The following is a 55642-nucleotide window of genomic DNA, read 5'->3' on the forward strand; positions in this document are numbered from 1 at the left end:
GACGGCCCGGCACGGGTGCCCGGCCGCCCGTTCGACCGCGGCGACCTCCTGCCACGCCGCGGCGACGTCGGCGGGCCGGCCGAGCGGGCGGAACAGCGCGAGCGCGGCGTGCAGGTCGGCCAGGGCCTCGGCGGGGCGGTCGCGCCGGCGCGCGAGGTGTGCCCGGTCGACCAGGGCCTGCGCGTGGGCGGCGTCGTCCCGGCCGGCGAGGAGGTCGACGGCGAGGTCGAAGGCGGCGCGGGCGTCGCGGAGCCCGGCGGGGTAGGCGGGTGCGGTCCCGAAGGCGGGTGCAGACCCGGAGGACGGGAGAGGCGGGGGTGCCGGCGGCGCGGCCGGGTCGGGTTCGGAAGCGGCGGCGAGCGCGGCGGCGAGGCGGTGTGCCGCGCGGCCGAGGAGGACCGGGTCACCGGTGCGGTCGGCGAGGTCGAGGGCGGCGGTGGCCGCGGCCAGGGCGGCCGTGTCGTCGCCCCGGCGGGTGCGGGCCGCGGCGAGGTGGACCAGGGCGTCGGCGCCCACGGCGGGGTCGGCGTGCGCGGCCGCGTGGTGGGCGAGCCGCTGCAGGAGGGTGCCGGTGTCGGGGGCCGGCGTCGCCGGGCCGACGAGGGGGGCCGGGTTGTCGAGCGGGAGCGGCCCGGCCGGGGCGGCCTCCGGCCCCGCCGGGGCCGCCTTCGGACCGGCCGGGGCGGGCCCGTCGAGCGGGGTCGGGCCGTCGAGCGGGATGGTGCGCTCCGGGAGCGGCCCAGGGAGGGCGGCCCACTCCGGCTCGGCCGGCAGCACCTCGGCGACGACGGTGGGCAGGGCGCACCACGGCCCGTCGCCGGGCCCGGGGCGCGGGCCGAGCAGCCCGCGGCGGAGCAGGACGCGCAGCAGCGGGCCGACCGCCACGCGGTCCGGCAGCACCGCGGCGCACCGCGCCGGATCGACCAGCGGCAGCCTGGTGGCCCGGACCGCCTCCAGCACCTCGCGTTCGGCGGCGGGCAGGGCGGCCAGTGCGATCCGGGCGGCGGCGCGGGCGGCCGCGGCGGCGTCGCGGGGCCGGCCCGTGGACTGCTGTGTCCGCAGGGCGCGCAGGCCCGCGGCGGGGCTCGGGAAGGTTCCCGCGAGCAGGCGGACGGCGAGGGGGGAGCCGTGGCAGGCCTCGAGCAGCGCGTCCGCGGACTCGACGGCCGGTGCCGGGCAGAGGGCGGGGACGTCGAGCCCGGCGTGGCAGGACGGCAGGAGCGCGGCGGCCGCGGCGGACGGCAGGCCCCGCACCGCGACCGGGGCCAGGCCGTCGAGGTGCAGCTCGCCGAGCGGTGCGGCCGTGGTCACCAGCACCGCCGAGCCGCCGCCCGGCAGCAGTGCGCGGACCTGCGCGGCCGAGCGGGCGTCGTCGAGCACGAGGAGGGTGGGCGTGCCGGCGAGCACCGCGCGCAGCAGGGCCGTCCGGTGCGGCGTCGCGGCCGGGATCTCGCCGGCGCGCACGCCGAGGTCCCGCAGCAGCTCGCGCAGCGCCGGGCCCGGATCGGGGCTGGTCAGCGGCACGAACCGGACCCCGCCCGGGTATCGGCCGGCCAGGCGTGCGGCCGCGGCGAGGGCCAGCGCGGTGGTCCCGAGCCCGGGTCCGCCCGCGAGCACGACCCCCGGGGCGCCGGCGGCGACCGCCCGCAGCACCGCGGCCAGCTCGCCCTCGCGCCCGGCGAGCCCCGGGACCGTGGGGTCGACCGGCGGTGCGGCCGGGGGTTCGAGCACGACCCGTCCCACCTGCACGACGGTCCCGACGGGTGCGGCCACCCGCAGGTCCAGCTCCGGCTCCCTCACGCGCCGCCCCGGCGGTCCGGCGGGCCGATCGTGAGGCCGCCGTGCAGCTCCCGCGCCTGGACGACGGTGCCGGCCTGGCCGCCGTCGGCGATCTCGATCCGCATCCCCGGGGCCTCGGGCCCCGAGCACTCCGGCGGGGCGGTCCCGACCACGTCCGTCAGCGGCGCCGGGAGCGGGCCGCCGGTGTGCAGCCAGGCGTAGCCGGAGAACACCTTCGCGGGCTCGAGGACGAGCACCCGCCGGAAGTCGCGCAGCCGGACCAGGCCGCGCAGCTCGTCGAACAGCGGGTCGGAGACGGCGACCGCGAGGTCGGTGCCGGGCCGCCGGGCCAGGTCGGTCCGCAGCGCACGGGACCCGAGGAACCGGCAGGTCCGCACCACGCCGTTGCCCGCGAAGCCGTTGGGCGCCGGACGGCCCGGGCCGCGGTGGGCGGCCGCGCGCAGCCGCAGCCGCTCGCGCGGGGCCGACCGGTTGACCGCCTCGAGCCCGGCGCGCAGCGCCACCAGCATCGCGACGACCGCCTCGGGCTCCGTCGCCGGCCCGAGCAGGGCCACCTCGCCGTCCCCGTTGGGTTGGCGCAGCGGAGCGGTCCCCGCCGCCCGCCAGGCCGCGTCGAGAAGCCCGGCGAGGACCTCCTGGGCCCGCTCCTGCCCCGCGTCCGAGCGCCTGCCGTAGCCCTCCAGGTCGACCGCGACGCACAACCGGTCGCCCGTGTCACCCCGGCGTCCGACCACCCGTCCCCCCGTACCCCGAACCGCCGCCGACGGGGAGCCTACGAGGTGGGGGCGCCCGGCGGGTAGGTTCCCCGTGCGGGCCGGCCGGTCCGCACGGTACCCGGGGGGTGACCGGTCGGTGACGACCCAGGAGCGGACGGAGGCGGCGCAGGGCCCGCGGGGCGGCGCCGGACCCGAGCCTGCCCTGGACCCCGCGCTCTGGGAGGCGCTGCGCGCCCTCGGGCACCCCGCCGAGTTCGACCCCGGCGCCACGATCCTGTTCCAGGGCTCCCCCTCGGAGTCGATGCTGCTGCTGGAGAGGGGGCTCGCCACGGTGAGCGCCACGGCCGCGGACGGGGCCGAGGTGTTCCTCGCCTTCCGCGGGCCCGGCTCCCTGCTCGGCGAGTTCGGCTACGTCGACCGCAGGCCGCGCTCGGCCATGGTCCGTGCCGCCGTGCCCACCCTCTGCCGGGTCCTGCCCCGCCCGGCGCTGGACCGGTTCCTCGGTGCCGACCCCGAGGCGCAACGGGCCGTGACGACCGCCGTGGTCGCCAAGATGCGGGCGGTCACCGACCGGCGGGTCCGGTACACGCAGGGCCGCATCGGCGCCCGGATCGGGCGGGTCCTCCTCGACCATGCGCGCGAGTTCGGCGTCCCGGGCCCCGGCGGCTCCGTGGTGGTCGACGTGCCGCTGGCCCAGCCGCGGATCGCCGACCTGGTCGGCGCGAAGCCGCGGATCGTCGGGCTGGAGCTGGCCCGGCTGCAGGAGGCCGGGCTCGTCGACACCGGGTACCGGTCCTCGCCGCGGAAGCTGCGGGTGCTCGACCCCGAGGGGCTGGAACGCCGGCTGGCGGAGCCCGCACACTGACCGCCGCAGGTGGCACGGGTGCGACATCACCGGGCGGCATCCCGGCGATCATCGGTGTCCGACGACCGGCGACGGGAAGGACCCGCGGTGAGCGCTGAACCGGAACCCGAGGAGGGGACGGTGGCGGGCCCGACCGGGTTCGGGGTGGACGAGGACATGCTCGCGCTGCTCGGCCACGACGGCGCCGCACTGCCGACGGAGCACCCGTTCGACTCCTGGTGACCCAGGAAGGCGAGCCAGCGGCGCGCCTTCGCCCAGGCCGTCCGGTCGCCCGCGGCCACCGCGGCCCGCAGCGCCGCCCCCAGCTCGACGGTCGCCGCGTCCGTCCGGCCCACCGCCGCCAGCGCCTCGCCCAGGCCCTGCCGCGGGGCCACCGGCTCCGGCCCGTCCTGCTCCGCGAACAGCGCGCAGCTGCGGCGGTAGGCCTCGACCGCACCGTCGGCGTCGCCCGCGTCGCGGCGCGCGTCGCCGAGGGCCTGCCACACGGCGGCCTGCCCCGGCCCGTGGTCGAGCGCCCGGAACCGTTCGAGCGCCCCCGCCCCGCAGTGCAGCGCACGGTCCGTGCGGCCCCGCGCGCCCGCGACCGCCCCGAGCCCGTGCAGGGCCCACGCCGTGGTCTCGACGGCCTCGGCGCCCCGGTGGGTGCGCAGCAGCTCGATCACCCGCAGGTAGAGCTGCTCGGCGCGGCCCGGGTCGCCGATCTCGCGGTGCACCTCGGCCCGCGCCCGCACCGCCCCGGCCGCTCCGACCGGGTCGCCGGCGGCGAGGAAGCGCTGCTCGGCGCCGTCGAGGGCGCCGAGCGCGAGGTCCGGACGGCCGCGCCCGTGGTGGGCGACGGCGACCCGCACCTGCAGCTCCGCGCGCCGCTCCGGCGGGCCCTCCGCCTCCGCGCAGCGCAGCGCCGCCGCCTGGACGCGGTACCAGTGGGCCCACGGCGCCCGGAGTGCGCGGCGGTCCGCGAGGACGTCGGCGACCTGGTCGAGACCGGTCCGGTCGTACCGCTCGAGGTCCTCGGCCACCACGACGAGGTTGTCCCACTCGGCGGCGAACCAGCCGTGGTCCGCGGCGCGGCCGGGGGTGGGGCGGGCCCGGTCGAGCGCGCGGAAGTAGGTGTGGGCGACCCGCTCCCGGCCGGCCGAGGCCGTGCGCTCGCCGCCGGTGTCGCGCAGTGCCTCCTCCGCGAACCTCCGGGCGGATTCACGCAGCGCGTACCGCGGAGAGGTGCCCGGCCGCCGGTCGACGAGGTGGGCCGCGGCCAGCACGTCCAGCGCCGGCGCGACGTACTCGGCGTCCACCCCGGCCAGCGCCGCCGCCGTTCCGGGCGTGACGTCGGCGAGCGGCATCGCCCCGAGCGTCCGCAGCACCCGGCGCTCGGTCGGCCCGAGGTGCGCGTAGGCCGCGGCGAACGACGCGCGCAGCGTCCGGTCCCCGATCCGGAGGCCGGCGAACGTGCGGTGCCGGTCCCGCAGCGCGGCGGCGAGCCGGTCCGGCGTGAGGTCCGGCTCGGCGGCCAGCCGGGCGGCGGCGATCCGCAGCGCGAGCGGCAGCCCGTCGCAGACCGCGACGAGCTCGTCGACGCCGGGGCCGGGGCCGCCGAGGAGGGTGCGGGCGTCGTCGGGCTCGAGGTCGCCGACCTCGACCCGGACCGCGGCACCGGCGGGCAGCGCGAGCGGGGAGGCCGCCGTGAGCAGGGCGAACGAGCCGGACCGTGCGGGCAGGAGCCCCGCGACCACACCGGCGTCGACGACGTCGTCGAGCAGGAGCAGGACACGCCGCTCGGCCAGGGCGGCCCGCAGCGCGGCCCGGGCGTCGGCGGCCCGGGCGGGGACGGGCAGCCCCAGCCCGGCGAGCAACCGGCCCGCGGGCGCGTCCGGTCCCGGGAGGCGGTCGCGCAGATCCTCGGCGAGGACGCCGTCGGGGAAGAGCGGGGCGAGGCGGTGCGCGGCCTCGACGGCCAGCGCCGTGGTGCCCGCGCCCGGACGGCCGGTCAGCAGCACCGCGCGCACGGGCCCGCGGACGGCCCGGGTGATCTCCGCGAGCTCGCGGCGCCGCCCGACGAAGCCGTGCGGCCGCGGCGGCAGGGCAGCCGGGAGAGCGCCCCGAACAGGGCTTCCGGCCAGGGGGACGGCCACGGTGCCGAGCTGGACGGCCGTGCCGACGGGGGCGTCGAGGCGCAGCGTCAGTCGCCCGGCCGGGCGCGCGGGTCGACCCACCCCGTGATCACCTCCCGCCGGTCGTTCCGAGCAGTGTCGTCGATCAGCCGATGCTCCGGGAACCCGTCGCGTTCCGTGATCGTGCTGCGGACAGGTGTAACCAACGGCAACGTTGCACCGATCCGGTCAGTACCGATCAGTGCCGATCAGTACCGATCAGCGCGCGACAGCGGCCGAGGAGGAGGCGTCGGCGATGCCGCAGAAGGGGCTGGACCCCCTGCAGGAGGACCTGCCCGGGCCGGTCCGCGAGGTCGTCACGGACCTGCGCACGATCTACACCGACGGGCCCTTCGACCGGCTGCGCCAGGTCGAGGAGGCGATCGTGCGTAGCCGCGCCGACACTCCCGGCCTGGTCACGGTCTCGTCCGCCACCTGCTCCCGGATGCTCGGCCCGCGCCGCTCGTCCGACGGCCGCAGCGCCCTGCCGCGGTGGCCCTCGGTGAAGGCCTTCCTGGTCGTGCACGGCGTGGACCCGGAGCCGTACGAGGCGCGGTGGACGGCGGCCCGGGACGCGTGGGCGGCCGGGGAGGAGCCGGAGGAGAGCGCCGACCGCGCCGCCGACCCCGCGGACGGCGGCGCCGCCGGCACCCCGGCCCCCGCCCGCCGCTCCCGGTTCGTGGCGCTCGCGCTCGCCGGGCTCGCCCTGTTCGGCGCCGGTACGGCGTTCGGCCTGCTCCTCGGCCGCGGGACCCCGGAACCGCAGGCCGTGGCGGCGTCGCCGCCGGCGCTGCCCGGCGCGGTGGAGACCGTCGAGCCGGCCGGCCCGACCGGGGTGAACTGCGACGTCGGCGGCGAGGGCGGCGACGTCCGGTTCCTCTCCGTCGCCTCCGACGACGGCCGGCCCGGCATCCCGATCCGGATCCGCGCCGACCTGGAGATCGTGAAGCCCGCCGACCCGGGCCACACGTACTGGCTCATGTTGCGGCCGTTCACCGAGGGCATGCCGTTCTTCGCGAAGGCGCCCGTGCGGACCGACTCCGGCCCGGCCTCGTTCCAGCTCGCCTTCGACTCCCCGATCGGGTCAGTCCGCGACCTGTTCGTGGTGGAGGCGGACGCCGGTGCGGGACAGTGGCTCCGGGAGAGCCACGAGCACGACGGCGACAGCGGCTGGGCGCAGAAGCGCGGCGCGCTGCCGCCGGGCACCGACATCGTCTCCGGCACCTGCCGCGTCGAGCGCACCCGCTGACCGGCCGTCGGCGGACGTGACGGTTGTCGCTTTCGCCCGGATCGGCGCGCGAGTGCCCGGGTATCGGTAGCCTTCTCCCGAAGGGTGCGAAACGGACATCGACCGAGGAGGACGGGTGCTCGAGGTCACCGGGCTGGCGTGGGGCGTGACGATCGGGGCGGTCGTCCTGCTGCTCGCCCTGGACCTGATCGTGGCGGCGCTGAAACCCCATCGGGTCGGGTTCCGCGAGGCCGTGCTCTGGTCGGTCTTCTACATCGCCGTGGCCGTGCTGTTCGGCGTGATCTTCTGGTCCTACGCCGGCAGCCAGTTCGGCATCGAGTACTTCAGCGGCTACATCGTCGAGAAGAGCCTCTCGGTCGACAACCTGTTCGTCTTCGTGATCATCATGACGACGTTCGCGGTCCCCGAGGAGCACCAGCACAAGGTCCTGACCTTCGGGATCGTGCTCGCGCTGATCATGCGCGGTATCTTCATCGCCGTCGGCGCCACGCTGCTCAACGCCTTCTCGTTCATGTTCCTGGTGTTCGGCCTGCTGCTGCTCTACACCGCGGTCCAGCTGTTCCGGCACCGCGACGAGGACCCGGATGTCGAGGACAACGTCGTGGTCAAGGGCGCGCGGCGGCTCTTCCCGGTCAGCGACGACTACCACGGCGGCAGGCTGTTCGCGAAGGTCGACGGCAAGCGCCTGGCCACCCCGCTGTTCATCGTGCTGGTCGCGATCGGCGGAATCGACCTGCTGTTCGCGCTCGACTCCATCCCCGCCGTGTTCGGCGTGACCAGCGAGGCCTACATCGTCTTCGCGGCCAACGCCTTCGCCCTGCTCGGCCTGCGCGCGCTGTTCTTCCTGGTCAAGGGCCTGCTCGATCGGCTGGTGTACCTCTCGACCGGGCTCGCGATCATCCTCGCCTTCATCGGCGTGAAGCTGATCCTGCACTGGCTGCACGTCGACATCAGCCCGTCGGTGCCGGAGATCCCGACCACGCTGAGCCTCGCCGTGATCATCGGCATCCTGGCGATCGTCACCGTCGCGAGCCTGATCAAGACGCGCAACGACCCTGATCAGAAGGCGCACGCGGGCTCGCTGCGGGCCAGCAAGAAGGCCCCGGGCGCGGTCTCCGCGTCGGAGCAGGAGCGGGACCGCTAGGATGGTGGCGTGCGCCACGCTTTGACCTCCCCGCGGGAGATCATTACCCGGCGCGCCGGCTGAGCCAGGTCGCCGGCGCGCCGTTCACGTGCGCCCGCCCGGGACCTGGCCCGGATCCCCACCTTCCTCGAGGAGATCCGATGACCGCCGCCCTGCTCCCTGCACCGACCGCCCCGGACGTCCCGGAGATGCCGGACCACATGTCCGTCACCGTCGCCGTGACCGGCGGCCTCGACGGCGTCCAGCGCGTCGTGACCCTGCTGCGCGGCCGCGGCTACCCGGTCCGCGGGCTCACCGCCGACCTCGCCGACGACGACACGGGCGCCCTCGGGGTGCGCCTGCCGCTCACGGCCGAGGAGGCCGAGCTGCTGGTCGCGCGCCTGCACCGCCTCCCGGCGGTGCTGCACGCGACGGTCGGCTGACCCGGGTCAGCCGAGGCCGGGCCCGCCCACCGGGGTCAGCTCGATGTACTCGGGCGGGCCCGCGAGCAGCGGCAGCACCGCGCCCAGGCCGGCCTCGCCGAGGTCGCGCTCGAGCGCGGCCTCCGACGCCGCCTCGTCCGACCAGACCTCGGTGACCCAGACGGCGTCCTCCTCGTCCGGGGTGCGGTTGACGATGTACAGCTCGCACCCCGGCGCGGAACGCATGCCCTCGGCGACCCGGAGCATCCCCTCGGCCAGCGCTGCCCCCTCCCCGGGGGTCGCGATCATCCGGACGTACCTGCCGACGCGGGCGCTCATGCGGCGACGGTAACCGCGCCGGGATCAGGCGGCGGTGACCGGGTCCGCGGCGGCGTCGACCGACCGGGTGTCGAAGCGCCGCAGGACGCGGCCCTCGGCCGTGAACGCCGGCCAGCCCGGGTCGCCGGTCCGTGCGAAGCCGGTCCACGCGGCGACCATCTCGTCCGCCAGCGCGCGGGGCGGGTCCTCGCCCGCCAGCGCGTCCGGCCCGGTCGCGTGCTCGGGCGTGCCGAACACGAACGGCAGCTCGAGGGCGTGGCAGGCGCCGAGCCCGCCGCCGAACGCGGGGGAGCGCCAGGCGAACTCGTAGACGTGCGTGGAGCCGGACCCGGTGCCGGCGTGCGCGAGGGCGAGGCGGAGTGCCGGGCCGCGGAACACGAGGTCGGTGAGCAGGGCGGCGTACCGCTCGCCGGGCGTGGCCTCGGTACGCGTGGCCAGCAGCTCGGCGGCGCGCGGGTGCACCGCGCCGAGCCCGGCGAGCGTCTGGGCGTCGGTCAGGGCGCCGAGCAGGCCGGTGGGGACGAGGTAGAGGTTCATCTCCTCGGCGTTGAACCCGGTGATCAGGTCGACGCCCGCCGCGGAGCCCTCGGCGACGGCCGCGAGCGGGGAGCGCGGCAGGACGTCGTCGCCCACCACCGGACAGAAGCCGCCGAGCCCGAAGCCGGGATCGACACCGTCGGGTTCGCGCAGGTCGCCGCGCTTCAGCGGATCCGACATGCGGTCCTGGGCGGCCAGGGTCTCGGCGAGCGGCCGCTCGCGGAAGGCCTCGGCGGACGGCTCGACGCCCAGCTCGGCGGCGACCCGTGCGGCGAACCCGCGCAGCGGCCCCTCGCTGTGCACCATCTCCGCGCCGCCGCTCTGCACGATCGCGCGGCGGAACAGCCCGCCCGCGAGCGGCGAGCCGAGCAGGCAGCCCACGCTCATCGCGCCCGCGGACTCGCCGAACACCGTGACGTTCCCGGGGTCGCCGCCGAACGCGGCCGCGTTCTCCTGCACCCAGGCCAGGGCGGCGAGCTGGTCGCGCAGCCCGATGTTGGTGGCCCCGCCGGCGAGCGGGAGGAAGCCCTCGATCCCCAGTCGGTAGGTCACCGAGACCAGCACGACGCCGGCGCGGGCGAGCGCGGTCCCGTCGTAGACCGGGGCGCCGGGCTCGCCGGCCACGAACGCGCCGCCGTGCACGAACACCATCACGGGCAGCCCGGAGCCGCCGGGGTCCGGCGTCCAGACGTCGACGGTCAGGTGGTCGTCGCCCGGCCGCCAGCCCTGCCCGATGACGGGGGAGAGGTCCAGGGGGCCGAAGGTGCGCGGCGGCTGCGGGGCGTTCGGGCCGGGGACGGTGCAGTCCCGCACGCCCTCCCACGCCGGCACCGGCGCGGGCGCGGCGAAGCGGAGCGGGCCGACGGGCGGCGCGGCGTAGGGCACGCCCAGGAAGCGGGCCACCCCGTCCTTCTCGACGCCCCGGACCCGACCCGCGCCGGTGACCGCCTCCGGCGCCTGGCCACCCGACTCCTGAACCGACCGCTCGCTCGCCTGCACGGTCTCCGGTCTACCGGATCACGCCAGCGGAAGCACGAGGATGCGGTCGTCGTCGGCCCCGGGGTCGCCGCGACCGTCGCGGTTGCTGCTGGTGAACCACAGCGACTTCCCGTCCGGGCTGACCGCGACGGCGCGGATCCGGCCGTAGGTCCCCTCGAACAGCACCTGCGGCTCGCCCAGCGACCCGTCCGGGTTCACCGGGTAGCGGAAGAGCCGCTCGCCCCGCAGCGCGCCCGCGTAGAGCGCGCCGTCCGCGTAGGCCAGCCCGCTCCACGAGGCGTCGTCCGTGCCCTGCTGGGCCAGCGGGTCGACGAAACCGTCCCGGCCTTCGCGGCCCTCCACCTCGGGCCAGCCGTAGTTGCCGCCCGGGGTGATCAGGTTGATCTCGTCCCACGTGCTCTGCCCGAACTCCGCGGAGAACAGCCGCCCGGCCGGATCCCAGGCCAGGCCCTGCGGGTTGCGGTGGCCGAGGCTGTAGACCGCGGTGCCGAACGGGTTGCCGGGCGCGGGCCGGCCGTCCTTCGTGAGCCGCAGGATCTTCCCGCCGAGGTCGTCGCGGTCCTGGGCCGGCTCGCCGCGGCCCGCCTCCCCGGTCGCGACGTACAGGAAGCCGTCCGGCCCGAACTTGATCTGGCCGCCGTCGTGGTTGCCGCCCTTGGGGATCCCGGTGAGGATCTCCTGCTGCCGCGACCCGTCGATCGTGCCGTCCGGGTTGGCCGTCAGCCGGACGACCCGGTTGTCGTCCGAGGTCGTGAACATGACGTAGACGCCGCGGTCGGTCGCGTAGTCGGGGGAGAGTGCCACGCCGAGCAGCCCGCCCTCGCCGGTCGGGGTCACGCCGTCGACGGTGCCCAGCCGGGTCACCGCGCCGTCCGGGGCCACGCGGGAGATCGTCGCCGGGATCCGTTCGGTGACCAGCGCGGAGCCGTCCGGGAGGAAGGCGATGCCCCACGGCACCTCGAGGCCCGACGCCAGCACCCGCGGCGCGCCGTCCGCGGGCGCGCTCTGCGGGGTGGCGGACGGGGTGCCGGCCGGGGTGGCCGCCGTGGGTGCGGGGGCGGGGGCGGCGCAGGCCGTGGTGACGGCCAGGGTGCCCGCGAGCAGCAGCGCGGCGCCGGTCCGGAGGGGGAGGGCGGTGAGGGAGCGCACGTCACGAACCTATCCGGGCCGCTCGGGCCGGGCGCGCCGAACCCGACGGAACGGGAGGAAAACGGCAGCGTGACGGCGGAGGTGGGGCCTGCACCCGGGTGGAGCGGTGGGTGGCCCCGCTCCGCCCGGTCCGCGGCGTCGGGCACCCTGGTGACCATGACCGTGGACCACATCCTGCTGGCGATCCCGCCGCTGGCGGTGTACCTGATCGTCGGGCTCGTGGTGGGTGTGGAGAGCCTCGGCATCCCGTTGCCGGGCGAGATCGTGCTGGTCAGCGCGGCGCTGCTGGCCTCGCACCACGAGGTCGCGGTCGACCCGGTCGCGGTCGGCGTCGCCGCGATCGTCGGCGCCGTCGTCGGGGACTCGATCGGCTACCTGATCGGCCGGCGCTTCGGCCTCCCGCTGTTCGACCGGCTCGGCCGGCGCTTCCCGAAGCACTTCGGACCGCGGCACGTCGCCCTCGCCGAGCGGGTCTTCGGCCGCTGGGGGACGTGGGCGGTGTTCTTCGGCCGGTTCGTGGCGCTGCTGCGCATCTTCGCCGGCCCGCTCGCCGGGGCGCTGCGGATGCACTACCCGCGGTTCCTGGCCGCGAACATCGGCGGCGCGGTCGTGTGGGCCGGCGGGACCACCGCGGCCGTCTACTACCTGGGGATCGTCGCCGAGAGGTGGCTGTCCCGGTTCTCCTGGGTCGGGCTGGGTGTCGCGGTCGTCGCCGGCCTCGCCGTCGCCCTGGTGGTGCGGCGGCGCACCCACCGGATGCTCGACGAGGTCGAGCTGCCGGATCAGGCGGCGCCGGTGTCGACGGCCGAGGGCACGGCCGGTCGCACCGCCCCCACCTCGGCCCCGTGACCGAGGACCGGCACGTGGCCGGCGGCGTCGAGCTCCGCGGAGCGCACCCCCAGGGCGCGCAGCGCGGCGGCGACCACGGCCGGCACGGGCCGGGCGGCGCCGTCGAGCACGGTCAGGGCCAGCGCCCGCCCGTCGGGTAGCGCGGCGGCGAACACCCCCTCCGCCCCGTCCTTCGCGACGAGCCCGGGCACGGCCCGCAGGATGCGCGTCACCGGGCGGGCCGGGCCGCCGAGCCACTCGGGGTACGCCCGGATCGCCGCGGCGACCCGGCCCTCCGGACTGCCCGGCTCCGCCGTGGCGATCGTCGAGAAGGCGCGGGCCAGGCCCGCGACGGTGCAGGAGAAGAGCGGCGCGCCGCAGCCGTCGACGGCCACGTGGCGCACCTCGTCCCCGGTCAGCGCCTCGACGTGCCGGCGGATCGCCTGCTGCAGCGGGTGCTCGGGGTCGCGGTACGAAGCCGTGTCCCAGCCCGCGGCCACGCAGGTCGCGAGCATGGCGGCGTGCTTGCCGGAGCAGTTCTGGGCGACCGGCTCCGGTGGCGAGCCGGACGCGCGCCAGGCCGCGGCGGCGTCGGGGTCGAGCGGGAGGTCCGGGGTGTTCTGCAGGGCGCCGGTGCCGAGCCAGGCGCCGGCGAGGATCCGGGCGGCGCCCTCGCGGTGCATCGGCAGGCCGGCGTGGCTGGCGGCCGCGAGCGCGAGCAGCTCGTCGTCGAGGTCCAGGCCGGCCCGCAGCATCGCCGCGGCCTGCACCGGCTTGAGGGACGAGCGCGGGAGGAAGACGGTGCCGGGTCGGCCGACCTGCGGGCCGCCGACCGTCGCCAGGTGCCCCAGGTGCACCGACTCGACCACCCCGGACCGGACGACGGTGGCCAGGACCCCGGCCCCCGTCGCGACGCTGCTGCTCGCCTCACCCACGGACGGCGACGGTAGCCGCCGGACCCGCGCCGGGTCAGGGCCGGGATCAGCGCGCGAGGACGCCCGGCTCCAGCGCGGGCGGGTTCGGCCCGTACGCGTTGCCGCGCGCGGCCCGGGCCCGCACGCCGGGCAGCGCGAAGACCCAGCGCAACGCCGGGGGCGGGGCGATGGCGCGATCCCGCTGCCGCGCCTTCACCACCCGCTGCTCGGTGCGGACCTGCTGGGCCTGCACCGTGCGGATCGCGGCCTCCCGGTCGGCCTGAACCGCGATCAGGTCGCTCTCGTGGACCCCGCCCGCGCGCAGGGCCGGCACCAGCCGGTTCGCCGCGGCGACGGCGTCCTGCAGGGCCATGAGGATCCCGTTGCCGCCGACCGGGGAGATGACGTGCGCGGCGTCGCCGATCAGCAGCAGTCCGGGGCGCCACCAGCGGTCCACGCGCGCGATGTCGACCGACAGCAGCGTCGTCTGCCGCAGGTCGGTGAGCAGGTCGGCGCGGTCGGCCAGCCAGGGCACGTGCGTGCGGAGGAAGGAGCGGATCGGCTCGACGCCCGCCTCCCGCGCCGCTGCGAACCCGCCCTTCGGCAGCGACCAGCCGACCTGCCAGTCCTCCGGCCCGCCGAGCAGCCCGACGTAGTGGTCCGCTCCGAAGTAGAGATCGACGTCGGCCTCGGGCGGGTCGTCCGGGCGCCGCGGGAGGGTGAACCACAGGATGTCGGTCTGCGCGCCCAGCGAACGGGCCGGCAGCCCGGCCAGCGCCCGCACCTTGGAGAACCGGCCGTCGGCGCCGACGACCAGGCTCGCCGCGAGCTCCTCGTCGCCGACGCGCACACCCGTCACCACGCCGTGCTCCTCGACCAGCGCGGACACCCGGGCCGAGGTCCGCAGCTCGAACGCGGGCAGCTCGGCGGCCTTCGCGGCGAGGAAGTCGAGGAAGCGGGCCTGCGGCATCAGCGCGACGTACGGGAAGGGGCTGTCGAGCGCGCCGTAGTCGGCCGGGGTGAGCGTGCCGGTGGGGGTGTGGAAGCGGAAGTACCGGGCGGGGAAGTGGGGCAGCCGCAGCAGCTCGTCGGCCAGCCCCAGCTCGTCGAGCAGCTCGAGGGTCCACGGGTGCAGCGAGTCGCCGCGGAAGCGGCGGTCGAAGTCGCGGTGGGCCTCCAGCAGCGTCACCGGCACCCCGGCCCGGGCGAGCAGGTAGGCCAGCAGCATCCCGCCGGGCCCGCCGCCGACCACGCGGACGGGGGTGGTCACCGGGGATCCAGCCGGAACACGGCGATCGTGTCGAGGTGGGCGGTGATCTCCTCGAGCGAGGCGTCGGCCGGGACGGGGAAGGCCTGCAGCGCCCACGGCACCGACATGGCCCGCAGGTAGGCCGACACCACGGGTGCTGCCTCCGCGGCGGGCGCGCGCCGGGCGGTGACGGCCTCGGTGCCGTCGGCCGAGGCGATCCCGGCGGCGGGGTCGGCGTCGAGGTTGCGGACCCAGGCCCGGGCCGGGTCGGGGGAGACCAGGTAGGACCGCCCGTGCAGGCACACGACGCCGAGCGGGGTCTCCCGGACGCGGCCGGAGCGGCGGCCGGTGCTGCGCAGCACGCGCAGCGCATAGCCGCCTTCCACCGCCGGCCGGGCCGGCTGCTCGAGGATGCGGGTCGTCATGGCGGCGTTGAGGGCCGCGACGTCGGGCGCGCTCACGCTGTCCGACACTACTCCCTCGATCGTCAATCGTCTCGACAGTCGAGAGAACTGAGGTGGCTGTCGGGTGTGTCCGCGGCCTGGCACGATGCCCGCCATGGTCACCCCCCGGCGGACGAGGGTCGAGGCGGTCGGCGAGGGCGCGGCCGTCACCACCCTGGAGCTCTTCTTCGACCTCGTGTTCGTGTTCGCGCTCACCCGTGTCACGGACTGGATGGCCGACGACCCGACGGCCGAGGTCGTGCTCCGCGGCATGCTGATCCTCGTCGTCATGTGGTGGTCGTGGGTGGGTTACTCGTGGCTGGGCAACGTCGCGAAGGCCGACGAGGGCCTGATCCGGGTCGGCATGCTCGTCGCGATGGCCGGGGTCTTCATCGCCTCGATCACCATCCCCGAGGCGTTCGACGACCTGCCCGGCGGCCTGTCCGGGCCCGTGGTGTTCGCGGTGGCGTACTTCGTCGTGCGGATCGTGCACCTCGGCATGTTCTGGATCTGCAGCCGCGACGACCCGCAGCTGCGCGGCCAGATCGTGCGCTGGATCCCGTCCGTGGTGCTGGGCACGGTGCTGCTGCTCCTCGCCTCGCAGGCCGAGGGCTGGGTGCAGACCGCGCTCTGGGCGGGCGCCCTGCTCGGCGACTACGTGGGCACGGCCCTGGCCGGCGCCTCCTGGCGGCTCAACTCGGCGAGCCACTTCGCCGAGCGCCACGGGCTGATCATCATCGTGGCGCTCGGGGAGTCGATCGTGTCCATCGGCATCGGCGTGGCCGCGCTGCCGGTGTCGTGGCCGATCATCGCCGGCAGCGTGCTCGGGCTCGCGATCGCGGGCGCGATGTGGTGGGCCTACTTCGACGTGACCTCCATCCTCACCGAGCACGCCCTCGCCGAGGCGACCGGCGAGCGGCAGATCAGGATGGCCCGCAACGGCTACACGTTCCTGCACCTGCCCATGGTCATCGGGATCATCCTGATGTCGCTCGGGCTCAAGAAGGCGCTGCTCTACATCGGCGGCGGCGAGGGGCACGCGCTGAGCGACCCGCTCTACGGCATCCCGCTCGCCGCGCTCTACGGCGGTGCCGCGATCTACCTCTTCGCGCACGTGTGGTTCAAGCGCTACCTGATCGGCACCCTCAACGTCGAGCGGATCGTCGTCGGCGTGGTGCTGCTGGCGATCACGCCGCTGGTCGCGCTGGTCCCGGCCGTCGTCGCGCTGCTGGTCCTGGCCCTGGTCCTCTGCGGCCTCGTCGCGTACGAGACGCACCGCTTCCGCGAGCTCCGGCACGCGGTGCGGCACGGGAGCCACGCGGAGCACTGACGGTCACCGGCCGCCCCGGTCGTCCTCCCCGAGCGCGGCGAGGCGCTCCTCGGCCAGGACGAACGCGCCCCGCACGACGACGGCGGCTTGCCCGGGGGAGTCGCCGCCGTCGAACCTGCGGTCACGAGGCCTGGCGCATCGTCATCCCGGTCAGGGCGACGACGTGGTCGCCGGTCCGGTCGTCGACCCGGACGACGTAGTCGGTCGGGTAGTAGCCGTTCTTCTGGTAGGCCTCGGGCAGCTTGAGCGGCTGCTCCAGGGTCGGCTTGGTCAGCAGCCAGTCGCGCGTGACCATCGGCTCGACGAATGTGTACCGGCCGTCCCACGTCCCGTTGATGATGATCTGGGTGAAGTCGTAGGAGCCGGGCACCAGGCTGCTGTCGGTGGAGTCGACCAGGTGCACGCCCATGCCGGGCACGGCCTGCTGGGCGGCGGTACCGCCCGGCGGCACGGCGTACCCCTGCGGCACGTATCGCGCCTCCGGCAGGCGGTCCGCCGCGGCGGCGTAGTCCGGGGCCGTCGGCTGGATGCCCTCGATGGTCGCCATGTCGACCATGTCGAAGTGGAAGTCGAAGTGCGGCTTGCCGAACAGGGGGACCGGGTCGTGCCCCTGCGGGTTCCAGTTCAGCATGACGTGGTCGAACGCGGTGGCCGACGCCTGGTCCGGCAGGTCGAGCATCAGCGTGCCCGCCGGCGTGGTGGTCGTCGGCAAGCCGTCGAGGGCGCCGGGGCTGAGCCGCAGCCCGATCTCGGTGGGGTTCCCGCTCCCGTCGAGCACCGCGTAGGTCTTGGCGGTCCCGTTCCCGAGCGGCTGGGAGGGGCCGAAGAAGGTGCCGCCGCTCCCCGCCTGGGCGGTTCCGCCCCCGCACCCGGAGAGGACCGCCGCGGCCGTGCAGGCCGCGGCCACGAGTCCCATTCTTCGCAGGAACCGTCGACCGTCCATGATCGCCTCCTCGACTCGGTTCGACGTGATGTACGTCACAGAGGCTCGCGAAGGGGCTCCGGATACGTGACGGGGAAACGACGAAGGCGGCTCCCGCTGGGAGCCGCCCTCATGGTGTGCGCCGCGAGGGAGCGCGGGACGACCTCGTCCCAGGAGGATGCGCCGTGGCCGGCGCCGTGGACGAGGACGAGGACGAGGACGTCGTGGGCTCCTCGGTGCGCCGCGCGGGAATCCGCGACGGCGACTCAACTGAACTCAGCTCAGTCGTCTAGAGTCCGCTGTCGACGACAGGAGGCACAGGTGCGCGCGTTCAGGATGACCGGACCCCGCCGGGCCGCTCTGGTGTCGGTGCCCGACCCGGAGCCGGGGCCCGGCGAGGTGCGGCTGGACGTCCTGGCGGCCGGGATCTGCCACTCCGACCTGAACGTGCTCGACCACGGCGTCGGCGCGGGCTGGCCGCTGCCGATGACGCTCGGGCACGAGATCTGCGGGCGGGTGACGGCGCTGGGCGCCGGGGTGGAGGGGCTCGAGATCGGCTCCCAGGTCCTCGTGCACGCCCCGCTCGGCTGCGGACGCTGCGACCGCTGCGTCCAGGAACGGACGAACTACTGCGACGAGCGGGACCGGCTGTCCGCCGCCGGCGTCGGCCTCGGGGTCGACGGGGGCATGGCCGACGCCGTCGTGGTCGCGCAGGAGCGGCTGGTGTCTGCCGCCGGCCTCGATCCGGTGGCGGCGGCCACCCTCACCGACGCCGGGCTCACGTCCTTCCACGCGATCGAGGGCTGCGCTGCGGATCTGGCGGATCCGGGTTCGGTCGCCGTCGTGATCGGGGTCGGTGGGCTGGGGCACCTCGCCGTCGGACTGCTGCGCGCGCTGCGTCCCGCCCGGGTCGTTGCGGTCGACACCCGGGAGGCGGCCCGGCAGCTGGCGCGGGACTGTGGCGCGGACGTCGCCGTGGCGCCGGACGAGGCCGCCCCCGCGGTGGCGGCGATGGCCGGGCGGGGCGCCGACGTCGTCCTCGACTTCGCGGGCGCGCAGACGAGCATCGACCTGGCCGCGTCGCTGCTGCGGACGGCGGGGGTGCTCGTCCTCGTCGGGAGCGGCGGGGGAGTGCTGCGGGTCGCCAAGCCCGGGGTGCTGCGCACGGGTTTCCGCCTGCAGCTGCCGTTCTGGGGCTCGCGGGCCGAGCTCGCGGCCGTGGTGGACCTGGCGCGTCAAGGGGTCCTCGCCCCGCACACCACCGTGTTCCCGCTCGCCGACGCCGACCGGGCCTTCGACGAGGTGCGCGGCGGCAGGCTGACCGGCCGAGCGGTCCTGGTCCCCGACTAGCGGGCCGACCACCCGCCGTCGACGAAGACCTCGGACCCGGTCGTGTACCCGGCATCCGTGCTCGCGAGGAAGGCGACGGCCGCCGCGACCTCCTCGGGGTGGCCCAGCCGGCCCATCGGCGTGTTCGCCAGCATCGCGGCGTGCCGTTCCGTGCCGGCGAACCGGTCCAGCAGCGGGGTGGTCCCGATGAAGGCCGGGACGACGGCGTTCACCCGGATCCCGCGCGTCGCCCAGTGCAGGGCGGCGTTCATGGTCATCGAGCGGACGGCGCCCTTGGCGGCGGCGTAGGAGAAGCTGTTGGCCAGGCCACCCGTCGCGCCGAGGATCGAGGCGATGTTGACGATCGCCCCGCCGCCGCTGCGCTCGATCACGGGTCCGGTGTGCTTCATGCCGAGCCAGGTCCCGAGCTGGTCGACGTCGACGACCTGGTCCCACCGCTCGCGGCTCTCGGACTCCACGGTCCCGGTGCTGCCGATGCCGGCGTTGTTGACCAGCACGTCCACGCCGCCCCAGTGGTCCGCGACGGCGGCGACGACCTCGGCCCAGGCCTGCTCGTCCGCCACGTCGAGACCCAGCGCGAGGGTCGGCCCGTCGAGCTCGGCGCCGAGCTTCTCGCAGGCTGTGGGGTCCACGTCGGTCAGCGCGACGCGAGCGCCCTCGGCGCTCAGTCGCGCCGCGATCGCCGTGCCGAGGCCGCCGGTGGCGCCGGTCAGGATCACGCGGGTGTCGTCGAGTCGTCGCACAGGGTCTCCGGAACGGTCTGGTCAGACGGCGGTGTAGCCGCCGTCGACGGGGACGGCGGTGCCCGTGATGAACGATGCCTGCGCCGAGAGCAGGAACGCGACGGCGGTGGCGATCTCCGCGGGCGCCGCCGTGCGGGCGATCGGCGGGGTGACCCGGCCGGCGATGGCGGTGCGCGGCTCGGGCCGCAGGCCGTGGGGATCGTCGGCGCTGGACCGGGCCAATCCCGTGGCGACCGGCCCCGGGCAGACGCAGTTCGCACGGAGCCCGCGGTCCGCGTACTCCGCGGCGAGGCTGCGGGTCAGGGCGAGCACCGCCCCCTTCGACGCGTCGTAGGCACTGGACCGTCCGGCCGCCACCAGGGATCCGACGGAGCCGATGGTGACGATCGCCCCGCCGTCGGCGCGCAGGAGGTGGGGGAGGGCGGCACGGACGCAGAGGAAGGTCCCGGTGAGGTTGACGTCGACCAGGCGCCGCCACACGGCGAGCGGCATCTCGTCGGTCGGGGTGCCGTCGGTGACCCCCGCGCAGGTCACGAGCCCGTCAAGGCCGCCCAGCGCGTCGACCGCGGTGGCGAGGGCGGCGTCCACCGAGTCGGCGTCGGCGACGTCGCAGGGAACCTCGCGGGCCGCTGCGCCGCCGTCGGTCAGGGGCCGGAGGTCCAGAGCCGCAACGGAAGCGCCGTGCGCCGCGAGCAGGTCGACGGTCGCCCGTCCGATCCCGCTCGACGCTCCGGTGACGGCGATCCGCCGCCCCCGCAACGCGGGGTCCGTGGTCGGCAGCGTCATCGCGCCTCCTCGTCGTGTCGGTGACGGCAAGAACCTAACTGAACTCAACTCAGGAAGCTAGTGCTCTTGTCGCCGCGTCGCCCCCGGTCTACTCTTCGGCCCGACTCGAACTGAACTCATCTCAGTTGCATTTCACGAAGGAGTGGAGATGCGTCCTCGACCGACGAGCGCGCTGGCCGCGCTGGCGGCGGTGCTCGCCATCGTGCTGACCGCCTGCGGCGGATCCTCGTCCGGCGGCGGGGCCGCCGACGACGGGTCCGGCCCCATCAAGATCGGCGCGTGGATCCCGCTGTCCGGCCCGCAGGCCGCGTCGGGCGTGCCCCAGATGGAGGGAGCGAAGGCCTACTTCAGCTGGGTCAACGACCACGGCGGGATCAACGGCCGTCAGGTCGACTGGATCGTGAAGGACAACGCCTACGACCCGCAGCAGACCGTGCAGGCCGCACGGCAGCTCGTCGGGCAGGAGAACGTCGTCGCCATCGTCAACGCGAACGGCGTCGCCCCGTCCGAGGCCGCGTTCCCGTTCGTCCTCGAGCAGTCCCAGGTCCCGATCGTCGACCACTACGGTGGCGTCGCGAGCTGGTACACCCCGCCCCGACCGCTGCTGTTCGGGACGCAGACGCTCTACGAGGACCAGGCCGCGGCGATGGCGCAATGGGCGGTCCAGTCCGGGGCCCGCAAGCTGGTCGTGGTGCACGACGACCCGAAGGCGTTCGCCGACGTCGCCGCGCAGATCGGGCCGGCGGCGGAGCGGGAGCAGCCCGGCGTCACGACGACGGCGGTGCCCGTCAAGCTGGGGACCACGGACTTCGCGCCTGCCGTCAGCCAGGTGAAGGCCGCGGGTGGCGACGCGGTGATGCTGGTCCTCCCGGCGCCGGAGGCCGCGGCGTACCTGAAGGCCGCCGCCCTACAGGGTCTGTCCGTGCCGACCTACGGCTACGCCCCGACCGCATCGGGTACCACGGTGACGCTGGCCGGACCCGCCGCGGAGGGATTCCACTCGGTGTCGCTGGTCCGCTCGCCCACCGAGCAGACGCCGGAGATGCAGCAGTTCCGGGACGCGATCGCGAAGTACGCGCCGGGACAGCCCGCCGACTTCTCCACCCTGCTCGGCTACGCCAACGCGGCGGTCTTCGTGGAGATCGCCAAGACCATCCAGGGGCCGGTGACCTCGGAGTCGATCGCGGACGCGTACCGCAAGGCGTCGGACGTGAAGTCCGGGGTCGCGCCGGACATGTCGTTCTCGGCGCAGTCGCACCTCGGCACGCGGGACGTCCAGCGGGTCACCGTCCGGAACGGTCAGTGGGTCTCCGAGGGCGACTTCGTCAGCGCACCGGAGCGGGGGTAGGCCGTGGACCTCGACGAGGCACTCGCCACCACCCGCGCCGTCCGACGGCGCCTCGACCCCTCCCGCCCGGTGCCCGCGGACCTGGTCCGCGAGTGCGTGACCCTCGCGATGCAGGCCCCGGCGGGCTCGAACGTCGCGCGGACCCGGTTCGTCGTGGTGCGCGATCCCGCGTTGCGCGGCGCCGTCGCCGACCTCTACTCCGACGTGTACCTGAACTCCTACAAGGACTCCGAGGGGTACATCGGGCGCGTGCAGGTCGCGGACACCGAGGGGGCGGCCGCGCAGGAGCGCACCGGCCGCTCGGCCGACGCACTGGAACGCAGGCTGCACGAGGTCGACACGATCGTCATCGCCTGTCTCGACGGTGCCCGGCTCGACGGTGCCGCCGGGTTCGCCGGCGCGTCGCTGCTGGGCGGGGTCCTGCCCGCGGTCTGGAGCATGATGCTCGCCGCGCGGGCCCGCGGCCTGGGCACCTGCTGGACGACCATGCACCTCGCGCGGGAGAAGGAGGTCGCCGAGCTGCTCGACATCCCCTTCGACACGGTCCAGCAGGTCTGCCTCACGCCGCTGGCCTACACCGTGGGCACCGACTTCCGGCCCGCCCGCCGCCCGACGGCCGACGACGTCCTGTTCTGGGATCGGTGGGACGCCTCGGCGCCGCGGCCGCCCGCCGTCACGGGACTGATCACCTGATGAGCGAGCTGTTCCTCGTCGTGGTGAGCGGGATCGCCAGCGGTGCCGTCTACGGCCTGCTCGGGCTCGGTCTCGTGATCATCTACCGGGCCACCGACGTGGTGAACTTCGCGCTGGCGAGCATGGCCACGCTCGCCGTGTACGTCGCGCTCATGGTCGTGCAGCGCGGGCTCGGGGTGGGGGCCGCCGTGATCGCCGCGGTCCTCGTGGCCGTCGTTCTCGGGCTCGTCGTCCGCGAGCTGGTGATCCGCCCGCTCGGCACGGGGCGGCTGTTCGCGGCTCTGGTGATGACGATGGGGGTGTCGCTGATCGCCGAGGCGGTGATCAGCGACGTCTGGGGGACCGAGCCGCACGCCTTCCCGCCGCTGGTGGGGGGCACCGTGACGCTCGGCTCGGCGACCCTCGCCACCCAGGACCTGGTGGTGATCGGGGTGTCCGCCGTCGCGATGCTCGCCGTGGGCTACCTCTTCACCCGCACCACCCTGGGCTCGGCGATGCGCGCGGCGGCCGAGTCGGCCGCCACCGCGCAGATCGTCGGCGTGCCCGCGCAGCGGGTCGCGCGCATCGCGTGGGCGCTCGGCCTGGGGCTCGCCGCGCTCGCGGCGGTCCTCTACGTCCCCCGGGTCGGGCTCGCGCCGACGGTGCTGGCCGCCCCGCTGTTCCGCGCGTTCGCCGGCATCTTCCTCGGGGGGCTGACCAGCATGCACGGCGCGGTGATCGGCGGCGTTGCGATCGGGGTGCTGGAGAACCTCGCCGCCTCCTACGTCTCGGCGAACTTCCGCGACACCTTCGTCTTCGCGCTGACGATCCTCATCCTGCTGCTGCGGCCGCAAGGCCTCTTCGGCACCCGCAGCTTCGAGAGGGTCTGAGCGCCATGATCCTGACCTGGAAGGTGGCGGTGCGTGCGGTCCTCGGCCCGGTGGCCGCGGTGCTGCTCGTGGTGCTCGTCGAGAGCGGGCTCCTGCCCGGGTACCAGGCGTACTCGGTGGCCCTGGCCGCGACCTACACGATCCTGGTGCTGAGCGTCGGGCTGCTGGCGGGCTGGGCGGGCATCTGGTCAGTGGGCCATCCCGCGCTGTTCGCCATCGGCGCCTACACGGTCGCCTACGGCTCGGCGCACGGCTGGACGTCGGAGCCGACGGTGCTCGTGGCGATGCTGCTCGCCGGCGGCTGCGGTGCGTTCCTCGGGTTCGCCGGGGCGCGCTTCTCGGTGCTCTACATCGCCCTGCTCACCCTGGCCTTCAGCCTCGTCGCGCTCGAGGTCATCAACCGCTGGGTCGACGTGACCGGCGGGGACCAGGGCGTCCCGGTCACCGACCTGCCCAGCGTGACGGGCGCGGGCTCGCTCGGCGCCGGCGGTCCGGAAGCCGTCGTGGCGGCCATCCTGACCGCCGGGATCGTCGTCGGGATCGCCGTGCTGGCCCGCTCGACGAGCCTGCGGATGCGGATGGTCGCGGCGAAGTCGCACCCGGTGGTGGCCCGGTCGGTCGGGATCGCACCGGAGGCGCAGAGCGCCCTCGCGTTCGGCGTGAGCGGCGCCGCGACCGGACTGGCCGGCGCCCTGCTCGGGTTGATCACCGGCTTCGTCAGCCCGGAGACGTTCTCGCTGACCCTGGGGATCAACACCGTCGCCGCGGCGGTGCTCGGGGGCGTCGGTGCGGTCGGCGGAGGGGTGTTCGGCGGGATCTTCCTGGCGTTCGCGCCGAGCCTGGCCGGGCTGCTGGGCGTCGACCAGCTGATCCTGCAGGGGGCACTGTTGATCCTCGCGTTGCTGCTCCTGCCCGCCGGGGTGGTGCCCGCGCTCGGGAGCGTGCTGCGCACGCTCCTGCGGCGGGTGCGCCGGCCGGGCGAGCCGTCGGTCGTCGAGCCCCCGGACGAGCCGGCCCCCGCGCCGGCCGCGGAGCGACGGACGCTCGAGGTCGCGGACCTCGGCGTGGCCTTCGGCGGGCTGCAGGCGCTCGAGGGGGTGTCGCTCTCGGTACCCCCGGGTGAGGTCCTCGCGATCATCGGGCCGAACGGGGCCGGCAAGACGACGCTGGTCAACGCCCTGTGCGGCCTCGTCTCCGGCGGCCGGACGGCGGGCTCGGCGACCTTCGGCGGCGTCGACCTGCTGCGGGCGCGCGCGACCCGTCGCCGGCGGCTCGGCATCGGCCGCACCTTCCAGCACGCCGAGGTCTTCACCGAGCTGACGGTCGCCGAGAACCTGCTCTGCACCACGCGGTGGACCACTCCGACGCGGCGACGGGCGGTCGACGCCCTGCTCGGCAGGATCGGCCTCGCGGGCCAGGGGGACGTGCAACCCGACCAGCTGCCCTTCGGCCCGCAGAAGCGGCTCGACCTCGGGCGCGCCGTCGCCGAGCAGCCCGGCCTGCTGATCATGGACGAGCCGTTCGGCGGGCTGGACGCCGAGGAGCGCAGGCTGCTCGCCGGCCAGATCCAGGGCCTGCGCGCGGCGGGGACGTCGGTCGTCGTGATCGACCACGTCCTGGAGGACCTGTTCGCCGTCGCGGATCGGGTGGTGGCGTTCGACTTCGGCCGCCCGATCGGCTCCGGCGCGCCGGAGGAGATCCTGGCCGACGACCGCGTCCGCAGCTCCTACCTCGGGACGACGTCCGCGCAGCAGCCCCGCGCGTCCACCGGCGCCGAGGGACCGCCCGCGATCGCGCTGTCCGGGGTGACCCATCGGTACGGCGGGGTGACCGCGCTCGACGGCGTCGACCTGGCCGTGCACCCCGGCGTCGTCCTGGCGGTGGTCGGGGCGAACGGCGCAGGGAAGAGCACGTTGGGCCAGATCCTGCACGGCACGCTCAGTCCGTCCTCGGGCACGCGGACCACCGACGGCGACGTGCGCAGCAGCCTGGTCCCGGAGGGCCGAGCGCTCTTCCGGACGCTGTCGGTGCGGGAGAACCTGGAGGTGGCCGGGTACGCCGCGGGCATCTCCGGGCGGGACCTGCGGTCCCGGATCGACCAGGCGGTCGAGTGGCTGCCCGAACGCGTCCGGACCCGCCTGTCCATCCCGGCGGCGGCGCTGTCCGGGGGCGAGCAACAGCTCCTCGCCATCGCTCGCGCGTTGATCGCCGACCCACGCCTCGTCGTCGTCGACGAGCCGGCGCTGGGTCTCGCGCCCGCCCTCGTCGACGAGGTGTACGGGCGGATCACCGGCCTCGCCGAGGAGGGGGTCACCGTCGTGGTGCTGGAGCAGCTCCTCACCCGGGCCCTCGCGGTGGCCCACGAGGTGGTCGTGCTGCACGAGGGCGTGGTCCGGGCGACCGGCTCGCCCGACGATCCGGACTTCGCCACGCGGGCCGAACGGGCCTATTTCGGGTCGCCGGTCAGCGGCGGCGTCCGCGCCGGCTGATCACCCCTTGACAGCGGCGCTGTCGGCCCCCAGTATCCAATATGAATTCAGTTCAGTTTCAGGAGGAACCATGGCAGTCGAGGACGACATCCAGTTCGAGCGTGACGGTCACGTGGCGCGGATCTGGCTGAACCGACCGCACAAGCGCAACTGCATCACCGTGCCGATGCTGCACAAGCTCGACGAGTACATCACCGAGATCGAGGCGGACTCCGAGCTCCGCGTCGTGGTGGTGCGCGGCCGGGAGAACACCTTCTCCTCGGGCTTCGACCTCGACAGCCTGCAGTCGGACTTCATCGGGACCAGCACCGCGATGGACGTCGCGGTCGTGTCGGCGAAGGTCTGCGACCGGCTCTACAACATGACCAAGCCGTCGGTGGCGGTGCTCGAGGGCTACGTGACCGCGGGCGGCTTCGAGGTGATGATCTCCTGCGATTTCGCGATCGCGGACGAGACCGCGCAGATCGGCGACTTCCACATCCGCCGCGCGCTGTTCGGCGGCGCCGGCCCGATCTACCGCCTGCCGCGCATGCTGGGCATCCGCAAGACCAAGGAGCTCATGCTCACCGGCAAGCTGCTCTCGGGCAAGGAGGCGGACGAGTTCGATCTGGTCAACGCCAGTGCCCCCGCCGAGAAGCTCGACGAGACGGTGGAGGAGTTCATCAGCCACCTCACCGACAAGAGCCCGTTCCAGATGAAGCTCACCAAGATGGCGATCGACCGCGGCCTCGACGCCGACATCGCCTCGCTGATGGTGCTGGAGCACCTGGCCGTGGGCGTCACGCTGAACTCGGAGGACGCCGCCGAGGGGGTCGCGGCCTTCCTGGAGAAGCGCGACGCCAAGTGGACCGGGCGCTGACCGCGTGGTGATCGCGTCGGCGGTCCCGCGGGGGGCCGCGGGCCGCCGGCGCCCACGACCGGCCAGGGCCTGTGGAGGGATGAGATGACGGAGACAGTCGACACGGCGGTCGATGCGGACCCGGTCCTCGCGCACCGCGTGCGCGCGCGGCTCGGCCTCGGCGAGGCCCACGCGCTGGCCGTCCTCGAGGGCGGCCGGTCGGGCCTGACCTACACGATCGGGACAGGCTCGGACCGGGCCGTGGTCAAGGCGGTACCCCCGGGCCGCAGGCCGGTGGGACGCAACGACGTCCTCCACCAGGCCGCGATCCTGGAGGCGCTGGCCGACACGGCGGTCCCGGCGCCCGCGGTGCTCGCCCGCGACACCGAGCAGCCGGCCTGGTTCGCGATGGAGTTCGCCGCGGGGCAGGCCGCGGAGCCGGTCCTCGAGGTCGATGCTGCGGTCGAGCCCGCGCTGGCGCGGACCCGGATGCTCGAGGCGGCGCGGATCCTCGGCGCGCTGCACGCCGTGCCGCTCGACGTCGTGGAGCAGAGCCTGGCCGACACCGGCGGGACCCTGCCCGAGGCCACCACCGCCGACGGCGAGGTGGCCCGCTGGGCGAAGACGATGAACGCCGTGCCGGAGGACCTGCGGCCGGGTGGCGCGGAGCTGGTCGAGCGGCTGGCCGCCGCGGTCCCGGTACCGGTGGCCCCGGTGATCGTGCACGGCGACTTCCGTCTCGGGAACCTGCTGTTCACGGACGCGACGCCGACCGCTCTGGTCGACTGGGAGATCTGGAGCGTCGGCGACCCGCGGGTGGACCTCGGCTGGTTCGGGGTGTTCACCGACGGGGCGCTGTTCCCCGGCTCAGGCCGGGTCGTCGAGGGCCTCCCGAACGAGGCCGACCTCGCCGGGGCGTACCGCGCGGCCCGGGGCGCCGACGGCGGCACCTCGGCCGATGCCGTCTGGTTCAGCGCGCTGGGCCGGATGAAGATGGCGGCGATCATGGGTCACAACCTGCTGCGCCACCGCACCGGCGCCCACCACGACCCGGTGCAGGAACAGCTCCCGGCCAGCATCACGGCGTTGATCACCGACGGCCTGCGGCTGCTGGAGGGGACCCGATGAGCATCCCCACCCCGGCGAAGCTGTTCGATCTGACGGGCCGCACCGCGCTGGTGACCGGGGCGTCGTCCGGTCTGGGCGAGCGGTTCGTGCGCGTGCTCGCCGCCGCGGGCGCCACGGTCTGGGCGGCGGCGCGGCGCAAGGAGCGCCTCGACGCGCTGGCCGCCGAGGTCCCCGGGCTCCGCACGGCGGCCGCGGACGTGTCGTCGGAGGCGGACCGCGCCGCGCTCGTCGAGCGGGTGGTGGCGGAGTCCGGCCCGATCGACGTGCTGGTCAACAACGCGGGATCCGGCAGCCCGGCCACACCGCACCGTGAGACGAGCGCCGAGTTCGCGGACGTCCTGGGGCTCAATCTCACCGGCCCCTTCCACCTGGCGCAGCTCGCCGCGGCCGCGGCGAGCGGACGCCCGTTGTCGATCGTGAACGTCAGCTCGATCGTCGGGCTGGTGTCCACGGCGCCGCGCGGCGGCGCGAGCTACGCGGCGAGCAAGGCGGGCCTGATCGGCCTGACCCGGCAGCTCGCCGGCCACTGGGGCCGCGACGGCGTGCGCGCCAACGCGCTGGCCCCCGGCTGGTTCCGGACCGAGATGAACGACGCGATGTTCACCGACGACGCGTCGGTGCGCTGGATCGAGCGCAACACCCTGCTGCGTCGGGGTGGTGACCCGGGCGAGCTGGACGGGGCGCTGTTGTTCCTCGCCTCGGCCGCCTCCACCTACTGCACCGGGCAGGTCCTGGCGGTCGACGGCGGGTGGACGGCCCGATGACCGCCCCGACCGAGAGCTCCCTCGCGGACTACGCCGCGACCGCCCGGACCTGGCTGGCCGAGCAGCTCGTCCTGCGAGGCGACGCGCCGCGCGAGTCCGTGGCGGTGTTCCACGATCTCCCCTTCGACGACGAGCGTGCCCTGTTGGGCCGCATCCAGGACTGGTTCCGTGCGCGGTACGACGCCGGCTATGGCGCGATCTCGTGGCCGGTCGAGCACGGCGGGGCCGGCCTGACGGCGCTGCACGAGGAGGCCTTCGCAGCGGTCGAGCGCGAGTTCGAGACGCCCGGGCAGCACGAGCTGACCTCGGTGTCGACCGAGCTGATCGCGTCGACCGTGCAGCTGTTCGGCACGCCGTCGCAGAAGGAGATGCTGGTCCGGCCGCTGCTCCGCGGCGACGCCCTGGCGTGCCAGCTGTTCTCCGAGCCGTCGGCGGGCTCGGACCTGGCCGGGCTCGCGACCCGGGCGGTGCGCGACGGCGACGAGTGGGTCGTCAACGGGCAGAAGGTGTGGAGCTCCGGCGCGCAGTTCGCGGGCTGGGGCGAGCTGATCTGCCGCACCGACCCGGACGTCCCGAAGCACAAGGGGCTCACCGCGTTCCTGCTGCCGATGGACACCCCCGGGGTGGACGTGCGGCCGCTGCGGCAGATGTCGGGGGGCTCGTCGTTCTGTGAGGTGTTCCTCGACGACGTCCGGATCCCGGACTCGCTGCGCCTCGGCGATGTGGGCGGCGGCTGGGGAGTCACGCTCGCCACGCTCGGCTTCGAACGGGGGTCGTCCGGGGCGAACATGGACCTCGGCGGCGGGTTCGCCCAGCTCGCGGACGATGCGCGCCGGCTCGGTCGGACCGGGGACCCGGACGTCCGGCGGGTGCTGGCGGACGTCTGGATGGCGGAGAAGGTCGCGGCCCTGTCGGCGCAACGCGACCGGGAGACCCGGCTGGCCGGCGGCGAACCGGGTCCCATGGGCTCGCTGCGCAAGCTCGACTGGGCCGGACGGCTCACGCTCGTCTCCGAGGCGGCGGCGCTGGTGCTCGGCCCGCGGCTGGTCGCGGACACCGGAGACGGGACCTACCGCTGGACCGAGCACTACCTGGGCGCGCCGGGCTACCGGATCGCCGGTGGTTCCGACGAGGTGCAGCGGACGATCATCGCGGAGCGCCTGCTGGGGCTGCCCGCGGAGCCCCGAGGCGATCGGGGCGTGGCGTGGAAGGACATCCCGAGATGAGCTCTCTCGATGCGGCGGTCGCGGCCGCCCGGGCCGTCGACCAGCCGTTGGCCGGTCGACGGGCGCTGGTCACCGGCGGATCGCGCGGACTGGGCCGCGAGATCGCCATCGCGTTCGCCGCGGCGGGCGCGGACGTGGCGGTGGCCTCGAGGAAGAAGGACGCGTGCGAGGAGCTGGCCGAGGAGCTGGCGGCGGCGACCGGGCGGCGGGTGAGCGCGCACGCGGCGCACGTCGGCGACTGGGACCGGCTCGACCCGCTGCTCGACGAGGTGGAGCAGGAGCTCGGCCCGCTGGACGTGCTGGTGAACAACGCGGGCATGGCGCCGCTGTACTCCTCGCTCGAGGAGGTGTCGGAGGCCCTGTTCGACAAGGTCTTCGCGGTCAATGTCCGTGGCCCGTTCCGGCTGATGGCCGCCGCGGGGAAGCGGATGGTGGCCCGGGGTGGGGGCGCGATCCTCAACATCTCGTCGATGGGGTCGCAGCGCCCGACGGCGGGCGACCTGCCCTACACGGCGGCCAAGTCGGCGTTGAACACACTGACGGCGGGGTTCGCGCAGGAGTACGGGCCGTCGGTGCGGGTGAACACGATCCTGGCGGGTCCGTTCGCCACCGACATCAGCAAGGCCTGGGACCCGGAGGCGGTGGCGCGCATGGCGCAGGACTGGCCGGCGAAGCGGGTCGGCGAGCCGCACGAGATCGTGGGTGCGGCGCTGTACCTCTGCGGGCCGCACGCCACGTACACGACCGGCGCCTTGCTCGCCGTCGACGGCGGACGGCTGGCGGCGCCGTGATCGCCGGGAAGACGACCGTCGACGACGCCCTGTTCGTCGAGACCGCGGAGGGCCCGGCGCTGCTCGGCAGCCGGTGCACGGACTGCGCGGCCCACACCTTCCCACGCCAGGGCGGCTGCCCGCGCTGCACGGGGTCGGCGATGGAGGACGTGCCGCTGTCCCGGACGGGCACGCTGTGGTCGTGGACGGTGCAGGGGTTCCGGCCCAAGCCGCCCTACACCGGCACCGAGGCCTACGAGCCCTACGGCGTCGGGTACGTCGAGCTGCCCGGGCAGCTGATCGTGGAGACCCGGCTGGTCGAGACCGACCCGGTGAAGCTGGAGATCGGCATGGCCGTGGAGCTGGTCCTCGCCCCCTTCCGGGACGACGAGTTCGGCTGGCCGGTGCACACGTTCGCCTTCACGGGGGTGTCGGCATGAGCGGGGTCGCGATCGTGGGGATCGGGATGCACCGGTTCGGGCGCACCGAGGGGGTCTCGGGCCGGGCGCAGGCGGTCCACGCGGCGCGGGAGGCGTTGCGCGACTGTGGACTGCGCTTCTCCGACATGCAGTTCGGGTTCGGCGGCTCGCACTCTGCGGGCGACGCGGACACCCTGGTCTCCGAGCTCGGGCTGACCGGGCTGCCGTTCATCAACGTGGCCAACGGCTGCGCGACGGGCGGGTCGGCGCTGATCGCCGCAGATTCCGCGATCCGCTCCGGGCAGCACGACGTCGGCATCGTGATCGGGTTCGACAAGCACCCGCGCGGGGCCTTCAACACCGACCCGGCCGAGCACGGCATCGGGGCCTGGTACGGCGAGACCGGGCTGATGGTCACCACGCAGTTCTTCGGCCTGAAGATCCAGCGCTATCTGCACGAGCACGGCATCGCACCGGGCGTGCTGGCCACGATCGCGGAGAAGGCCTTCCGCAACGGCGCCCGCAACCCGATGTCGTGGCGGCGCAAGGAGATCGACGCCGCGCAGATCGCGGCCGCCCCGATGATCTCGCACCCGCTGACCCAGTACATGTACTGCTCGCCCGCCGAGGGCGCGGTCGCGTTGGTGCTGTGCCGGGCGGACAGGGCCCGCGAGTACACCGAGCACCCGGTGTTCCTGCAGGGCGCGGCGTTCCGCTCCCGCCGGTACGGGTCGTTCGAGGTGTTCTCGCCCTGGACGGCCGCGGAGCGGGCGGACTCGCCCACGGTGGAGGCCTCCGCGGCGGCGTTCGCGGCGTCGGGGATCGCCCCGTCGGAGGTGGACGTGGCGCAGATCCAGGACACCGAGTCCGGCGCCGAGCTGATGCACATGGCCGAGACGGGGCTGTGCGCGCACGGCGAGCAGGAGGAGCTGATCGCCTCCGGGGCGACCGCGATCGAGGGCACGCTGCCGGTCAACACGGACGGTGGCTGCCTGGCCAACGGCGAGCCGATCGGCGCCTCCGGCCTGCGGCAGGTCTACGAGAACGTGCTCCAGCTGCGCGGGGACGCGGGGGAGCACCAGGTCCCGGGGGACCCGCGCGTCGGGTTCACCCACGTCTACGGGGCGCCGGGCATCTCCGCCTGCACCGTCCTGACCCGGTAGGAGCGAGTCGATGAGCTGGGGATTCGAGAACGACCCCGAGGTCCAGGAGGAGCTCGACTGGGTCGAGGAGTTCGTCCGCACCGAGATCGAGCCCGTCGACCAGGTGATCGAGCACGCCTGGAACCCGCGGGACCCGGTGCGCAACGCGCTGATCAAACCCCTGCAGCAGCGGGTCCGTGAGAAGAAGCTGTGGGCCTGTCACCTGGGCCCGGAGCTGGGTGGGCGCGGCTACGGGCAGCTGCGGCTGGCGCTGCTGAACGAGAAGCTGGGCCGCACCCACTCCGGGCCGGTGGTGTTCGGCTGCCAGGCCCCGGACTCCGGCAACGCCGAGATCCTGGCCCACTACGGCACCGACCACCTCAAGAAGACCTACCTCGAGCCGCTCATCGAGGGCGACATCGTGTCGTGCTTCTCGATGACCGAGCCGCACGGCGGGTCGGACCCGACGGGCTTCCGCACCACCGCCCGTCTCGAGGGCGACGAGTGGGTCATCAACGGGGAGAAATGGTTCTCCTCCCACGCCCTGTGGGCGGAGTTCCTGATCGTGATGGCGGTGACCGAGCCGGACGCTCCGGGACACAAGTCGATGTCGATGTTCGTCGTGCCCGCGGACACCCCGGGGATCGAGCGGGTCCGAGACGTGTCGGTGTGGGGGCACGACGAGCCGGTCGGCAGCCACAACTACCTGCGCTACACCGACGTCCGGGTGCCGGCGGAGAACATCCTCGGCGAGCGCGGCCAGGCCTTCGCCGTGGCCCAGACCCGCCTCGGCGGCGGCCGCATCCACCACGCGATGCGCACGGTCGGGCTGGTGCAGGCGGCCTTCGAGATGATGAAGCGCCGCGCGGTGTCCCGGACCAGCAAGGGTGAGCGGCTCGCGGACAAGCAGCTGGTGCAGGAGATGATCGCGGACTCCTGGATCCAGCTCGAGCAGTTCCGGCTGCTGGTGCTGCGCACGGCCTGGCGGATCGACCGGTACAACGACTACCGCGAGGTCCGCGCGGACATCTCCGCGGTCAAGGCGGCCATGCCGAAGGTCCTCGCGGACGTCGCCGGGCGGGCCATCCAGGTCCACGGCTCGCTGGGCATCAGCAAGGAGCTGCCCTTCGGCAAGTGGGTCATGGAGTCCTTCCACATGGGACTCGCCGACGGGGCCACCGAGGTCCACAAGGTCAACCTCGCCCAGTTCCTGTTGCGCGGCACGGAACCCGACGACGGCCTGTTCCCGCCCTACACCCTCCCCGTCCGTCAGGCAGAGGCCCGCCAGCGGTTCGCCGACGTGCTGGCTGCCGTGGACGACGGTGAGCCCGCATGATCCCCCGGCTCACCCCGGACGCCGACGCCGAGGACCTGCGCGCGGCGGTCCGCGACTTCCTGGCACGGCACACCGAACCCGCGCGAGAGCCCGACCGGCCATGGGACCCGACGGTCTGGAAGCGGCTCGCAGGCGAGCTCGGCGTCGTGGCCCTCGACGTCCCGGAGGCGGCGGGCGGGGCGGGCGCGACCTTCCGCGAGGTCGGCGTGGTCGCCGAGGAGCTGGGCCGGTCCCTGGCCCGACTGCCATGGTTCTCCACGGCGGTCCTCGGCGTGGGCGTGCTGCTCCACACCGGGGGGAACGACGAGCTGCTCGCCGAGCTGGCCGCGGGATCGACGACCGCGACCCTCGCCGAGCGCGAGGCGCCGAGCGGGCAGGCCACCCGGGCGGAGGAGGACGCCGGCGGGTGGCGGCTGACCGGGGGCAAGACGCTCGTCGTCGAGGGCGCCACGGCGGACCTGCTGTTCGCCGTCGCCGCGGTCGACGGGGAGCCCGCGCTCTTCGTCGTCGACGCGGAGGCCGACGGCCTCATCCGCGCGCCGATGCGGGCGCTGGACCCCAATCGGCAGCTGGCGGACGTGGTGTTCGACCGGACCCCGGCGACGCTGCTCGCCGCCGACGCGCAGGCGGTGCTCGACCGCGTGCACGACCGCGCGGCCTCGGCGCTGGCCTGCGAGCAGACCGGGGGAGCAGCGGCGGCCCTGGAGCTGTCCGCGACCTATGCGGCACAACGGCTGCAGTTCGGCCGCCCGATCGGCAGCTTCCAGGCGATCAAGCACCGGTGCGCCGACATGGCCGTGCGGGTGGAGGCGGCCCGCTCGGCGTCGCTCTGGGCCGCGGCCACCGCGGCGGACGATCCCGCGGAGCTGCCGACCGCCGCGGCCACCGCCGCCCTCGTGTGCGGCGACGCCTACCGCTGGGTCGCCGCCGAGACCGTGCAGGTCCACGGCGGTATCGGCTTCACCTGGGAGCACCCCGCGCACCTGCACGTCCGGCGGGCGGCGACGACGGCGGTCCTGGTGGCCGAGCACGCCGCGCACCGGGAGACCCTGCTCGCACGGCTCGGCATCTGAGAACACTTCGACGCAGAGAGGCGACGACGCATGCCCGACGCACCGACCCCGACCGACCCGGTCGACCTCCTCGTCCTCGGCGGCGGCATGGCGGGCATGACCGCCGCCGCCCGCGCCGCCCGGTCCGGGCTGCGGGTGGCCGTCGTGGAGCGGGCCCCGGAGCTGGGGGGCTCGGCGCAGTTCGCCGGCTACCTCTGGACCGCCCCGGACACCGCGACGATGGACGAGATCAACCCGCACGGGGATCCGGAGCTCAAGGCCGCCGTGGTCGGCCGGTTCGCCGACGCCGTCGCGTTCCTCCGGGACCTGGAGGTCCCCCTTGCGGACGCGGTCACGATCCTGCGGTTCGGCCGCGGCCACGCGTTCGACACCAGCCTCTACATCGACACGTGCCGGCGAGCCGTGCTCGCCCAGGGGTCGGTCACCACCGGCGCGCAGACCACGAAGCTCACGATCGACGCCGAGGGCCGGGTCTCCGGCGCGGAGCTGCTCCTCGCAGACGGCTCGACCCGCACCGTGCGGGCCGGCGCGACCCTGCTGGCGACCGGCGGGTTCCAGGCGGACGCGGAGCTGCGTGCGCGGTACGTGCACGCGCAGGCCCGGGACGTGGCCCTGCGCTCCAACCCCTGGAGCAGCGGTGCCGGGCTGCGGCTGGCCACGGACGCGGGCGGGGCCGTGACCGGCGAGGGGAGCGGCTTCTACGGGCACCTGGTCCCGGCCCGCGTGGACCTGGAGCCCGAGCACTTCGTCGACCTCGCCCTCTACTACAGCGAGCACGCGCTGCTGTTCAACCTCGCCGGCGAGCGCTTCGTCGACGAGACCGTGGGCGATCACCTGACCACCATGGCGCTGCTCGACCAGCCGGAGGGCCGAGGCCTGCTGGTGACGGACGCCCGCGGCTACCGGGAGTACGTCACGGGGTCCTATGTGGAGGGTGCGCCCGCCACCGACAAGCTCGCGCTGGCCCGGCGGAAGGGCGGCCGGTGCGTCGTCGCCGACGACGCGGACGACTTCCGCGCCATGCCGGAGGAGTGGGGCTACGACGGGGAGCGGATCGCCGACGAGGTGGCCCGGCTCGCCGGCGGGGCGCCGCCGAGCCCGCCGCGCGCGATCGACCCGCGGCCGCTCGCCGAGGCGCCCTACTACGTCGTCGAGGTCGCGGCCGCGCTCACCTTCCCGTTCGCCGGGATCCGGATCGACGCGCGGGGACGGGTCCTCGGCGCGTCGGGGGACGTGGTGCCCGGGCTGTACGCGGCGGGATCGGACGTCGGCGGGATCTACGCCGGCGCCTACGCGGGCGGCATCGCCGCCGCCGCCGCGACCGGCCTCGCCGCGGCGGACGACGTGGTGAGCGCGAAGTGAACCCGGTTCGGGCACGCGGCTAGGCTGAGCCACCGGATGAGGGAGTGGTGACGTGAGCATCGAGGCTCTGACCGAGGCGGACGACGGGCCGCGGTCGAAGCGGCCCGCGATCCTGGCCGCGGCCGTGGAGTGCTTCGGCGAGGTCGGTTACGAGGCCACCAAGTGGTCCGAGGTGGCGGACCGGGTCGGCATCGGGCAGACCGCGCTCTACCACTACTTCGAGTCCAAGGCGCACTGCCTGCTCACGATCATGCGGCTCGGGCTGCGCAACTCCGACGCCGCGTTCCGCGAGGCCACGGCGGGGGCGTCCAGCTCGTCGGACGCCCTGCGGGCCGCGGTCGAGGCCGCGTACGCGCTCTCGCCGCAGGAGGTGCAGCAGAACCGCATCCTGCAGAGCAACATCGCCCTGCTGGCCAACGAGCGGGCCTCGCGCCGCGAGGAGACCGAGCGGCAGGCGTGCCGCGAGCTCGTGGCGCAGGTCGAGCACAACTGGGCGGAGCTGCTCGAACGCGGGATGGCCGCGGGGGAGTTCCCCCGCCGCGATCCCCAGATGATGGCCCGTAGCCTGCTCGGCCTCGTTGTCGGCGTCTGGCGCTGGTACCGGCCCGGCGGCCCGCTCGAGCTGCGGACCATCTCGGACTTCATCACCGGGTGCTGCGTGCGGATGGTGGCGGGTCGGGAGCCGGACGCCGGCTGAACCCCTTGCCTCCGGGCTCGGGCCTGCCTAGTCTGAACCAAATCGAACTGAACTCAGCTCAGGCTCGCGGAGCGGGTCGGTCGTGGACCCTCCACGCGGGGCCCACCGTCAGGGAGGACGGTCGACATGATCATCGAGGACTACTACGCGCAGCTCGACGGTGCGACGCCGCTGGCGGGGCTCGACCTGGTGGAACCGGACGTCGAGTTCCTGATCGCGCTGCCGGGCCGGGAGATCACCGGTTCCGGCCGGGCCGATCTCGAGGCGTACATCGCCGGGCGGCCCGCCGTCGGGCGGCGCCACCGGGTCGTGTCCCGCGGAACCGACGGCGACGTGGAGATGATCTACGGGATCATCACCGAGGGCGACGGCCGGGGGACCGGCTCGTTCTCCTCAGTGGCGCTGGTGTCGCCGGACAAGCGCCTGGCCCGCTACCAGGCCTTCTTCCACCCCACGTTCGGGATGTTCCCGCTGCCGACGGGCGGCGCCGCATGAGCGCCCCCTTCCTGGCGAAGTGGTTCGACACCCTCGACGGCGGTTCCCCCGACGACATCCTCGACATGATCGCGCCGGACTTCCGCTTCTCGATCGTGTTCGGCACGGGTGGGGAGGCGGCTCGGGACTTCGCGGGCGGCCGGGAGGCGATGGAGGGCTACCTTCGTCAGCGGGAGAAGGGCGTGCTCACCCACCACGTGTTGTCGTCCTCGACCGTCGGGTCGGACGAGCTGGTCCTCGGCCAGGCCCGCCGCGGTGGGAAGTTCGAGTCGACGTTCGTGGCCGCGGCCCGGTTGGACGACTCGGGGCGGGTGGTCGGTCTGATGATCGGCCGCTCCCCGGAGTTCGACATCGAGGCCTGAGAGACCCGGAGGAGACCGGAGATGTTCAACCTCGCCCTGCTCGCCGCCCGTCCGTCGGACTGGACCCACGAGCAGTTCATCACCTGGTGGCGCGGCGAGCACGCCGAGGTGACCTACCCGCTGCCGGGGCTGCGGGCCTGGCGTCACACCGCCGTCTCGAGCGCCCTCGAGCCGCGATCGGAGGGGTGGGACGGCCTGTCGGTGCTGAGCTTCGACGACGAGCAGGCCGCCCGCGCCGCGCTCGCCAGCGAGGAGTGGGCCGCCGCCGTGCGGCACGTCGGCGACATGCGGGGCAGACGGATCGCCCTGCTCGGCGACGAGCGCGAGATGTTCCGGGCCTGACGATGCGACAGCTCGTTCTGGACCTGGACCGGCGCGCCGCGGCGGCGCCGGACGACGTCGTCGCGATCGACGCCGACGGGCCGCACCGGCTCGCCGCGATCCTGGAGCAGGGCGCCGTGCTGGCCGCGGCGCTGCGCGAGGCGACCGGCCCCCGCCCCACGTTGCTGGTGCAGGCGGACAACTCGTGGCGCACCGTCGTCGCCGCCGTGGCAGTGGGCAGGCTCGCGGGCACGCTCGCCCTGATCAGCAGGCACGCGACTCGGCAGGAGTTCGCCGCGGCGTGCGAGGACATCGACCCGGACGCCGTCGTCGCCGCCCCCGGCATCAGTCGGGACTGGGCGGTCGGGCTCCCTGCCGCGGGCGAGGTCCTGGACGGCTGGCGGCTCGCGGCCCGGCCCGCCCGTGACGGCGACCGGTGGCGGGGTGGGGTCGTCATCGGTCTGACCTCGGGCTCGACCGGCCGCGCCAAGGGTGTCGTGCAGTCCGAGGAGTCGCTGCGCTACGCCGGGCAGGCCACGATCGACGCGGTCGGGCTACGGCCCGGGGACACGGTCGCCGCACTCGTCCCGCTGTCGTCCGCCGCCGCCGTCTGCTTCGGCCTGTACCTGCCGCTCATGCTCGGCGGGCGTGTGCTGCTGGCGGACCGCTGGGACCCGGCCGCCGCGGTCGACCTGATGGCCGAGCACGAGGCCCGCTGGACGATGTGCGTGCCCACGATGGCGCTGCAGATGGGCGGGGCCGCCCGCGAACCGGGCCTGCTGACCGCGATGGCCGCGATGACCGTCGGCGGCGGTCCGATGGACGCGGGCGCGCTGGGTCGGGCCGAGCAGCACCTCGGGACGCGCTTCCTGCGGGTCTTCGGGATGTCGGAATGCCTGGGCCACACGACCTCGCTCCCCGGCGACACCGCCGAGAAACGGCTCGGGACCGACGGCGTCCCCTTCCCGGGCACCGAGCTGCGGGCCGTCGACGAGGGCGGCGCGCCGCTCCCTGCCGGGGCGGCCGGACGGGCCCAGGTGCGCGGCCCCTCGCTGTTCGAGGGCTACGCGCGGGCCGGGACCGTGGTCCCGCCCGAGCTGACCGCGGACGGGTTCTTCCCGACCGGCGACCTCGTCGAGACCGCCTCGGACGGCACGATCTCGATCAAGGGTCGGGAGAAGGACATCATCATCCGCGGCGGGCGCAACATCGACATCACCGAGGTCGAGACCGCGGTGGCCCGCCATCCCCAGGTCGACCAGGTCTGCGTGGTCCCGGTGCCGGACGAGGTGCTGGGGGAGCGGATCGCGGTCCTGCTGGTCACCGAGCGGGCCGATCTCGACCTCGCCGAGCTTCAGCGTCACCTCGGCGAGCTCGGCCTGATGAAGGGCAAGTGGCCGGAGTTCGTGTTCCGGGTGGAGGCGCTGCCGCAGAACCGGGTGGGCAAGCTCTCCCGCCCCGACGCGTCCCGGCTGGCCCGCGAGCTGCGGGACGGGGCCCCGGCGTGACGACGGCGGCCCGCCGGTTCGAGGGCTCCGTCGCCGTCGTCACCGGGGCCGGCTCCGGCCTCGGGGCCGCGGCGGCCGAGCGGCTGGCCGTCGAGGGGGCCACCGTCGCACTGCTCGACCGCGACCTGCGGGCCGTGGCCGAGCTGGCCGACGAGCTCCCCCACGCCACCGCGCACGAGGTCGACGTGACCGACGCAGTCGCCGTCGACACCGTGATCGACACGGTGGCCGCCCGGCACGGTCGGATCGACGCCCTGGTCAACAACGCCGGCGTGGTCGGCCCGCAGGTGCCGGTCCACGAGACGACCGACGCGATCTGGTCGACCGTCATGCGGGTCAACGCCGACGGCGCGTTCCACGTGCTGCGCGCGACCCTGCGGACCATGGTCGCGGGCGAGGGCGGTGCCGTGGTGAACATGGCCTCCTCGTCCGGGTTGTCCGGCAAGCCCAACATGGCGCCGTACAGCTTCTCGAAGGCCGGGATCGTCGGGCTGACCCGCTCCGCGGCCATCGAGTACGCGGCCCGCGGGGTGCGGGTCAATGCCGTTGCCCCGACCGCCGTCCGTACACCGCTGGTGGAGCGGCACATCCAGAACGCGCCCGACCCGTGCGCGATGGAACGTCTGGTCACCTCCCAGACACCGATCCCCGGGCTGCCCACGCCCGCGGACGTCGCCGGGGTGGTGGCGTTCCTGCTCTCCGCCGAGGCCGCGTGGATCACCGGCCTCACCGTGCCTGTCGACGGCGGGTACCACGCCACCTAGCAGTCACCATCCACGACCTACGGGCCACGGCCCGGGTCGACGCAGCGCGAAGGAGCGCCGATGTCCCAGGTCACTCCCGAGGAGGCGGCCCGCACCGGCCGGCGGGCGAGCATCGCCGCCGCCGTCGGTACCGCCATCGAGTACTACGACTTCGCGATCTACGGCTACCTCGCCGTCGTCCTCGCGCCGTTGTTCTTCCCGAGCCAGGACGGGCTCGTCGGCGTCTTGTCCACGCTGGTCGTCGTCGCCGGCGGGTTCGCGGCCCGCCCGCTCGGTGGAGTGATCTTCGGGCGGATCGGTGATCGACGTGGCCGACGCATCGTGCTCATGGCGACGGTGAGCCTGATGGGCGTCTCGACCGTGCTGACGGGACTCCTGCCGACCTTCGCCACCATCGGCGTCGCCGCGCCGATCCTGCTCGCCGTGCTGCGGATCGTGCAGGGCATCTCTGCCGGCGGCGAGATCGGCGGGGCCGCCTCGTTGGCGACCGAGTCCGCCCCGGCACGACGCCGCGGCCTGTTCGGCTCGGCAACGTCCGTCGGTGTCGCGTTCGGCTTGGCGGGTGCTGCGGCCGCTGTCGGGACCGTCACCGCGGTCACGACTCCCGAGCAGCTCGCCTCGTGGGGCTGGCGCATCCCGTTCCTCATCGCCGGCCCTCTGCTTCTCGGCGCGGTGCTCTACCGGATGCGGGTGGAGGACTCGCCGGTGTTCAAGGAGCTGGTTCAGGACTCCGAGCCGGTGAAGGCCCCCGTGACCGAGGTTCTCCGCAAACACGGCAGCGCCGTGCTGCGGACCGTCGGCATCGTCTACGCCACGTTGACGACCGGCAGCCTCGCCTCGGTGTACATCCTGGTGCACCTCTCAGCGGTGCTCGGGTACCCGCTGACGGGTTCGCTGTGGTTGATCGTGTTGATCGTGCTGCTGCCGATCGGGTTGGTGCCGTTGGCTGGTGCGCTGAGCGACCGGTTCGGGCGTCGAGCCGTGCTGGCAGCGGCGGCGCTCGGGTTCATCGTCCTGGCGGTGCCCTGTTACTGGGTGATGCAGCAGGGCTCCCTGGTCTGGGCCATGGTGGCGGCGATCATCCTGAACATCCCCTTCGCCGTGCAGCAGGGCGTGCTCTACACCCTGCTCCCCGAGCTGTTCCCGACACGCGTTCGCTACACCGGCGTCTCGATCGGCTTCAACATCGGCGGAGTGCTGGGCTCGGGCCTGGTCTCGGTGATCGCGACCGCGTTGGTCACGTTGACCGGCAACACGTTGGCGCCCGCGTTCTACTTGATCTTCGCCGCCCTCGTCGGCCTCGCGTTCGTCGCGATCACCCGCGAGACCTCCCGAGACACCCTCGGGAGCGAGGACACCGAGAGCTCGACGCTGGGCAGCTCGTCCACCGCGCGGACCTGAAGGACGGCGACGTGCTGTCGGACCATCCCCCGCTTCCACGGACTCGGTGATCCTCGCCCGACTTCCCGGGTTTCCGACGCGGTATCGGCGCCCTACGTGAGAACCAGTTCCGTCGACGACACGTTCGGTCATGCGCTGCGAGACCTGGACAACCCGGACCAGCGCGACGCCCCGCTGGAGGGGGTCGCGTGGCACGGCAGGACCTCTCCGATCTGCCGTTCATGCTGGTCACAAGGCATGAACTGAGCCTGTCGATCATCAGTGGAGACGGCTGTTCGCGTTGTGATCGGTGGTAAGCGGTGACCAGAACGTCGACCGGCGGCGTCCTTCGGCGACGAGCTACCTCGACGCGAGGGGTCGGTCATCCCGGAAGGTGTGCGCCCGTCATGAGCTCGGCGAGGTCATCGGGACGCAGGAACGACGGCGGCGGGGGCGGCCCCCAGGAGAAGAGGCCCTTCGCTCCCTCGAGCGTCTCCGGGGTCCAGAGTTGGTCGTCGACCACGGAGTCCATGTCGGAGTAGTACTCGGAGAAGTTCCCGGCAGGGTCCTTGAGGTACCAGAAGAAGTTGGAGCCGGCGTGGTGGCGGCCCAGCCCCCAGACGTGGCGGTCGGGGTCCTGCTCGAGCATGGCGGCGGCGCCGCGGCCGACGTCGTCGATGTCGTCGACCTGCCACGAGGTGTGGTGCAGGAAGCTGACGGGGGCGTTGAGGGCCAACACGTTGTGGTGGTCGGTGGAGCAGCGCATGAAGGCGCCCGCGCCGGCGACGCGGTCGGAGAGCTTGAAGCCGATGCCGTCGAGGAAGAAGCGCTCTGTGGTCGTGACGTCGGTGGTGCCGAGCACGACGTGGCCGAGCTTGCGGGGGCGGACCGGGTCCGTGCGCAGGATCCCGGGAGCCCGCGTCCCAGCGCGCTCGATCCGGCCCGGCCCGTTGTAGGGGGTGGGCGGGACGGTCGGCTGGGTGATCCGCGGGGTGACCGCCACGTGGACGGCGACGCGGCTGGCCGATTCCTCGCTGATCAGCCGGTCGGCCCGGCGTTCGGCGGCGATCCCGAGGCGGTCGAGGCCGGCGGCGGCGCGGTCGAGGTCGTCGGGGTGGTCCGCGCCGACGGTGATCGCGATCAGCCGGCGGATCGGGGTCTCGACCAGGCGGAGCTGTTCGCCGCCGTCGGCGGTGGCGAAGCGCCGCTCGGTCGGGTCGTCCGCTCCGAGCGGGCGGAGTCCGAAGTCGGTGTAGTAGCGGGCGGTCTCGTCGAGGTTCGGGACGCCGACGACGACCGACGCCAGGCGGTGCAGGGCCATCTCGTACTCACTCTCCTTCGAGTGTGCTGGTGAAGGTCTGGCGGAGCTCGCCGATCCCGGCGATCTGGCTGGTCAGCACCTCGCCGGCGCGCAGGAACCGCGGCGGCGTGCGCCCGGCGCCGACCCCGGCGGGGGTGCCGGTGAACAGGAGGTCGCCGGGCAGGAGCGGGGTGACCGCGGACAGGCCCTCGATCAGGGCCGGCACGTCGAACAGGAGGTCGCGGGTGCGGCCGTGCTGGACGGTCTCGCCGTCGACCGCGCAGCTGAGCTCGAGGTCGTCCGGGTCGAGGCCGGAGTCGCGGAGCTCGTCGAGGGTGACGACCCAGGGGCCGGTCGGAGCGAAGCCGGGGAAGGACTTGCCGAGGCTGAACTGCGGGGCCGGACCGGCGAGCTGGCCGATCCGCTCGGAGAGGTCCTGCCCGACGGTCAGCCCGGCCACGTGGTCCCAGGCGTCGGCCGCGGCCACCCGCTCGGCGCGGCGCCCGATGACCGCGACGAGCTCGACCTCCCAGTCGGTGTTCCCGCCGTCGGGCAGCGCGACGGTGGTCACCGGGCCGGACAGCGCGGTCCGGAACTTGGTGAACACGGGCGGGAACCGGTCGGGGGCCGCGAGCTTCGACTCGGCGGCGTGGTCGCGGTAGTTGAGACCGATCGCGAAGACCTGGGCCGGTGCCGGCACGGGCGCGCCGAGGTCGGCCTCGTCGAAGGGGTGGGCGTCGGCGGGGTCGGCCTGCGCGGCCCAGGCGCGGAAGGCGTCCCAGTCGTCGTAGGCGGCGTGGGGGTCGGCGCCGATCCGCCCGCCGCTGGCCTTCTCGACGTCGATCGCGCCGGTGGGAACGAACAGCGTGAGCCGTCCGGAGAGGGTGCCGTATCGCATGGTGTCGCTCGTTTCGTGGAGACCGGGGGATCAGACGAGGGCGGTGACGTCGCCGCGGATGCCGAGCAGCGACTTGCCGTAGACCTCGGTGCTGATCTCGGGGTTGACGACGGCGTGGCGGCTGGCGGTCTCGCTGTCGCGCCAGATCCGCTGCAGTGGGCTGGACTCGGCGAAGCTGGACGCGCCGTGGGCGGAGACCAGGATCCGGATCGCCTCGCGGGCGTAGGTGACGGCGACGCCGGTGTCCATGCGCATGCGGGCGCGGGCGTCGTAGTGCGGGTACTCGCCGCGGGCGGCGGCCTCGTCGATCTCGGCGGCCGCGCGGTAGGCGTGCAGGTGCGCGGAGTCCACGAGCGACGCGGCCTTCGCCACGGCCAGCTGCACGGTGGGGGCTCCCACCTGGGTGTCGTAGAAGGTGTAGGAGATCGACCGCTTCGGGGCCTTGTCGAGCACGAGGTCGAGCGCGGCCTGGGCGAGCCCGAGCTGCGGGCCGGCCAGCACGAGGGCGGTGACCGGCACGAACGCCGAGTGGTAGAGGGCCTCGTCGGCGAAGGGGGTCGCCGGCCGGCCCTGGATCGCGGCGGGGACGGAGAGGTAGCGGTGGGCGGGGACGAAGACCTCGTCGGCGACGAGGGTGTTGGACGCGGTGCCGCGCATGCCCGCCACGAACCAGGTGTCCTCGATCGTCAGGTCGGACATCGGAATCAGGATCATGCCCTGGTCGCGCAGGCCACCGTCGGCGTCGAGCAGCGGGATGCCGACGACCGCCCACTGCGCGTGCGCAGACCCGGAGGCCCAGCCCCACTTGCCGCTGACGACGAACCCGCCGTCGACCTCACGCGCGGTCCCGGACGGGGCCAGCACCCCGGCGACGCGGGCCGACGGGTCGGCGCCCCATACGTCCTGCTGCGCCTGGGCGGGCCACAGCCCGGTGAACCAGCTGCAGACGTTCATCAGGGTGGTGACCCAGGCGGTCGAGCCGCAGCCGCGGGCGAGCTCGCGGGAGACCTCCAGCTTGGTGCGGAAGTCGGTCTGCAGGCCGCCGAAGCGGGTCGGCCGCATGATCGACAGCAGCCCGGCCTCGTCGATCGCGGTGATGTTCTCCTCCACCACGCGCCGGTCGGCCTCGGTCTGCCCCGCGTTGCCGGCCAGCAGCGGGACGAGCTTCGCGGCGCGGCCGACGAGGTCGGCGCGCAGCTCGCGATCGGCGTCGGTGGCGCCGGGACGGTCCAGGATGATGCTCATCGTCATTCTCCTTCGAACGATGCGACAGGTGGGTGGTCGGTCAGCTCGCCAGCACGGCGAGCCGGGAGTGCGTGCCGAACGTGCGGCGGGCGTAGACCAGCGGGGAAGCCGGCGACGAGGACGCCGACCGCACGCGGACGATCAGCAGGTCGTGGTCGCCGGCCGGGACGTACTGCTCGACGACCCCCGCCAACCAGCCGGCGGAGTCGGGTAGGTGGGGCAGCCCGTCCCGAACGACCCAGGCGAGGCCGTCGAACTTGTCGGGCCCGCGGCCGGCGAATGCGGCGGCGAGCTCCTGCTGCGCCTCGCTCAGCACGTTCACGCCGATCAGTCCGGAGTGCCGGACGTGGCCCAGCAGGGCCGACCCGTGGTCGAGGGCCAGCGACACCAGCGGTGGGTCGAGCGAGAGCGAGGCGAAGCTGGACACGGTCGTGCCGTGCGGCCGCCCGTCCGCGGTCAGGGTGGTGACGACGGTGACGGGCGCGCAGACCGCGCTCATCAGGTCCTTGAACCTCTGCTGGTCGACCATGTGGAGGTCTCCGTCCGTCTCGTCGTCGAGCCGGGTCGCGGCGGGCGCCGCTGCCGGTGCGACAGAGAGAACAGGGCCCGGCGGCCGCCGTGCTTGGTCTGCGGGTTCAAGTCCTCAGCGCGACGTTGAACCCGGCTGACCACGGTCACCTGTCGTCGGACTCCGGGTTCAACAGGACCCGGCGGTCCTGTGGTCGGGGTACAAGCCCCGGCGCCCGCAGTCGCTGTTCACTGCAGGCCGTCCAGGCGTTCAGCGACGAACCAGGGAGGTCGGCCATGACCGTGCTCGACGAGGCGGTGGAGGCGATCCGCGCGGGCCGGATCGTCGTGGTCCTCGACGACGAGGACCGGGAGAACGAGGCCGACCTGATCGTGGCAGCGGAACACGCCACCCCCGACACAGTGGCCTTCTTCCTCGAACACACCTCCGGGTTCCTCTGCGCCGCGCTGGCCCCCGAGCGGGTGGACGCGCTCGAGCTGCCGCCGATGGTCACCGCCAACGAGGACCCGCACGGCACCGCCTTCACCGTCAGCGTCGACGTGCGGTGCGGGACGACGACGGGCATCGGCGCGGCCGACCGGGCGGCGACCTGCCGCGCACTGGCGGACCCGGCGACCCGGCCGGAAGACCTGGCCCGCCCCGGCCACCTCATGCCGCTGCGTGCACGGGCGGGCGGTGTCCTCGCCCGGCGCGGGCACACCGAGGCCGGGGTGGACCTGTGCCGCCTGGCCGGGGTCGAACCGGTCGCGTTGATCTGCGAGCTCGTCACCCCTGACCGGCTCGGCATGCTTCGCGGAGCGGAGGCGGTCGCCTTCGCTGAGCGGCACGGCCTGCCTGTGATCACCATCGGCGAGCTGGCCGCCAGGCTGGGACAGCGCGGCGGTGTGGAGCGCGGCGGGGCCGCCCCGATCCCGACGTCCGCCGGGTCGCTCACCGCGGTCTCCTTCCGCGATCCGGCCGCCGGCGTCGAGCACGTCGCCCTCGTCCACGGTGACCTGCGACAGCCCGGCCCGGTGCTCTGCCGGGTGCACAGCGAATGTCTCACCGGCGACGTGTTCGGGTCGCGGCGCTGCGACTGCGGGCCACAGCTGCACACGGCCCTCGACCGGATCGCCGCCGAGGGCCGCGGCGTGCTCGTCTACCTGCGCGGCCACGAGGGTCGCGGGATCGGACTGGGGCCGAAGCTGCAGGCCTACCGGCTCCAGGACCGCGGGCTGGACACCGTCGACGCCAACACCGCCCTGGGCCAGCCCGTCGACGCCCGTGACTACGCCGCGGCCGCAGCGATCCTCGCCGACCTCGGCGTGGCCGAGGTGGCGCTGATGACGAACAACCCGGCGAAGGTGACCGGCCTCGAGGAGCACGGGATCCGGGTGCAGCGGCGGCTACCCGTGGAACCGGAGCCGGCCGCGGAGAGCCTGCGCTACCTGTCCACCAAGCGGGAACGCATGGGCCACCTGCTCGCGCCGGTGACGGCCTGATGCGCACCGGCACCGACCGGTCACAGCTCGTCGGGGTCCGGATCGAGAACCGCGTCCCCGATCTCCTCGGCCAGCAACAGCGCCGCGTGCAGGGCGAACCGGTGCTCGGCGACCTCCCGGCCGAGCAGCTGCTCGGCCCGCTTCACCCGGTAGGCCACCGTGCCGCGGGCGACGTGCAGTGCGCCGGCCACGGTGACCAGGCTGCGCTCGGCGTCGAGGTAGTGGAGCAGGGTCGTGCGCAGCACGCCCATCGGCTCGCTGCGCTCGGCCAGCGCCCCGAGCTCGCGGCGCACGAACTCCCCGGCCGCGATCAGATCGGTGCCGAGCAGCGCGGCGGGCGCGACGTCGGCGTAGTCGGTCACCGGGCCGTGGCGGTCACCGGAGAGCCTGCGCAGCTGCGCGGCCCGGACGGCCTCACGGTGGGTGCGGCGGAACCCGTCGATCCCCGTGGCGGGCACGCCGAACGCGGCCCGGACACCGTTGCCCGGCCGACGCCCCGACAGCGGCCGCTCGTCGCGGGGAACGGCGCCCCAGGCCCAGAGCTGACCCGAGCCGACCGGCACGACCAGCGTGGCGGTCGCTCCCCGCGCCCGCAGCAGGTCCGCCGCCGCCAGCTGCAGCGCCGAGTCCGCGGCGACGGCATCGGTCCACACCGTCAGGCCCAGGTGTCGGCGCTCGAGCTCGTAGCCGAGCGCGCGGGACGCGGCGGTGACGTCGACCGGCTCGCCGGCGAGCACGGCCCGGACGGTCTCGGCCCGGGCGGCGGCCGCACTGGTCGTCCAGCGGTCGTACTCGGCGAGGTACTCCCGGGTCATCGCATCGGCGAAGCCGTCGACGTACCGGAACAGCTCGTCCGTGACCGCCTTCATCTCGTCGGCCAGCCGTGCGCTCTCCACGAGCGTCTCGCACGACCGGAGGAACGCCTGGGCCATGTCCGCGTGGCCGAGCCGGATGCCGCGCAGCACCCGGTCCAGGGAGATCGACCGGCGGACGAACTCGCGGATGCCCTCGAGCGACTCCTCGGTGGTCGGGCTCAGCCCGGCGGACGGCTGCGCCAGCAGCAGCAGCGCCCGCTGCACCGAGGACTCGGTCCCCCGGCGCAGCATCTCGAACGGGGCGTCACCGCCGCCGAACGGCGGGATCTCCCGGGTGATCCGGGTGGCCATCTCCCGCCCGAGCTCGACAGCCCAGCAGACGGGCAGTTCACCGACCCGGGACACGCCCTCGGCGACGGTCGTCGGGAGGCAGGCCGACTCGGCGAGCGTGACCCGGCCCCGCGGGCCGAGCCCGCACAGCCATTCCCGGCCGGGCTCGGCGGACGTCACCGCACACCTCCACACGACATGTCACCCGTGGCCGCATCCATCCGGACGATTATCCGGCCGGTCGGGCGGTCGCCTCACCCCCTCGGAGCCGAATCGTGACCGTGATCCGTCAACCCGACCCTGACGTCCTCGACGTCACCCCGCTCGGTCGGTACGTGCGCTGGCTCGCCGCCCGGGGCCGTAGCGTGACCACGTACGACCAGCTGTGGCGCTGGTCGGTCGAGGACCTGCAGGGCTTCTGGGCCTCGGTCGCGGAGTTCACCGGTGCGCTCGACGCGACCGGGCCCGTACTGGGATCGCGAGCGATGCCCGGCGCGGAGTGGTTCCCCGGCACCACGCTGAACTACGCCGAGCACATGCTGGGCCGCCCGGAGGACACCGACCAGGTCGCGGTGATCGCGTACTCCCAGACCCGGGAGCGGATCGAGCTGACCTTCGGCGAGCTGGCCGAGCAGGTCGGCCGGGCCCGGGCAGGTCTCATCCGGCTGGGCGTCGGCCGCGGGGACAGGGTCGTCGCCTACCTCCCGAACGTGCCGGAGGCGCTCGTGGCGTTCCTGGCCTGCGCCTCGCTCGGCGCGGTCTGGGCGGCGTGCGCACCCGAGTTCGGCGCGCGCAGTGTCGTCGACCGGTTCGCCCAGGTCGAGCCGACGGTGCTGCTCGCCGTCGGCGGCTACGTGCACGGCGCGAAGGAGATCGACCGGTCCGCGGAGGTGGCAGCGATCCGCGCCGGGCTGCCCACCCTCCGCCACGTCGTCGGGGTCCGCTACGGCCGGTTCGAGATCGCCGACACACTGCCTTGGGCGGACCTGCTCGCCGAGCCTGCCGCGCTTGCGTTCGAGCCGGTGCCGTTCGACCACCCGTTGCACGTCCTGTTCTCCTCCGGCACCACAGGGCTGCCGAAAGCGATCGTGCACGGCCACGGTGGCATCCTGCTCGAACACCTCAAGCTGCAGGCCTTCCACCTCGACACCCGGCCTGGTGACCGGATCCTGTGGTTCACCACCACCGCGTGGACGATGTGGAACATCCTCGTCTCGGGGTTGCTGCAGCGCGCCGCGGTGGTGCTCGTCGACGGGAACCCGCAGTATCCGGACCTGCTGCAGCAGTGGCGGATCGCCGCCGAGGCCCGGGTGTCCCTGTTCGGCACCAGCCCCGGCTACCTGATGGCCTGCCGGAAGGCGGGGATCGTGCCGTCCGATGTGGACCTGTCCGCGCTTCGGATGCTCGGCATCACCGGGTCGCCGCTGCCCGACGAGGGCTTCGACTGGGCCACCGAGCAGCTCGGCACCTGGGTCCTGGTCAACTCGATGAGCGGTGGCACCGACATCTGCTCGGGCTTCGTGGCGGGCAACCCGTGGCTGCCGGTGTACCGCGGGGAGCTGGCCGGGCCCTGCCTCGGGGTGGACGTCACGGCGTTCGACCCACAGGGCGAGGAGATCGTCGGGGAAGTCGGCGAGCTCGTCGTCCGCCAACCCATGCCGTCCATGCCGGTCCGCTTCTGGAACGACCCCGACGACGCGCGCTACCGAGGGTCCTACTTCGACACCTACCCCGGGGTGTGGCGGCACGGCGACTGGGTCACGGTGTCTCCGCACCGCAGCTTCGTGATCTCCGGGCGCTCCGACGCCACCCTCAACCGGGGCGGTGTCCGGCTCGGCACGGCCGACTTCTACTCGGTGGTCGAGGAGTTGCCCGAGGTCGCGGACTCGCTCGTGGTGCACCTGGAGGACCACGGGGGAGGGCTCGGTCGGCTGCTGCTGTTCGTGGTGCCCGCCGGGGACACGGTGCTCGACGACGCCCTCCGTGACCGGATCCGGACCACCCTGCGCCGCGAGCTGTCGGCGCGGCACGTGCCCGACGCGATCGGCGCCGTCCCGGCGGTGCCCCGCACGATGACCGGCAAGAAGCTGGAGACCCCGATCAAGCGGATCCTGCAGGGACGACCTGTCCACGAGGTGATCAGTCCCGGCGCCGTCGACGACGTCGCGGCCCTCGCCGCCTTCACCGCCATGGACACGACCGAAGGAGTACGGACATGACCACCACGCTGCACGACGTGCGGGTGTTCGACGGCGAGCGCCTGCGCGAGCCCGGCACCGTGACCATCGAGGGCGGGCTGATCGGGCACGGGGCGGCAGGCCCCGGAACCGAGGTCGACGGTCGGGGCGGTGTGCTGCTGCCCGGGCTGATCGACGCCCACGTCCACCTCCTGGGCCCGGACGACCTCACCGCGCTGGCCGGGCACGGCGTCACCACCGCCCTGGACATGGCCTGCTGGCCCGCCGAGCGCGTCGACTCCTTCCGCGGCCGGATCCCGGACATCCGCAGCGCCGGCACGCCGGCGATCGGCGCCGGCGGCACACACGCCCGGATGCCTGGAATGCCCGCCGACGCCGTCCTGCGCGCCGCCGACCAGGCCGAACCCTTCGTCGCGGCGCGCGTCGCCGAGGGCGCGGACTACATCAAGGTCGTGATCGAGTGGCCCGGCCCGGACCTGCTCGACCAGCCGACGATCGACGCCGTCGCCGCCGCGGCCCGCGCCCACGGGATGCTCTCGGTCGCTCACGCCTCGTCCGTGGCGGCCTACCGGATGGCCGTGCACGCCGGCGTCGACGTCGTCACCCACGTCCCGCGCGACGGCGTGATCGATGCCGAGACGATCGCGCGGATGGCGGAGGCCGGCACCGCGGCCGTCCCGACGCTGGCGATGATGGAGGCCGTGGTGGCGCAGTTCGGCCGGCCCGGGGAGGCCTACGCCTACAGCCGGGACAGCGTCGCGGCCCTGCACGCGGCCGGCGTACCGGTCCTCGCAGGCACGGACGCCTTCTCCGGCCCGATGCTCCCCGACCCGGTGCGGCACGGCGTCTCGCTGCACCGGGAGCTGATGCTGCTGGTCGAGGCCGGGCTCACCCCCGCGGAAGCGCTGCGCGCGGCCACCGCGCTGCCCGCCCGGTACTTCGACCTCGGCGACCGCGGCGCGATCGCCCCGGGGCTGCGGGCCGACCTGGTCCTGCTCGCGGATGACCCGCTGGCGGACATCAGCGCCACCAGGGGCGTGCAGCGCGTCTGGTGCGGCGGTGTCGAGGTCGAGAAGGTCCTGCTGTGACGGCCCCGCTGATCGATGTGCACGCCCACTTCGTCACCGACGGCTACGTCGAGGCTGCCCGAGCTGCCGGACACACCGAACCCGACGGCATGCCCGGCTGGCCCACCTGGAGCGCAGCGCAGCACCTGGACCTGATGGACGAGCACGGCATCGCCACCTCGCTGCTGTCCATCTCGTCGCCCGGCACCCACTTCGGCGAGGACCTTCCCGCGCGTCGCTTGTCCCGCGAGGTCAACGAGGCCGGTGCCGAGATCCGGGCGGCCCATCCCGACCGGTTCGGCCACTTCGCCTCCCTGCCGCTACCCGACGCCGAGGGAGCGGTGGCCGAGGCCGTCCACGCGCTCGATCAGCTCGGCGCCGACGGGCTCGTGGTCGAGACCAACGCCGCAGGCCGGTACCTCGGTCACCCCGACAACGACCCCCTCTGGGCCGAGCTCGACCGGCGCGCCGCCGTGGTGTTCGTCCACCCGACGTCTCCACTCGCGGCCGAGGCGCTCACGGCCGGCCGGCCGCGCCCGATGCTGGAGTTCGTGTTCGACTCCGCCCGCGCCTTCGCCGACCTCGTGCTGAGCGGGACGCTCCACCGGTACCCGGACATCCGATGGATCGCCACGCACGGTGGCGGCGCGCTGCCGCTGCTGGCCGACCGCATCGAGCTGTTCCGTGGGCTCTTCGGCGATGCCGCTGCGGGCACCGTGCCCGTATCGCAGCAGCTCGCCCGCCTCTGGTTCGACACGGCCGGGACGCCGTTCCCGCACCAGATTCCCGCCCTGGAGCGCAGCGTGGGGACCGGGCGCCTCCTCTACGGCAGCGACTACTGCTGGACCCCACGTCCCGCCGTCGCCGCCCAGATCGCCTCCGTCGACGACGCACCGCAACCAGCCGGGACGAGCTGGCGCGCGCTGACCACCGACAACGCCCGTCGGCTCCTTCCGCAGCTCCCCGATCCGGGGCCGGCCCGGCCCGGCTGACGAACCACAGCGGACCCGAGCGGTCAGATGCCGCGAACCAGGTCGAGTATGTCGCCGGCGGCCTCGTCCCCGGCCCAGGCGACGTGCTGATCGGGTCGGACGAGGACGAGGTCGGTGCCGTACCGGTCCCGCAGCCCGCGGTCGGCGAGGTCCACGACCGTCAGCGGGACCGCACGCCGGTCGGCGGCGGCCAGCAGGGCGTGGGCCGCTGTACCGGGCCCGCCGAGTCGGAGCAGGGTCAGCTCGGGGCCGAGCCGGTCGTAGATGCTCACACCGTCGCCGAGCCAGGTGTGAGGTAGGCGGTGGCCGAGCAGGTCAGGGCACGGTTCTTCGTGGCGGGCGAGGACCGGGGAGCCGTCGTAGCCGGTGTCCAGGACGAGGTCGAGCGCGTGGAACTCCGCGTGCTTGGTCTGCTGGATCCGGCTGTGCAGCGCAGCCCGGGCCCGGTCGGCCGCCGGTCCGTCGGCGTCGAGGTCGGTGCCGACCAGGTCGGTGGATAGGACCTGCATGTTCGCGGTGGCCTCGGCGATCACCCGGTCCTGGAGGGGGCCGCGTTCGGCCTCGTAGGAGTCGAGCAGGGCCGGGCCGCCCCAGCCGTCGAGGTGGGCGGCGAGCTTCCAGCCGAGATCGACGGCGTCGCCGATGCCGGTGTTGAGGCCGTGCCCGCCGAAGGGCGGGTTGAGGTGCGCGGCGTCGCCCGCGAGGAACACCCGCCCCGCTCGGAGCCGGTCGACCCGTTGCATCCGCGCGGTCCAGGGATCGGTGGACAGGATCTCCACGTCGCACTCGGTCCCGGTCGCGGCGTGGACGAGCTGCGTCGCGTCACGGGAGCCGGTCTCGCGGTCGACGCCGAACGCGATGAACCACCAGGTGCCCTGTCGGTCGAGCGGGCCGAGGATCCCCGGCGCGCCCGGGTCGACGGTCCAGTACTGCACGGCCGGCCCGTGCGCGACGTGGCGCCACAGGTCGGGGGCGCGGAAGACCATGCCGAAGTTGGGTCGCAGGGCGTGCTCACCGACGTAGGCCGAGCCGATCTGCTCGCGTACCACGCTGCGCGGGCCGTCGGCGCCGACCACGTAGTCCGCGGTCACGACGGTGCTCCGGCCGGCCCGGTCGACCACGCCGACCTGGACCTCGTCGGGTTTCCGGTCGAGCGACGCGACGGACCAGCCGGTGGCCAGGGTGCAGGGTCCGAGACCGGCCACGGTGTCGCGCAGCAGTTCCTCGAGGACGTACTGGGGTGCCTGCTGGCCGCGTTCGGGATAGCGGTCACCGCCGTCGGCGAGGCCGAGCACCCCGGTGAAGCGGGACAGCTCGCGACCGGCGAGGGTCGTGCAGAACACGATGTCCTGCGACCAGTCGACGGGCAGCGGGGCGAGCTCGCGCAGCCGGTCGGCCAGCCCCCACCGTCGCAGGTGCTCCATGGTGCGGACGTTGATCGTCTTGCAGCGGGGGCGCGCGCGGGACACGCTCTCGCGGGGCTCGATCACCACACAGTGGACTCCCCGTCGGCCCAGTTCGACGGCGGTCGCGAGGCCGACGGGCCCGCCGCCGGCGATCAGCACCCGGGTCGACGGGGGCAGGGCCGTCATGCAGTCCTCCCCTGGGGGCGGCGGGCGAGCCGCTCGTACGCGGCGGCCACGGGGGGTACCAGAGCGCAGGCGGCGTCGGTGTCGGCGTGCGCGGCCCGAAGGTTCAGGATCGCGCCCATGCGATGCTCCGGGGGCACGTCATGGCCGCGGGCGGCGACCAGCGTGTGGTGGTGCGGGTTCGCCTCGCCGAAGGTCAGTTGGTAGACGGCCGGGGCGCCGGTGACCTGGCCGACGGCGTCGACCACGTCGCGTAGCCGCCTGGCGTAGGTCGCCAGCTCCTGGGCGTCGAGGCCCTGCAGCCGCTCTGCGTGGCGGCGCACGCGCAGGACGAACCAGCCGGGGACGTCGAAGCCGGGGACGACCTCGCAGGCCCACAGCGGGTCGCGGAACACGACCGCTGCGTCATCGGCGAGCTCCATCGCGCAGGGCAGGCAGGTGCTCATCACGCCGTCCTCTGGGGTGTCGACTGTCCGGTCGTGACCCGCGTCGGCGCAGTTGAGCGGGTCATCAGCAGCACGGCCCCGGCGGCGAGGACGGTCGGGATCGCGAGCAGACCGAACAAGGCTGCCGGTGTCCAACCACGGTCGACGAGCAGGCCGACCAGGATCGGCGAGGAGATGGCCCCCAGGCGTCCGAAAGCGGCAGCCCAGCCGACCGCGGTGGTGCGGACCGAGGCGGGGTAGAGGTCGGGGGCGAGGGCGAACAGCCCAGCCGCGCCTGCGTTGATCACCATCCCGACGACGACGGCGACCACGAGTGACGCGGCGAGGTTGCCGAGGGCGAGCCCCATGGCCAGGAAGGCGAGCCCGGTCGCGAGGAAGGAGCACACGGTCAGCAGCCGGCTGGAGATGAACAGGGCCAACAGGCTGAACAGCAGGGTCGCGGCGACCCCGCCCAGGTTCAGCAGCACCCCGCCGCCCAGGCCCTGTTGGGCGGAGAGCCCGCTCTGCTCCAGCAGTCGCGGGGTCCAGCTCGCCGCGAAGTAGAAGGCGGCCATCATCACGAAGAAGGCGATCCAGAGCAGGACCGACCGGACCCCGTTGCGCCCACGGAGGACCTCCGCGCGCACGCCGCGCGTGCTGCCGGGTCCGGGGGGCGGGAGTTCCTGCAGCGGCGGCAGCGCCATCCGGGCGAGCAGCCGGTTGACCTTCCCGAGCGCGCCGGCAGGTCGGCGGGTCAGGAGGAAGTCGATCGACTCGGGCATGGCCAGGACGATCACTATCAGCATCAGGGCGGTGATGGCGGCGCCGGCGGCGAAGGGGCCCCGCCACCCGAACTCGGCGGCGAGCAGCGCGGCGAGCGAACCGCCGAGCACCCCGCCCAGCGGCAGCCCTGCCGCGTAGAGGGCGATCGTGGCACCCCGGCGGCGGCGCGGTGAGTACTCGGCGAGGAGCACGGGCAGGCTCGCGACCATGCCGCCGATGCCCAGGCCGGTGACCAGCCGGGCGAGGCCGAGGCCCGCGTAGGCGGTCGACGTGGCGGCGAGCACCATCCCGGCGGTGGAGACGGCCAGGCAGGCGACTGTGAGCGGGCGCCGGCCGATCCGGTCGGCGAGCGGGGCGACGAAGGCGGATCCGAGTGCCATGCCGGCCAGGCCGCTGCTGAGCAGGAGCCCGACCTGCGAACCGGACAGGGCCCATTCGCGGGCGACCCCGGAGGCGGCGAACGCCATGACAAGGATGTCGAATCCGTCGACCATGTTGAGGACGAGGCACAGGAGGATGACACGGATCTGGAAGCGGCCGATCGACGAACCGTCGACGGCCTCGCGGACGGACATGTGGGCCCTTCTCGACGGTAAGGGTCAGGCGGTCGGGGTCGGGACGCGGGTCGTGCAGTCCCGGGCGAAGGCGAGCTGTCGCAGGTGCAGGGCGGCGCCGATCCGGTGGTGGTCGAGGCAGTGGCCCGCGCCGGGGACGATCTCGGAGTCGACGGGCAGGCCGGGAGTGAAGGCCGCGCGGAACAGGTCGCGGGCCTGGGGAGGAGTCCCAGAGTGCGTCGAACTCACCCAGCGCGTGGTGGACGGGTACCGACACCCGTGAGGCGACCTCGGCGAGGCGCAGTCCGGCCCAGGTCGGCGCGAAGGCCAGCTCCACCATCGGAGCCGGGGCGAAGGAGGCCCGGGCGGCGCGGACGGCGTCGTCGGTGACCGACCCGGCCGGGCCGTACCAGAGCTGTTCGCGGTCGGGGACCGGGAGGTCGACGACGCCGGCCAGTGGGAGGGCACCGAGCTGCTCGGCGGGGCCGCCGGCTCGGATGCGGGCCCCCATCCCGGTCGCCGAGACCCCGAGCAGGGA

52 protein-coding genes and 2 pseudogenes (1 of these 54 cut by a window edge) are annotated in these 55642 nt (G+C 74.3%); 32 read left to right on the forward strand and 22 right to left on the reverse strand.

Annotated features, from left to right (window positions below):
• Positions 1-1800: pseudogene (locus PKE99_RS31370) on the reverse strand (hypothetical protein); the annotation flags it as partial.
• Positions 1797-2534: a hypothetical protein gene (locus PKE99_RS31375; protein ID WP_051737801.1), complete on the reverse strand. Its 738-nt coding sequence runs from the start codon at positions 2532-2534 to the stop codon at positions 1797-1799. The gene PKE99_RS31375 and the pseudogene PKE99_RS31370, both read right to left, overlap by 4 nt.
• A gap of 118 nt (positions 2535-2652) precedes the next feature.
• On the opposite strand from PKE99_RS31375, the gene PKE99_RS31380 reads away from it, so the two are divergent.
• Positions 2653-3381: a Crp/Fnr family transcriptional regulator gene (locus tag PKE99_RS31380; RefSeq protein ID WP_197040739.1), complete on the forward strand. Its 729-nt coding sequence runs from the start codon at positions 2653-2655 to the stop codon at positions 3379-3381.
• Between the two features lie 26 nt (positions 3382-3407).
• Here PKE99_RS31380 and PKE99_RS31385 read toward each other — a convergent pair whose 3' ends face one another.
• Positions 3408-5594 carry a tetratricopeptide repeat protein gene (locus tag PKE99_RS31385; RefSeq protein ID WP_051737799.1) on the reverse strand — a complete coding sequence of 729 codons (2187 nt, stop codon included), beginning with the start codon at positions 5592-5594 and terminating at the stop codon, positions 3408-3410.
• A gap of 193 nt (positions 5595-5787) precedes the next feature.
• Between PKE99_RS31385 and PKE99_RS31390 the strand changes: the two genes are divergently transcribed.
• The 3 genes from PKE99_RS31390 (at position 5788) to PKE99_RS31400 (ending at position 8346) form a co-directional block, all read left to right on the forward strand.
• Positions 5788-6780 (forward strand): hypothetical protein, encoded by a 993-nt coding sequence (locus PKE99_RS31390; RefSeq protein ID WP_156067762.1) that lies wholly within the window; start codon positions 5788-5790, stop codon positions 6778-6780.
• Between the two features lie 115 nt (positions 6781-6895).
• Complete coding sequence (locus PKE99_RS31395) at positions 6896-7924, forward strand: TerC family protein (protein ID WP_037048968.1); 1029 nt, start codon at positions 6896-6898, stop codon at positions 7922-7924.
• A 140-nt stretch (positions 7925-8064) separates the two neighbouring features.
• On the forward strand, positions 8065-8346 hold the full coding sequence (locus tag PKE99_RS31400; protein ID WP_037048965.1) for a hypothetical protein: 282 nt from the start codon (positions 8065-8067) through the stop codon (positions 8344-8346).
• Positions 8347-8352: 6 nt separating this feature from the next.
• Here the strand turns inward: PKE99_RS31400 and PKE99_RS31405 are convergent, their stop codons facing one another.
• The 3 genes from PKE99_RS31405 to PKE99_RS31415 are packed head-to-tail and all read right to left on the reverse strand — an operon-like array spanning position 8353 to position 11349.
• Entirely contained in the window at positions 8353-8664 is a 312-nt protein-coding gene (locus PKE99_RS31405; protein WP_037048964.1) for a putative quinol monooxygenase, read from the reverse strand.
• A gap of 24 nt (positions 8665-8688) precedes the next feature.
• Positions 8689-10200: a carboxylesterase/lipase family protein gene (locus PKE99_RS31410; RefSeq protein WP_063739812.1), complete on the reverse strand. Its 1512-nt coding sequence runs from the start codon at positions 10198-10200 to the stop codon at positions 8689-8691.
• Between the two features lie 18 nt (positions 10201-10218).
• Entirely contained in the window at positions 10219-11349 is a 1131-nt protein-coding gene (locus tag PKE99_RS31415; protein ID WP_051737798.1) for a PQQ-dependent sugar dehydrogenase, read from the reverse strand.
• A 156-nt stretch (positions 11350-11505) separates the two neighbouring features.
• On the opposite strand from PKE99_RS31415, the gene PKE99_RS31420 reads away from it, so the two are divergent.
• The gene (locus PKE99_RS31420) at positions 11506-12198 is read left to right on the forward strand and encodes a DedA family protein (RefSeq protein WP_081924458.1); all 693 of its coding nucleotides are present in this window, start codon (positions 11506-11508) and stop codon (positions 12196-12198) included.
• Here PKE99_RS31420 and PKE99_RS31425 read toward each other — a convergent pair.
• Genes PKE99_RS31425 through PKE99_RS31435 form a run of 3 tightly spaced genes read right to left on the reverse strand, consistent with a single transcriptional unit; the run spans position 12132 to position 14801 of the window.
• Positions 12132-13112: an asparaginase gene (locus tag PKE99_RS31425; protein WP_037048963.1), complete on the reverse strand. Its 981-nt coding sequence runs from the start codon at positions 13110-13112 to the stop codon at positions 12132-12134. The two genes, PKE99_RS31420 and PKE99_RS31425, sit on opposite strands and share 67 nt — an antisense overlap.
• 46 nt (positions 13113-13158) lie before the next feature.
• Positions 13159-14319, reverse strand: a complete 1161-nt coding sequence (locus PKE99_RS31430; protein WP_037049274.1) for an FAD-dependent oxidoreductase — start codon at positions 14317-14319, stop codon at positions 13159-13161.
• 38 nt (positions 14320-14357) lie between these two features.
• Positions 14358-14801 (reverse strand): nitroreductase/quinone reductase family protein, encoded by a 444-nt coding sequence (locus PKE99_RS31435; RefSeq protein ID WP_231498313.1) that lies wholly within the window; start codon positions 14799-14801, stop codon positions 14358-14360.
• Between the two features lie 97 nt (positions 14802-14898).
• Between PKE99_RS31435 and PKE99_RS31440 the strand changes: the two genes are divergently transcribed.
• Entirely contained in the window at positions 14899-16113 is a 1215-nt protein-coding gene (locus tag PKE99_RS31440) for a low temperature requirement protein A (protein ID WP_037048961.1), read from the forward strand.
• Between the two features lie 121 nt (positions 16114-16234).
• Here PKE99_RS31440 and PKE99_RS31445 read toward each other — a convergent pair whose 3' ends face one another.
• Entirely contained in the window at positions 16235-17056 is an 822-nt protein-coding gene (locus PKE99_RS31445) for a DUF5602 domain-containing protein (RefSeq protein ID WP_037049271.1), read from the reverse strand.
• Between the two features lie 300 nt (positions 17057-17356).
• On the opposite strand from PKE99_RS31445, the gene PKE99_RS31450 reads away from it, so the two are divergent.
• Positions 17357-18385: an alcohol dehydrogenase catalytic domain-containing protein gene (locus PKE99_RS31450; protein WP_231498312.1), complete on the forward strand. Its 1029-nt coding sequence runs from the start codon at positions 17357-17359 to the stop codon at positions 18383-18385.
• Here the strand turns inward: PKE99_RS31450 and PKE99_RS31455 are convergent.
• Positions 18382-19128: an SDR family NAD(P)-dependent oxidoreductase gene (locus tag PKE99_RS31455; RefSeq protein ID WP_037048960.1), complete on the reverse strand. Its 747-nt coding sequence runs from the start codon at positions 19126-19128 to the stop codon at positions 18382-18384. The genes PKE99_RS31450 and PKE99_RS31455 overlap by 4 nt on opposite strands.
• A 21-nt stretch (positions 19129-19149) precedes the next feature.
• The gene (locus tag PKE99_RS31460) at positions 19150-19914 is read right to left on the reverse strand and encodes an SDR family NAD(P)-dependent oxidoreductase (RefSeq protein WP_037048958.1); all 765 of its coding nucleotides are present in this window, start codon (positions 19912-19914) and stop codon (positions 19150-19152) included.
• Positions 19915-20062: 148 nt separating this feature from the next.
• On the opposite strand from PKE99_RS31460, the gene PKE99_RS31465 reads away from it, so the two are divergent.
• The 21 genes from PKE99_RS31465 (at position 20063) to PKE99_RS31565 (ending at position 40919) form a co-directional block, all read left to right on the forward strand.
• On the forward strand, positions 20063-21262 hold the full coding sequence (locus PKE99_RS31465; RefSeq protein ID WP_037048957.1) for an ABC transporter substrate-binding protein: 1200 nt from the start codon (positions 20063-20065) through the stop codon (positions 21260-21262).
• Between the two features lie 3 nt (positions 21263-21265).
• Positions 21266-21955 carry a nitroreductase family protein gene (locus tag PKE99_RS31470; RefSeq protein ID WP_037048956.1) on the forward strand — a complete coding sequence of 230 codons (690 nt, stop codon included), beginning with the start codon at positions 21266-21268 and terminating at the stop codon, positions 21953-21955.
• Positions 21955-22824, forward strand: coding sequence for a branched-chain amino acid ABC transporter permease (locus PKE99_RS31475; protein WP_037049268.1), 870 nt, complete (start codon positions 21955-21957; stop codon positions 22822-22824). The genes PKE99_RS31470 and PKE99_RS31475 overlap by 1 nt, the downstream gene beginning before the upstream one ends.
• Positions 22825-22829: 5 nt before the next feature.
• On the forward strand, positions 22830-25313 hold the full coding sequence (locus PKE99_RS31480; protein WP_051737797.1) for an ATP-binding cassette domain-containing protein: 2484 nt from the start codon (positions 22830-22832) through the stop codon (positions 25311-25313).
• 70 nt (positions 25314-25383) lie between these two features.
• Positions 25384-26172, forward strand: a complete 789-nt coding sequence (locus tag PKE99_RS31485; RefSeq protein WP_037048955.1) for an enoyl-CoA hydratase/isomerase family protein — start codon at positions 25384-25386, stop codon at positions 26170-26172.
• Positions 26173-26256: 84 nt separating this feature from the next.
• The gene (locus PKE99_RS31490) at positions 26257-27279 is read left to right on the forward strand and encodes a phosphotransferase family protein (RefSeq protein WP_037048952.1); all 1023 of its coding nucleotides are present in this window, start codon (positions 26257-26259) and stop codon (positions 27277-27279) included.
• The gene (locus PKE99_RS31495; RefSeq protein WP_037048948.1) at positions 27276-28043 is read left to right on the forward strand and encodes an SDR family NAD(P)-dependent oxidoreductase; all 768 of its coding nucleotides are present in this window, start codon (positions 27276-27278) and stop codon (positions 28041-28043) included. Before PKE99_RS31490 ends, PKE99_RS31495 begins: the two co-directional genes overlap by 4 nt.
• On the forward strand, positions 28040-29269 hold the full coding sequence (locus tag PKE99_RS31500; protein WP_037049263.1) for an acyl-CoA dehydrogenase family protein: 1230 nt from the start codon (positions 28040-28042) through the stop codon (positions 29267-29269). The genes PKE99_RS31495 and PKE99_RS31500 overlap by 4 nt, the downstream gene beginning before the upstream one ends.
• Positions 29266-30060: an SDR family NAD(P)-dependent oxidoreductase gene (locus tag PKE99_RS31505; protein ID WP_037048945.1), complete on the forward strand. Its 795-nt coding sequence runs from the start codon at positions 29266-29268 to the stop codon at positions 30058-30060. The genes PKE99_RS31500 and PKE99_RS31505 overlap by 4 nt, the downstream gene beginning before the upstream one ends.
• Positions 30057-30479, forward strand: a complete 423-nt coding sequence (locus PKE99_RS31510) for a Zn-ribbon domain-containing OB-fold protein (protein WP_037048942.1) — start codon at positions 30057-30059, stop codon at positions 30477-30479. The genes PKE99_RS31505 and PKE99_RS31510 overlap by 4 nt, the downstream gene beginning before the upstream one ends.
• A complete protein-coding gene (locus PKE99_RS31515; protein WP_037048939.1) occupies positions 30476-31621 on the forward strand; it encodes a thiolase family protein in 1146 nt (381 codons plus the stop codon). Before PKE99_RS31510 ends, PKE99_RS31515 begins: the two co-directional genes overlap by 4 nt.
• 10 nt (positions 31622-31631) lie before the next feature.
• Entirely contained in the window at positions 31632-32936 is a 1305-nt protein-coding gene (locus PKE99_RS31520) for an acyl-CoA dehydrogenase family protein (protein ID WP_037048937.1), read from the forward strand.
• Entirely contained in the window at positions 32933-34009 is a 1077-nt protein-coding gene (locus PKE99_RS31525) for an acyl-CoA dehydrogenase family protein (protein ID WP_037048934.1), read from the forward strand. The genes PKE99_RS31520 and PKE99_RS31525 overlap by 4 nt, the downstream gene beginning before the upstream one ends.
• A gap of 30 nt (positions 34010-34039) precedes the next feature.
• On the forward strand, positions 34040-35371 hold the full coding sequence (locus tag PKE99_RS31530) for an FAD-dependent oxidoreductase (RefSeq protein WP_037048931.1): 1332 nt from the start codon (positions 34040-34042) through the stop codon (positions 35369-35371).
• A gap of 52 nt (positions 35372-35423) precedes the next feature.
• Positions 35424-36068: a TetR/AcrR family transcriptional regulator gene (locus PKE99_RS31535; RefSeq protein WP_037048929.1), complete on the forward strand. Its 645-nt coding sequence runs from the start codon at positions 35424-35426 to the stop codon at positions 36066-36068.
• Positions 36069-36194: 126 nt separating this feature from the next.
• A complete protein-coding gene (locus tag PKE99_RS31540; protein WP_037048927.1) occupies positions 36195-36563 on the forward strand; it encodes a hypothetical protein in 369 nt (122 codons plus the stop codon).
• Entirely contained in the window at positions 36560-36925 is a 366-nt protein-coding gene (locus tag PKE99_RS31545; protein ID WP_037048925.1) for a nuclear transport factor 2 family protein, read from the forward strand. Before PKE99_RS31540 ends, PKE99_RS31545 begins: the two co-directional genes overlap by 4 nt.
• Positions 36926-36946: 21 nt before the next feature.
• The gene (locus PKE99_RS31550; protein ID WP_037048922.1) at positions 36947-37267 is read left to right on the forward strand and encodes an EthD family reductase; all 321 of its coding nucleotides are present in this window, start codon (positions 36947-36949) and stop codon (positions 37265-37267) included.
• 2 nt (positions 37268-37269) lie between these two features.
• Positions 37270-38754: a class I adenylate-forming enzyme family protein gene (locus PKE99_RS31555; RefSeq protein WP_037048921.1), complete on the forward strand. Its 1485-nt coding sequence runs from the start codon at positions 37270-37272 to the stop codon at positions 38752-38754.
• The gene (locus tag PKE99_RS31560; protein ID WP_037048920.1) at positions 38751-39518 is read left to right on the forward strand and encodes an SDR family NAD(P)-dependent oxidoreductase; all 768 of its coding nucleotides are present in this window, start codon (positions 38751-38753) and stop codon (positions 39516-39518) included. Before PKE99_RS31555 ends, PKE99_RS31560 begins: the two co-directional genes overlap by 4 nt.
• A gap of 60 nt (positions 39519-39578) precedes the next feature.
• The gene (locus PKE99_RS31565; protein ID WP_037048918.1) at positions 39579-40919 is read left to right on the forward strand and encodes an MFS transporter; all 1341 of its coding nucleotides are present in this window, start codon (positions 39579-39581) and stop codon (positions 40917-40919) included.
• A 361-nt stretch (positions 40920-41280) separates the two neighbouring features.
• On the opposite strand, the gene PKE99_RS31570 is transcribed toward PKE99_RS31565, so the two are convergent.
• Genes PKE99_RS31570 through PKE99_RS31585 form a run of 4 tightly spaced genes read right to left on the reverse strand, consistent with a single transcriptional unit; the run spans position 41281 to position 44870 of the window.
• A complete protein-coding gene (locus PKE99_RS31570; protein WP_037048915.1) occupies positions 41281-42219 on the reverse strand; it encodes a VOC family protein in 939 nt (312 codons plus the stop codon).
• A 7-nt stretch (positions 42220-42226) separates the two neighbouring features.
• Complete coding sequence (locus PKE99_RS31575) at positions 42227-43096, reverse strand: fumarylacetoacetate hydrolase family protein (protein WP_037048914.1); 870 nt, start codon at positions 43094-43096, stop codon at positions 42227-42229.
• Between the two features lie 30 nt (positions 43097-43126).
• On the reverse strand, positions 43127-44341 hold the full coding sequence (locus tag PKE99_RS31580) for an acyl-CoA dehydrogenase family protein (RefSeq protein ID WP_081924419.1): 1215 nt from the start codon (positions 44339-44341) through the stop codon (positions 43127-43129).
• Positions 44342-44381: 40 nt separating this feature from the next.
• A complete protein-coding gene (locus PKE99_RS31585) occupies positions 44382-44870 on the reverse strand; it encodes a flavin reductase family protein (protein WP_037048912.1) in 489 nt (162 codons plus the stop codon).
• A gap of 275 nt (positions 44871-45145) precedes the next feature.
• On the opposite strand from PKE99_RS31585, the gene PKE99_RS31590 reads away from it, so the two are divergent.
• Positions 45146-46351: a bifunctional 3,4-dihydroxy-2-butanone-4-phosphate synthase/GTP cyclohydrolase II gene (locus tag PKE99_RS31590; protein WP_037048909.1), complete on the forward strand. Its 1206-nt coding sequence runs from the start codon at positions 45146-45148 to the stop codon at positions 46349-46351.
• Positions 46352-46371: 20 nt separating this feature from the next.
• On the opposite strand, the gene PKE99_RS31595 is transcribed toward PKE99_RS31590, so the two are convergent.
• Entirely contained in the window at positions 46372-47676 is a 1305-nt protein-coding gene (locus PKE99_RS31595) for a PucR family transcriptional regulator (RefSeq protein ID WP_037048906.1), read from the reverse strand.
• A 101-nt stretch (positions 47677-47777) separates the two neighbouring features.
• On the opposite strand from PKE99_RS31595, the gene PKE99_RS31600 reads away from it, so the two are divergent.
• Genes PKE99_RS31600 through PKE99_RS31610 form a run of 3 tightly spaced genes read left to right on the forward strand, consistent with a single transcriptional unit; the run spans position 47778 to position 51753 of the window.
• On the forward strand, positions 47778-49715 hold the full coding sequence (locus PKE99_RS31600; protein ID WP_037049258.1) for an acetoacetate--CoA ligase: 1938 nt from the start codon (positions 47778-47780) through the stop codon (positions 49713-49715).
• Positions 49712-50782, forward strand: coding sequence for an amidohydrolase family protein (locus tag PKE99_RS31605; RefSeq protein ID WP_037048903.1), 1071 nt, complete (start codon positions 49712-49714; stop codon positions 50780-50782). Before PKE99_RS31600 ends, PKE99_RS31605 begins: the two co-directional genes overlap by 4 nt.
• Positions 50779-51753, forward strand: a complete 975-nt coding sequence (locus PKE99_RS31610; RefSeq protein WP_037048900.1) for an amidohydrolase family protein — start codon at positions 50779-50781, stop codon at positions 51751-51753. The genes PKE99_RS31605 and PKE99_RS31610 overlap by 4 nt, the downstream gene beginning before the upstream one ends.
• A gap of 23 nt (positions 51754-51776) precedes the next feature.
• Here the strand turns inward: PKE99_RS31610 and PKE99_RS31615 are convergent, their stop codons facing one another.
• The 5 genes and pseudogenes from PKE99_RS31615 to PKE99_RS39105 form a co-directional block, all read right to left on the reverse strand.
• Positions 51777-53345, reverse strand: a complete 1569-nt coding sequence (locus PKE99_RS31615; protein ID WP_037048898.1) for an FAD-dependent monooxygenase — start codon at positions 53343-53345, stop codon at positions 51777-51779.
• Positions 53342-53788 carry a hypothetical protein gene (locus tag PKE99_RS31620; protein ID WP_037048897.1) on the reverse strand — a complete coding sequence of 149 codons (447 nt, stop codon included), beginning with the start codon at positions 53786-53788 and terminating at the stop codon, positions 53342-53344. The genes PKE99_RS31615 and PKE99_RS31620 overlap by 4 nt, the downstream gene beginning before the upstream one ends.
• Positions 53788-55125, reverse strand: a complete 1338-nt coding sequence (locus tag PKE99_RS31625) for an MFS transporter (RefSeq protein WP_051737796.1) — start codon at positions 55123-55125, stop codon at positions 53788-53790. The genes PKE99_RS31620 and PKE99_RS31625 overlap by 1 nt, the downstream gene beginning before the upstream one ends.
• Positions 55126-55149: 24 nt before the next feature.
• Positions 55150-55353 carry a hypothetical protein gene (locus tag PKE99_RS31630; protein WP_037048896.1) on the reverse strand — a complete coding sequence of 68 codons (204 nt, stop codon included), beginning with the start codon at positions 55351-55353 and terminating at the stop codon, positions 55150-55152.
• Positions 55354-55609: 256 nt separating this feature from the next.
• Positions 55610-55642: pseudogene (locus PKE99_RS39105) on the reverse strand (alpha/beta hydrolase); its annotated part runs 387 nt beyond the window's last position; the annotation flags it as partial.

Source organism: Pseudonocardia halophobica (genome assembly GCF_027922425.1).
GTDB classification, from domain to species: Bacteria; Actinomycetota; Actinomycetes; order Mycobacteriales; family Pseudonocardiaceae; genus Pseudonocardia; species Pseudonocardia halophobica.

Coding starts and splice junctions, on each gene's coding strand:
- PKE99_RS31565 (WP_037048918.1), top strand. CDS start 39,579: ATGTCCCAGGTCACTCCCGAGGAGGCGGCCCGCACCGGCCGGCGGGCG.
- PKE99_RS31445 (WP_037049271.1), bottom strand. CDS start 17,056: ATGGACGGTCGACGGTTCCTGCGAAGAATGGGACTCGTGGCCGCGGCC.
- PKE99_RS31480 (WP_051737797.1), top strand. CDS start 22,830: ATGATCCTGACCTGGAAGGTGGCGGTGCGTGCGGTCCTCGGCCCGGTG.
- PKE99_RS31505 (WP_037048945.1), top strand. CDS start 29,266: ATGAGCTCTCTCGATGCGGCGGTCGCGGCCGCCCGGGCCGTCGACCAG.
- PKE99_RS31540 (WP_037048927.1), top strand. CDS start 36,195: ATGATCATCGAGGACTACTACGCGCAGCTCGACGGTGCGACGCCGCTG.
- PKE99_RS31465 (WP_037048957.1), top strand. CDS start 20,063: ATGCGTCCTCGACCGACGAGCGCGCTGGCCGCGCTGGCGGCGGTGCTC.
- PKE99_RS31575 (WP_037048914.1), bottom strand. CDS start 43,096: ATGCGATACGGCACCCTCTCCGGACGGCTCACGCTGTTCGTTCCCACC.
- PKE99_RS31525 (WP_037048934.1), top strand. CDS start 32,933: ATGATCCCCCGGCTCACCCCGGACGCCGACGCCGAGGACCTGCGCGCG.
- PKE99_RS31430 (WP_037049274.1), bottom strand. CDS start 14,319: ATGCTGCTGGCCTACCTGCTCGCCCGGGCCGGGGTGCCGGTGACGCTG.
- PKE99_RS31405 (WP_037048964.1), bottom strand. CDS start 8,664: ATGAGCGCCCGCGTCGGCAGGTACGTCCGGATGATCGCGACCCCCGGG.
- PKE99_RS31585 (WP_037048912.1), bottom strand. CDS start 44,870: ATGGTCGACCAGCAGAGGTTCAAGGACCTGATGAGCGCGGTCTGCGCG.
- PKE99_RS31400 (WP_037048965.1), top strand. CDS start 8,065: ATGACCGCCGCCCTGCTCCCTGCACCGACCGCCCCGGACGTCCCGGAG.
- PKE99_RS31555 (WP_037048921.1), top strand. CDS start 37,270: ATGCGACAGCTCGTTCTGGACCTGGACCGGCGCGCCGCGGCGGCGCCG.
- PKE99_RS31420 (WP_081924458.1), top strand. CDS start 11,506: ATGACCGTGGACCACATCCTGCTGGCGATCCCGCCGCTGGCGGTGTAC.
- PKE99_RS31620 (WP_037048897.1), bottom strand. CDS start 53,788: ATGAGCACCTGCCTGCCCTGCGCGATGGAGCTCGCCGATGACGCAGCG.
- PKE99_RS31500 (WP_037049263.1), top strand. CDS start 28,040: ATGACCGCCCCGACCGAGAGCTCCCTCGCGGACTACGCCGCGACCGCC.
- PKE99_RS31545 (WP_037048925.1), top strand. CDS start 36,560: ATGAGCGCCCCCTTCCTGGCGAAGTGGTTCGACACCCTCGACGGCGGT.
- PKE99_RS31495 (WP_037048948.1), top strand. CDS start 27,276: ATGAGCATCCCCACCCCGGCGAAGCTGTTCGATCTGACGGGCCGCACC.
- PKE99_RS31490 (WP_037048952.1), top strand. CDS start 26,257: ATGACGGAGACAGTCGACACGGCGGTCGATGCGGACCCGGTCCTCGCG.
- PKE99_RS31520 (WP_037048937.1), top strand. CDS start 31,632: ATGAGCTGGGGATTCGAGAACGACCCCGAGGTCCAGGAGGAGCTCGAC.
- PKE99_RS31485 (WP_037048955.1), top strand. CDS start 25,384: ATGGCAGTCGAGGACGACATCCAGTTCGAGCGTGACGGTCACGTGGCG.
- PKE99_RS31390 (WP_156067762.1), top strand. CDS start 5,788: ATGCCGCAGAAGGGGCTGGACCCCCTGCAGGAGGACCTGCCCGGGCCG.
- PKE99_RS31475 (WP_037049268.1), top strand. CDS start 21,955: ATGAGCGAGCTGTTCCTCGTCGTGGTGAGCGGGATCGCCAGCGGTGCC.
- PKE99_RS31580 (WP_081924419.1), bottom strand. CDS start 44,341: ATGAGCATCATCCTGGACCGTCCCGGCGCCACCGACGCCGATCGCGAG.
- PKE99_RS31570 (WP_037048915.1), bottom strand. CDS start 42,219: ATGGCCCTGCACCGCCTGGCGTCGGTCGTCGTCGGCGTCCCGAACCTC.
- PKE99_RS31625 (WP_051737796.1), bottom strand. CDS start 55,125: ATGTCCGTCCGCGAGGCCGTCGACGGTTCGTCGATCGGCCGCTTCCAG.
- PKE99_RS31515 (WP_037048939.1), top strand. CDS start 30,476: ATGAGCGGGGTCGCGATCGTGGGGATCGGGATGCACCGGTTCGGGCGC.
- PKE99_RS31590 (WP_037048909.1), top strand. CDS start 45,146: ATGACCGTGCTCGACGAGGCGGTGGAGGCGATCCGCGCGGGCCGGATC.
- PKE99_RS31550 (WP_037048922.1), top strand. CDS start 36,947: ATGTTCAACCTCGCCCTGCTCGCCGCCCGTCCGTCGGACTGGACCCAC.
- PKE99_RS31460 (WP_037048958.1), bottom strand. CDS start 19,914: ATGACGCTGCCGACCACGGACCCCGCGTTGCGGGGGCGGCGGATCGCC.
- PKE99_RS31605 (WP_037048903.1), top strand. CDS start 49,712: ATGACCACCACGCTGCACGACGTGCGGGTGTTCGACGGCGAGCGCCTG.
- PKE99_RS31615 (WP_037048898.1), bottom strand. CDS start 53,345: ATGACGGCCCTGCCCCCGTCGACCCGGGTGCTGATCGCCGGCGGCGGG.
- PKE99_RS31440 (WP_037048961.1), top strand. CDS start 14,899: ATGGTCACCCCCCGGCGGACGAGGGTCGAGGCGGTCGGCGAGGGCGCG.
- PKE99_RS31530 (WP_037048931.1), top strand. CDS start 34,040: ATGCCCGACGCACCGACCCCGACCGACCCGGTCGACCTCCTCGTCCTC.